Source organism: Acinetobacter vivianii (assembly GCF_014635885.1).
In the GTDB taxonomy this organism is placed as follows: Bacteria; Pseudomonadota; Gammaproteobacteria; order Pseudomonadales; family Moraxellaceae; genus Acinetobacter; species Acinetobacter vivianii.
On the sequence record NZ_BMDR01000004.1, the window covers coordinates 57,672 to 115,342 of the forward strand.

General features: G+C 40.4%; 57 protein-coding genes and 3 tRNA genes (2 of these 60 cut by a window edge). 30 read left to right on the forward strand and 30 right to left on the reverse strand.

Features of this window, described 5'->3' with window-relative positions; all coding sequences use genetic code 11:
* The 3 genes from IEV36_RS09225 to IEV36_RS09235 all read right to left on the reverse strand — a co-directional run.
* Positions 1-138, reverse strand: partial view of an anthranilate synthase component II gene (locus IEV36_RS09225; RefSeq protein ID WP_004773708.1) — the start only. It extends 447 nt beyond the left edge of the window; 138 of the gene's 585 nt are visible here — the first part of the coding sequence; its start codon is at positions 136-138; its stop codon lies off the left edge, out of view.
* 296 nt (positions 139-434) lie between these two features.
* Entirely contained in the window at positions 435-2,237 is a 1,803-nt protein-coding gene (locus tag IEV36_RS09230; RefSeq protein WP_005258812.1) for an aminopeptidase P family protein, read from the reverse strand.
* On the reverse strand, positions 2,234-3,775 hold the full coding sequence (locus IEV36_RS09235; RefSeq protein ID WP_005258810.1) for a peptide MFS transporter: 1,542 nt from the start codon (positions 3,773-3,775) through the stop codon (positions 2,234-2,236). Before IEV36_RS09235 ends, IEV36_RS09230 begins: the two co-directional genes overlap by 4 nt.
* Before the next feature lie 730 nt (positions 3,776-4,505).
* Between IEV36_RS09235 and glnA the strand changes: the two genes are divergently transcribed.
* The 5 genes from glnA to IEV36_RS09260 all read left to right on the forward strand — a co-directional run bounded on the left by glnA (position 4,506) and on the right by IEV36_RS09260 (position 9,204).
* Entirely contained in the window at positions 4,506-5,921 is a 1,416-nt protein-coding gene (gene glnA, locus IEV36_RS09240; protein ID WP_171067993.1) for a type I glutamate--ammonia ligase, read from the forward strand.
* A gap of 126 nt (positions 5,922-6,047) precedes the next feature.
* On the forward strand, positions 6,048-6,539 hold the full coding sequence (locus tag IEV36_RS09245; protein WP_004773704.1) for a chorismate--pyruvate lyase family protein: 492 nt from the start codon (positions 6,048-6,050) through the stop codon (positions 6,537-6,539).
* Positions 6,540-6,554: 15 nt separating this feature from the next.
* Entirely contained in the window at positions 6,555-7,436 is an 882-nt protein-coding gene (ubiA, locus tag IEV36_RS09250) for a 4-hydroxybenzoate octaprenyltransferase (protein ID WP_005258805.1), read from the forward strand.
* Between the two features lie 110 nt (positions 7,437-7,546).
* The gene (locus tag IEV36_RS09255) at positions 7,547-8,887 is read left to right on the forward strand and encodes an alpha/beta hydrolase (RefSeq protein WP_005258803.1); all 1,341 of its coding nucleotides are present in this window, start codon (positions 7,547-7,549) and stop codon (positions 8,885-8,887) included.
* Between the two features lie 110 nt (positions 8,888-8,997).
* Entirely contained in the window at positions 8,998-9,204 is a 207-nt protein-coding gene (locus IEV36_RS09260) for a hypothetical protein (RefSeq protein WP_004773701.1), read from the forward strand.
* Between the two features lie 19 nt (positions 9,205-9,223).
* Here IEV36_RS09260 and IEV36_RS09265 read toward each other — a convergent pair whose 3' ends face one another.
* The 4 genes from IEV36_RS09265 to IEV36_RS09280 all read right to left on the reverse strand — a co-directional run bounded on the left by IEV36_RS09265 (position 9,224) and on the right by IEV36_RS09280 (position 10,449).
* Positions 9,224-9,664: a DUF2726 domain-containing protein gene (locus IEV36_RS09265; RefSeq protein ID WP_032864088.1), complete on the reverse strand. Its 441-nt coding sequence runs from the start codon at positions 9,662-9,664 to the stop codon at positions 9,224-9,226.
* Between the two features lie 58 nt (positions 9,665-9,722).
* Positions 9,723-9,798 (reverse strand) — tRNA-Asn (locus IEV36_RS09270).
* Between the two features lie 85 nt (positions 9,799-9,883).
* Positions 9,884-10,192, reverse strand: a complete 309-nt coding sequence (locus IEV36_RS09275) for a DUF8200 family protein (protein WP_005258799.1) — start codon at positions 10,190-10,192, stop codon at positions 9,884-9,886.
* 181 nt (positions 10,193-10,373) lie between these two features.
* Positions 10,374-10,449, reverse strand: a tRNA-Asn gene (locus tag IEV36_RS09280).
* 236 nt (positions 10,450-10,685) lie between these two features.
* Between IEV36_RS09280 and IEV36_RS09285 the strand changes: the two genes are divergently transcribed.
* A complete protein-coding gene (locus IEV36_RS09285) occupies positions 10,686-11,117 on the forward strand; it encodes a hypothetical protein (protein ID WP_005258797.1) in 432 nt (143 codons plus the stop codon).
* 29 nt (positions 11,118-11,146) lie between these two features.
* Here the strand turns inward: IEV36_RS09285 and IEV36_RS09290 are convergent, their stop codons facing one another.
* Positions 11,147-11,584 carry a PaaI family thioesterase gene (locus IEV36_RS09290; protein ID WP_004773695.1) on the reverse strand — a complete coding sequence of 146 codons (438 nt, stop codon included), beginning with the start codon at positions 11,582-11,584 and terminating at the stop codon, positions 11,147-11,149.
* A gap of 185 nt (positions 11,585-11,769) precedes the next feature.
* On the opposite strand from IEV36_RS09290, the gene IEV36_RS09295 reads away from it, so the two are divergent.
* Both IEV36_RS09295 and IEV36_RS09300 read left to right on the forward strand, forming a co-directional pair.
* Positions 11,770-12,183: a GFA family protein gene (locus IEV36_RS09295; RefSeq protein ID WP_005258795.1), complete on the forward strand. Its 414-nt coding sequence runs from the start codon at positions 11,770-11,772 to the stop codon at positions 12,181-12,183.
* 130 nt (positions 12,184-12,313) lie between these two features.
* Positions 12,314-13,168: a DMT family transporter gene (locus tag IEV36_RS09300; RefSeq protein ID WP_005258793.1), complete on the forward strand. Its 855-nt coding sequence runs from the start codon at positions 12,314-12,316 to the stop codon at positions 13,166-13,168.
* Positions 13,169-13,193: 25 nt separating this feature from the next.
* Here the strand turns inward: IEV36_RS09300 and IEV36_RS09305 are convergent, their stop codons facing one another.
* Entirely contained in the window at positions 13,194-14,429 is a 1,236-nt protein-coding gene (locus tag IEV36_RS09305) for a pyridoxal phosphate-dependent aminotransferase (RefSeq protein WP_004773691.1), read from the reverse strand.
* A 213-nt stretch (positions 14,430-14,642) separates the two neighbouring features.
* On the opposite strand from IEV36_RS09305, the gene IEV36_RS09310 reads away from it, so the two are divergent.
* Positions 14,643-14,822 (forward strand): hypothetical protein, encoded by a 180-nt coding sequence (locus tag IEV36_RS09310; protein WP_005258791.1) that lies wholly within the window; start codon positions 14,643-14,645, stop codon positions 14,820-14,822.
* Between the two features lie 38 nt (positions 14,823-14,860).
* Here IEV36_RS09310 and IEV36_RS09315 read toward each other — a convergent pair whose 3' ends face one another.
* Entirely contained in the window at positions 14,861-15,655 is a 795-nt protein-coding gene (locus IEV36_RS09315; RefSeq protein WP_004773688.1) for an A1S_2505 family phage non-structural protein, read from the reverse strand.
* 177 nt (positions 15,656-15,832) lie between these two features.
* Between IEV36_RS09315 and uvrB the strand changes: the two genes are divergently transcribed.
* From uvrB to proB, 8 genes are all read left to right on the forward strand, one after another.
* Positions 15,833-17,857, forward strand: a complete 2,025-nt coding sequence (gene uvrB, locus IEV36_RS09320; RefSeq protein ID WP_005258788.1) for an excinuclease ABC subunit UvrB — start codon at positions 15,833-15,835, stop codon at positions 17,855-17,857.
* A 120-nt stretch (positions 17,858-17,977) separates the two neighbouring features.
* Positions 17,978-18,562, forward strand: a complete 585-nt coding sequence (locus IEV36_RS09325; protein ID WP_005258786.1) for a lipocalin family protein — start codon at positions 17,978-17,980, stop codon at positions 18,560-18,562.
* Positions 18,563-18,663: 101 nt separating this feature from the next.
* Positions 18,664-19,608, forward strand: a complete 945-nt coding sequence (gene rarD, locus IEV36_RS09330) for an EamA family transporter RarD (RefSeq protein WP_005258784.1) — start codon at positions 18,664-18,666, stop codon at positions 19,606-19,608.
* 256 nt (positions 19,609-19,864) lie between these two features.
* A complete protein-coding gene (locus IEV36_RS09335) occupies positions 19,865-21,322 on the forward strand; it encodes a glyceraldehyde-3-phosphate dehydrogenase (protein WP_005258782.1) in 1,458 nt (485 codons plus the stop codon).
* Between the two features lie 135 nt (positions 21,323-21,457).
* Positions 21,458-22,201, forward strand: coding sequence for a hypothetical protein (locus tag IEV36_RS09340; protein WP_005258781.1), 744 nt, complete (start codon positions 21,458-21,460; stop codon positions 22,199-22,201).
* Complete coding sequence (locus IEV36_RS09345; protein ID WP_005258778.1) at positions 22,201-22,881, forward strand: hypothetical protein; 681 nt, start codon at positions 22,201-22,203, stop codon at positions 22,879-22,881. The genes IEV36_RS09340 and IEV36_RS09345 overlap by 1 nt, the downstream gene beginning before the upstream one ends.
* Before the next feature lie 195 nt (positions 22,882-23,076).
* On the forward strand, positions 23,077-24,294 hold the full coding sequence (gene cgtA / locus IEV36_RS09350) for an Obg family GTPase CgtA (protein WP_005258776.1): 1,218 nt from the start codon (positions 23,077-23,079) through the stop codon (positions 24,292-24,294).
* Positions 24,295-24,309: 15 nt separating this feature from the next.
* Positions 24,310-25,443 carry a glutamate 5-kinase gene (gene proB / locus IEV36_RS09355; protein WP_004773675.1) on the forward strand — a complete coding sequence of 378 codons (1,134 nt, stop codon included), beginning with the start codon at positions 24,310-24,312 and terminating at the stop codon, positions 25,441-25,443.
* 25 nt (positions 25,444-25,468) lie between these two features.
* On the opposite strand, the gene IEV36_RS09360 is transcribed toward proB, so the two are convergent.
* Both IEV36_RS09360 and IEV36_RS09365 read right to left on the reverse strand, forming a co-directional pair.
* A complete protein-coding gene (locus IEV36_RS09360; RefSeq protein ID WP_005258775.1) occupies positions 25,469-26,143 on the reverse strand; it encodes an HAD-IB family hydrolase in 675 nt (224 codons plus the stop codon).
* Positions 26,110-27,318 carry a DUF1615 family protein gene (locus IEV36_RS09365; protein ID WP_005258773.1) on the reverse strand — a complete coding sequence of 403 codons (1,209 nt, stop codon included), beginning with the start codon at positions 27,316-27,318 and terminating at the stop codon, positions 26,110-26,112. The genes IEV36_RS09360 and IEV36_RS09365 overlap by 34 nt, the downstream gene beginning before the upstream one ends.
* Before the next feature lie 82 nt (positions 27,319-27,400).
* Between IEV36_RS09365 and dusB the strand changes: the two genes are divergently transcribed.
* Positions 27,401-28,426, forward strand: coding sequence for a tRNA dihydrouridine synthase DusB (gene dusB / locus IEV36_RS09370; protein WP_005258771.1), 1,026 nt, complete (start codon positions 27,401-27,403; stop codon positions 28,424-28,426).
* Between the two features lie 54 nt (positions 28,427-28,480).
* Here dusB and oxyR read toward each other — a convergent pair whose 3' ends face one another.
* The 4 genes from oxyR to rubA form a co-directional block, all read right to left on the reverse strand.
* Positions 28,481-29,386: a LysR family transcriptional regulator OxyR gene (gene oxyR / locus IEV36_RS09375; protein ID WP_004773664.1), complete on the reverse strand. Its 906-nt coding sequence runs from the start codon at positions 29,384-29,386 to the stop codon at positions 28,481-28,483.
* Between the two features lie 6 nt (positions 29,387-29,392).
* Positions 29,393-30,337 (reverse strand): esterase EstB, encoded by a 945-nt coding sequence (gene estB / locus IEV36_RS09380; RefSeq protein WP_005258769.1) that lies wholly within the window; start codon positions 30,335-30,337, stop codon positions 29,393-29,395.
* A gap of 83 nt (positions 30,338-30,420) precedes the next feature.
* A complete protein-coding gene (gene rubB / locus IEV36_RS09385; RefSeq protein ID WP_005258766.1) occupies positions 30,421-31,602 on the reverse strand; it encodes a rubredoxin reductase RubB in 1,182 nt (393 codons plus the stop codon).
* Positions 31,603-31,685: 83 nt separating this feature from the next.
* Positions 31,686-31,850 carry a rubredoxin RubA gene (gene rubA / locus IEV36_RS09390; protein WP_004678010.1) on the reverse strand — a complete coding sequence of 55 codons (165 nt, stop codon included), beginning with the start codon at positions 31,848-31,850 and terminating at the stop codon, positions 31,686-31,688.
* A gap of 348 nt (positions 31,851-32,198) precedes the next feature.
* Between rubA and IEV36_RS09395 the strand changes: the two genes are divergently transcribed.
* Both IEV36_RS09395 and lysS read left to right on the forward strand, forming a co-directional pair.
* The gene (locus tag IEV36_RS09395; RefSeq protein ID WP_005258764.1) at positions 32,199-32,636 is read left to right on the forward strand and encodes an SRPBCC family protein; all 438 of its coding nucleotides are present in this window, start codon (positions 32,199-32,201) and stop codon (positions 32,634-32,636) included.
* Between the two features lie 158 nt (positions 32,637-32,794).
* Positions 32,795-34,321, forward strand: a complete 1,527-nt coding sequence (gene lysS, locus IEV36_RS09400; protein ID WP_005258762.1) for a lysine--tRNA ligase — start codon at positions 32,795-32,797, stop codon at positions 34,319-34,321.
* A 57-nt stretch (positions 34,322-34,378) separates the two neighbouring features.
* Here lysS and IEV36_RS09405 read toward each other — a convergent pair whose 3' ends face one another.
* On the reverse strand, positions 34,379-34,873 hold the full coding sequence (locus IEV36_RS09405; RefSeq protein ID WP_005258760.1) for a DUF2059 domain-containing protein: 495 nt from the start codon (positions 34,871-34,873) through the stop codon (positions 34,379-34,381).
* A 168-nt stretch (positions 34,874-35,041) separates the two neighbouring features.
* On the opposite strand from IEV36_RS09405, the gene IEV36_RS09410 reads away from it, so the two are divergent.
* From IEV36_RS09410 to IEV36_RS09425, 4 genes are all read left to right on the forward strand, one after another.
* A complete protein-coding gene (locus IEV36_RS09410; RefSeq protein ID WP_005258759.1) occupies positions 35,042-36,493 on the forward strand; it encodes a capsule assembly Wzi family protein in 1,452 nt (483 codons plus the stop codon).
* Between the two features lie 323 nt (positions 36,494-36,816).
* Positions 36,817-37,725 (forward strand): sulfate adenylyltransferase subunit CysD, encoded by a 909-nt coding sequence (gene cysD / locus IEV36_RS09415; protein WP_005258757.1) that lies wholly within the window; start codon positions 36,817-36,819, stop codon positions 37,723-37,725.
* 83 nt (positions 37,726-37,808) lie between these two features.
* On the forward strand, positions 37,809-39,422 hold the full coding sequence (cysN, locus tag IEV36_RS09420; RefSeq protein WP_005258756.1) for a sulfate adenylyltransferase subunit CysN: 1,614 nt from the start codon (positions 37,809-37,811) through the stop codon (positions 39,420-39,422).
* Between the two features lie 145 nt (positions 39,423-39,567).
* Positions 39,568-39,849, forward strand: a complete 282-nt coding sequence (locus IEV36_RS09425) for a hypothetical protein (RefSeq protein WP_005258755.1) — start codon at positions 39,568-39,570, stop codon at positions 39,847-39,849.
* Between the two features lie 47 nt (positions 39,850-39,896).
* On the opposite strand, the gene IEV36_RS09430 is transcribed toward IEV36_RS09425, so the two are convergent.
* Entirely contained in the window at positions 39,897-40,445 is a 549-nt protein-coding gene (locus IEV36_RS09430; protein ID WP_005258754.1) for a DUF2239 family protein, read from the reverse strand.
* Positions 40,446-40,667: 222 nt separating this feature from the next.
* Between IEV36_RS09430 and IEV36_RS09435 the strand changes: the two genes are divergently transcribed.
* On the forward strand, positions 40,668-41,183 hold the full coding sequence (locus tag IEV36_RS09435) for a hypothetical protein (protein WP_004773643.1): 516 nt from the start codon (positions 40,668-40,670) through the stop codon (positions 41,181-41,183).
* Positions 41,184-41,238: 55 nt separating this feature from the next.
* Positions 41,239-41,502 carry a ribosomal protein L7/L12 gene (locus IEV36_RS09440; RefSeq protein ID WP_005258753.1) on the forward strand — a complete coding sequence of 88 codons (264 nt, stop codon included), beginning with the start codon at positions 41,239-41,241 and terminating at the stop codon, positions 41,500-41,502.
* Between the two features lie 38 nt (positions 41,503-41,540).
* On the opposite strand, the gene paeA is transcribed toward IEV36_RS09440, so the two are convergent.
* Both paeA and IEV36_RS09450 read right to left on the reverse strand, forming a co-directional pair.
* Positions 41,541-42,869 carry a polyamine export protein PaeA gene (gene paeA, locus IEV36_RS09445; RefSeq protein WP_004773640.1) on the reverse strand — a complete coding sequence of 443 codons (1,329 nt, stop codon included), beginning with the start codon at positions 42,867-42,869 and terminating at the stop codon, positions 41,541-41,543.
* 143 nt (positions 42,870-43,012) lie between these two features.
* Complete coding sequence (locus IEV36_RS09450; protein ID WP_004773639.1) at positions 43,013-44,002, reverse strand: LysR family transcriptional regulator; 990 nt, start codon at positions 44,000-44,002, stop codon at positions 43,013-43,015.
* Between the two features lie 530 nt (positions 44,003-44,532).
* Here IEV36_RS09450 and IEV36_RS09455 point away from each other — a divergent pair.
* Positions 44,533-46,137, forward strand: coding sequence for an isocitrate lyase (locus tag IEV36_RS09455; RefSeq protein WP_005258752.1), 1,605 nt, complete (start codon positions 44,533-44,535; stop codon positions 46,135-46,137).
* A 302-nt stretch (positions 46,138-46,439) separates the two neighbouring features.
* Here IEV36_RS09455 and sodB read toward each other — a convergent pair whose 3' ends face one another.
* The 3 genes from sodB to IEV36_RS09470 form a co-directional block, all read right to left on the reverse strand.
* Positions 46,440-47,066, reverse strand: coding sequence for a superoxide dismutase SodB (sodB, locus tag IEV36_RS09460; protein WP_004670542.1), 627 nt, complete (start codon positions 47,064-47,066; stop codon positions 46,440-46,442).
* A 227-nt stretch (positions 47,067-47,293) separates the two neighbouring features.
* The gene (locus tag IEV36_RS09465; RefSeq protein WP_005258750.1) at positions 47,294-47,917 is read right to left on the reverse strand and encodes a superoxide dismutase; all 624 of its coding nucleotides are present in this window, start codon (positions 47,915-47,917) and stop codon (positions 47,294-47,296) included.
* A 325-nt stretch (positions 47,918-48,242) separates the two neighbouring features.
* Positions 48,243-49,001: a Nif3-like dinuclear metal center hexameric protein gene (locus tag IEV36_RS09470; protein ID WP_005258749.1), complete on the reverse strand. Its 759-nt coding sequence runs from the start codon at positions 48,999-49,001 to the stop codon at positions 48,243-48,245.
* Positions 49,002-49,189: 188 nt separating this feature from the next.
* Between IEV36_RS09470 and IEV36_RS09475 the strand changes: the two genes are divergently transcribed.
* A complete protein-coding gene (locus IEV36_RS09475; RefSeq protein ID WP_004773630.1) occupies positions 49,190-50,371 on the forward strand; it encodes a trypsin-like peptidase domain-containing protein in 1,182 nt (393 codons plus the stop codon).
* A 329-nt stretch (positions 50,372-50,700) separates the two neighbouring features.
* On the opposite strand, the gene IEV36_RS09480 is transcribed toward IEV36_RS09475, so the two are convergent.
* The 3 genes from IEV36_RS09480 to map form a co-directional block, all read right to left on the reverse strand.
* Entirely contained in the window at positions 50,701-51,921 is a 1,221-nt protein-coding gene (locus IEV36_RS09480; protein WP_373869382.1) for an MFS transporter, read from the reverse strand.
* A gap of 155 nt (positions 51,922-52,076) precedes the next feature.
* On the reverse strand, positions 52,077-53,195 hold the full coding sequence (locus tag IEV36_RS09485; RefSeq protein WP_032863948.1) for an OmpW/AlkL family protein: 1,119 nt from the start codon (positions 53,193-53,195) through the stop codon (positions 52,077-52,079).
* 204 nt (positions 53,196-53,399) lie between these two features.
* Positions 53,400-54,224 (reverse strand): type I methionyl aminopeptidase, encoded by an 825-nt coding sequence (gene map / locus IEV36_RS09490; RefSeq protein ID WP_004773623.1) that lies wholly within the window; start codon positions 54,222-54,224, stop codon positions 53,400-53,402.
* Between the two features lie 215 nt (positions 54,225-54,439).
* On the opposite strand from map, the gene rpsB reads away from it, so the two are divergent.
* Entirely contained in the window at positions 54,440-55,192 is a 753-nt protein-coding gene (rpsB, locus tag IEV36_RS09495) for a 30S ribosomal protein S2 (protein ID WP_004652723.1), read from the forward strand.
* A gap of 138 nt (positions 55,193-55,330) precedes the next feature.
* Positions 55,331-56,206, forward strand: coding sequence for a translation elongation factor Ts (tsf, locus tag IEV36_RS09500; RefSeq protein WP_004773622.1), 876 nt, complete (start codon positions 55,331-55,333; stop codon positions 56,204-56,206).
* Between the two features lie 97 nt (positions 56,207-56,303).
* On the opposite strand, the gene IEV36_RS09505 is transcribed toward tsf, so the two are convergent.
* The 4 genes from IEV36_RS09505 to cysS form a co-directional block, all read right to left on the reverse strand.
* Positions 56,304-56,780, reverse strand: coding sequence for a copper resistance protein NlpE (locus IEV36_RS09505; protein WP_004773621.1), 477 nt, complete (start codon positions 56,778-56,780; stop codon positions 56,304-56,306).
* A gap of 111 nt (positions 56,781-56,891) precedes the next feature.
* On the reverse strand, positions 56,892-57,017 hold the full coding sequence (ykgO, locus tag IEV36_RS09510) for a type B 50S ribosomal protein L36 (RefSeq protein ID WP_005231541.1): 126 nt from the start codon (positions 57,015-57,017) through the stop codon (positions 56,892-56,894).
* 152 nt (positions 57,018-57,169) lie between these two features.
* Positions 57,170-57,245: transfer RNA gene (locus tag IEV36_RS09515), tRNA-Gly, on the reverse strand.
* 62 nt (positions 57,246-57,307) lie between these two features.
* A protein-coding gene (gene cysS / locus IEV36_RS09520; protein ID WP_005258745.1) for a cysteine--tRNA ligase crosses the window boundary here: on the reverse strand, positions 57,308-57,671 show its end. 1,058 nt of this gene lie beyond the right edge of the window; 364 of the gene's 1,422 nt are visible here — the last part of the coding sequence; its start codon lies beyond the right edge, outside the window — the gene reads right to left on this strand; its stop codon occupies positions 57,308-57,310.

Genomic DNA, 57,671 nt, shown 5'->3' on the forward strand with positions numbered 1-57,671 from the left:
ATATTTTGGCTGCCATCGTTCAATATCCTCTAATGAGACTTGGTCATTGCGAACTACTTTTACTTCCTGATTCAACTCGCCAAAATACTGGACGATGTTGTAGGTAAAAGAGTCGTAATTGTCGATCATTAGAAGCATTTTAGGATTAACTCACTAATAGGTAAAAGGAATTTATTTCGAAGTTTAAATTGTACTCACAATTATACTCACTATTGAAAAAGTACCTTTATTTGATCAAATAAAAAGCCGCTTCCTCAGCGGCTAATATAACAAAAAATGAAGTGACCAGTTTAACTATTTCACTCATTACAACTTTGCAGGAAAAAGCTCTAACGGGTATCCAAGTCCTTTGAAAATAGGGATGAAAACAATCAAGGCAGAATAGGCTTTTCTTTAGAAATAAAAAACGATTCTGCCTCAGTTATAGAAGAAGATTAAATCTTACGGGTGTTATAAATCAGCCAGTCTAAAACCTCTCCAGACAAATGTTCAGCCAGTCTTTCTTGAACGGTTTGATGGTAGTGATTTAACCAGTCTTTCTCTTCATTGCTTAGCATATCAATAACGATACAATCTAAATGAATTGGGCAAAGTGTGAGTGTTTCAAACTCTAGAAATTCACCGTAGGTTTTTTCAAAACCAGCGTGCAGCTGGTTTGCAACCAGATTTTCAATGCGAATGCCGTATTTCCCTTCATGATATAGCCCCGGTTCATTGGAGATAATCATTCCCTCACGCAATTTGCTATAGGCATGTATCGGCGCGTAATAAGAAAGTACTTGCGGCCCTTCATGAACGTTAAGCGCAAAACCTACGCCGTGACCTGTGCCATGACGGTAATCTAAACCCTGTTGCCATAAAGTATGACGACAAATTGAATCGAGTAAAGGTGCAGCTAAACCTTCTGGGTAAATGGTTTTTGCCAAAGCAATATGACATTTTAAAACCAGCGTATAGTCACGTTTTTGTTGTTGTGTCGGTGTTCCAACGGGAACAACACGAGTAATATCCGTTGTGCCATCTACGTACTGTCCGCCAGAGTCAATCAGTAATAAACCATCACCTTCGATTAATGAATAATGTTCTTGAGTAGCACGGTAGTGGGGTAATGCACCATTGGCATTAAAGCCAGCAATCGTTGAAAAACTTGGGCCTATAAAACCATCTTGCTGAGCTCGAAAGGCAGTAATTTTCTCATCAATGGTCAGTTCTGAAATGTTCTCTTGATGATGAAGTGCTTGTTCTAGCCAGTGGAAGAAATGACAAAGGGCAACACCATCTTTAAGCATGGCATGACGAATATGCGCAATTTCACTTTCATGCTTGCGTGATTTAAAAAGTGTACTCGGGTTAATGTCGTATACAACCTGAATATCATTTGCGATAGCTTGTTGGTGATCAATCGATACTTTGGCTGGATCTAACAGTACAGACGCATCAGAAATATTCGCTAAAAATCTAGCGGTATCCTGATAGTTACGAATCTCAATACCATCAGCTTTGAACGCCTCTTGCGTGGTGATATCTACCTTAGTGCTATCAACAAATAAAACAGCCTGTTGAGAACTGATGTATAGGTGTGAAAGGAATACAGGGTTGTACTCAACATCTTGTCCACGTGCATTTAACACCCATGCAATATCATCTAAAGATGAAATGAAATGGCCTTCAATTGCCTTACTGTTTAAAGTTTCCCGTATTGCCTGAATTTTTTCTTTACGTGATAAAGCATTTAACCCTTCCGGCATTAAGTGGATATTCTTTGAAGGAAGTTCTGGACGATTAGACCAGATTAGGCCGATTAAATCTTGCTGTATTTCAAGTTTAAAGTCATGTTGTTTTGCCGTCTTTTCCAATGCCTTAAACTGCTGGATTGAAAGCGTTTGCCCATTAACAGAAATGACCGAGCCAGACTTTAGATTTTTCTCAATCCAGACGAGATGTGTCGAAGATTCATCACTGGTCAATTTTTGTAATTGGAAGCCAGTTCCAGCGAGTTGTTGTTCGGCTTGTACCCAATAACGCCCATCAGCCCAGAGTCCTGCAAAGTTTTGGGTCACAACCAAGGTACCGACAGAGCCACTAAAACCGCTTAACCATTGCCTTGCTTTCCAATAGTCTGGTAAATACTCTGACATATGTGGATCTGCACTCATGACAACCAAAGCATCAACGTTTTGATGGATCATGAGTTCACGAAGTTTCACTAGTTTTTCTGGAACAGTTAAGTCGTTCATATGGTTTCCAAATCAGGTTGAACTTTGCTGGTGCTTTTGCCCATTAATTTGTTCATTGGTTTCTTTAATAAAAATAACACGATTGCGCCAATAACTAAGGCCAATACGCAGCGCATAAATAGGGTGGGTAAATTTTCGATAGCATCTGCCGCGACTTGTCCACCAATCAAACCTGCCATGAGGTTGCCTAAGGCTGAACCTGTGAACCATAGTCCCATAATTTGTCCACGAATGACATCTGGAGCAAGTTTGGTCATGGTCGATAAACCAATCGGGCTTAAGCACAGCTCTCCTAAAGTGAGCAGCAATAAAGCACCGACTAACCATAATGGTGAAACCAGACCATCGCTAATAGCAAAATGGCTAGCCAGAGACATCAGTAAAAATCCGCTTGCTGCCAGTAAAAGTGCAATAATAAATTTTGAGATATAACTAGGGTCTTTGTTCGATTTGCCTAGTCTTGCCCACAGCCACGCAGCAATTGGAGCAAAAATAATAATAAAGAGAGCATTAATCGACTGGAACCATACGGTTGGAATCTCAAAACCTAAAACATTGCGGTTGGTATAATCCTGAGCAAATAAATTAAATGAAGTTGGTTTTTGCTCAAAAGCGGACCAAAAAAGGGCAGAAGTGATCAATAGAACAAAACAAATGATAATTTTAAATTTGTCGTTTTGATCTAAATTGAGGAAAAGCAATAAATACGCAAAATAGGCAATAATTCCTATACCAATCCCTACAGTTAAATAGGTCGCGACAGCGACAGGGTTAATGTGAATGATGCCAAAGAAAGTTAATGCAATAACCACTGTAACTGCGAATAAGAAGCTAAATACAATTTTAGGTGCATTTTTATTTTCTACGACAGGTTTGCTACAGCTGTTGGTTTCTTGACGTAACTTGTTAAAATTTTCCAGTTGGGGAATTGCCATAAAACGGAAAATTAATAAAGCAATGAGCATCCCAAGGCCACCAATACCAAAGCCTAAATGCCAGCCATAATCTTTTACCAAAAGCCCAGTAATGAGCGGGGCAATAAATGACCCCATATTAATTCCCATATAGAAAATGGAAAAGCCTGCATCACGTCTTGCATCTTGAGCTTTATATAAAGTTCCAACAATCACCGAAATACATGTTTTAAATAGTCCAGAACCTAAAACAATAAGTACTAAACCAAAATAAAAGAAAGACTGATCAAAAACAGGTGTAAGCGCAATTGAGAGATGACCTAAGGCAATAATAAGTGAGCCATACCAGACAGCACGTGCTTGACCTAACCAATTATCTGCAATCCATCCACCAAAAACGGTCATTAAATACATGGAACCTGCAAACAATCCCACAATCGCTGCGGCAGTGGGTCGATCAAGTCCTAGGCCACCGTCATTGACCATGGCAATCATATAAAGGATCAGTAAAGGTCGGATACCATAATAGGAAAATCTTTCCCAAAGCTCGGTGAAAAAAAGCGTTTGTAAAGGCTTAGGATGGCCAAAAAAAGCTTTATCCGAACGTTCAAAGTCATATTTCATTAATCAAATCCTTGAATGATTTTAAGTTTTTATAAACATAACTTTGAGTTTGTTTATTAATAATAAAAATTTATGTATACGATTTTTAGTTTTTTTTAATTGTAAAAGCAAGTTTGGCCTGTATAAAAAAAGTGAATGAAAAAGAACATGAATAGTAAAATTTGTTTTTGGTTCGATAATGACAGGCTTACGCGAATGGGTTTGAGTACTGGTTAGACAGCTACTTAATCGTGCATCTCATGAAAAACTCATAAAATGAAAAAATATTAATTGGATTTTAAATAAAGAATATTGCCTATGGATGAATAGGTTAAGCAACAACTTTTAGTTGTTGAAATAAACCAAAACATTCATTGAACAAAAGGCTGTAAAAGATGCGATTATTTTTCATGTTATCCGATAAGAATCTCAGCATTCTATATAAGAAAGTATTATGATCATGAACGATTGTTTGAAATTGATGCAGTGTGTTATATCAGTGCAACAATTTTGCACCAAATTGGGGCGATAATGAGCTATTTAAATATGCCATAATTTGAAAATGTGTGAATATGGTGCATTTACACAAGCAAACAGTATAATGAGTTCAAGACAAGGAGCCTAAATCATGATTACTTATAAGTAATTCAATGTTTTAGGTATGCTTTAAAATTGTTGGTATGATAATTGCTAATTATACATCAACACCTAACACGCACTTAACAAGTGCATAAAAATTTCATTGGAGCAAATGAGCATGGCGAACAAGGTCCTTCAACTCATCAAAGAAAGTGGCGCAAAATGGGTCGATTTTCGCTTTACTGATACTAAGGGTAAAGAACAGCACGTAACTTACCCAGCTGATACCATTGATGAAGATACATTCGAAGACGGTAAAATGTTTGATGGTTCTTCAATTGCTGGCTGGAAAGGTATTGAAGCGTCTGACATGATCTTACGTCCAGATGCTGAAACTGGTTTCCTTGACCCGTTCTTTGCTGAACCGACTGTTGTTGTGACTTGTGACGTTATCGAGCCATCAACTGGTCAAGGTTACGAGCGTGACCCACGTTCAATTGCTCGTCGTGCTGAAGAATACTTAAAATCTACAGGTATCGGTGATACTGCATTCTTTGGTCCAGAACCAGAATTCTTCGTTTTCGACGAAGTGAAATGGGACATCGACATGTCTGGCGCGCGCCACACATTGATCGCTGAAGAAGCGGCTTGGTCGACTGGTAAAGACTATGAAGCTGGTAACTCTGGTCACCGTCCACGTGTGAAAGGTGGTTACTTCCCAGTTCCTCCTGTTGATTCTTCACAAGATATGCGTGCTGACATGTGTGCAAAAATCGAAGACATCATGGGCCCAGGTCGTGTAGAAGTACATCACCACGAAGTTGCATCTTGCCAGTTAGAAATTGGTGTAAGCTTCAACACTTTAGTTCGTAAAGCTGACGAAGTACAACAATTCAAATATGCAGTTTGGAACGTTGCTCACCAATATGCAAAAACAGCAACCTTTATGCCTAAACCAATGGTAGGCGATAACGGTTCTGGTATGCACGTTCATATGTCAATCTCTAAAGATGGCAAGAACTTGTTTGCTGGTGACGAATATGCTGGTTTATCAGAAATGGCATTGTTCTTCATTGGTGGTGTGATCAAGCATGCTCGTGCATTGAATGCAATTACAAACCCTTCTACAAACTCGTATAAGCGTTTGGTTCCACATTTTGAAGCGCCAATTATGCTTGCTTACTCAGCACGTAACCGTTCTGCTTCGATCCGTATTCCTTACGTTTCTAGCCCGAAAGGCAAGCGTATTGAAGCACGTTTCCCAGATCCAATGATGAACCCGTACTTAGGTTTCGCGGCATTGTTGATGGCTGGTCTTGATGGTATCCAAAACAAGATCCACCCAGGTGAAGCTGCTGACAAAAACTTATATGATCTTCCTCCAGAAGAAGAAGCAAAAATCCCAACAGTTGCTCACAGCTTGGATATGGCACTTGAAGCACTTCAAAATGATCATGAGTTCCTGTTAAAAGGTGGCGTGTTCACTAAAGAAATGCTTGATGCATATATCGAACTTAAAACTGAAGATGTACGTCGTCTTAACACGACGACTCACCCAGTTGAATTTGATATGTACTACAGCCTGTAATACATCCCTGATTCAGAAAAGCTCGCTTCGGCGAGCTTTTTTTATGTTTTTGATTCGGTTGAAAGTCGTACTCTTTTTCGTGAGAAATTAATGTAAACTAATCGCGATGTTTTTAGTGAGCCAAGCATGCGAAATTTACGACCAAACAGAATAAAAGGAAAAGAGCTTCCTACAGTATTAAAAAAATGGTTGTACGCATCAGGATCCCTGACCCAACAATTGACTGATTTAGGTCAAGGTCAGTTTCATGTTGAACGCATTAAAGAACATTATCAGCGCCTGACTTTGAATGACAGTCAGTGGATGAAAATGCCAGCGCAGCATGTGGCATGGGTGAGAGAAACCAATCTTTATGGCAGCGAAGAGCAGGCTTGGGTAAAAGCAAAAAGTATTTTTCCAATTTTAAGCTTGCAAAAAAAGGCGAGATTATTTCAGCATATTGGTAATAAACCGATTGGCTGGTTTCTGTTTCAGAGAACCAGTCCAGCTTGCGAGAGACGCGTCATTTATCTTGAAGAGGGATGGACACGTCAGAGTTGCTATACTTGGCATGGTTGTAAGTTTATTGTGCAGGAAACGTTTTTACCCGCATTTGAACAGTTTATTCAACAGCATTGACGCCTAAGGATTATCATGGAAACAGTGCAACACACGACTTGGCGACAACGTTTAGAAGCCTATTATTACCTTTGTCGTTTTGATAAGCCGATTGGCACAGAATTAGTATTCTGGCCAACCATGTGGGCGTTATGGATTGCATCCAAAGGAGTTCCAGATCTCAAAATCCTGTTTATTATGATTTTGGGTGTTATTTTTATGCGTGCAGCTGGTTGTGCGATTAATGATTTTGCTGACCGTAAAGTAGATGCACATGTTGAGCGAACTAAAACACGTCCTTTAGCAACAGGAATTATTCGTGCTAGAGAAGCTGTTTTTGTGTTTCTGGCCTTAGTGCTGGCAAGTGCTGCCTTGTTATTTTTTCTGCCGATTGAATCATTTTACTGGTCTTTTGGGGCATTGTTCTTAGCGTTTATTTATCCTTTTATGAAGCGCTATACCAATTTACCGCAAGTATTTTTAGGTGCAGCATTCTCGTGGTCAATTCCAATGGCGTATACAGCTGTTGGGCAAACGCCTGATTTAACCTGCTGGCTGCTTTATTTTGGTAATTTGGCGTGGACAGTGGCCTACGATACCCAATATGCAATTACAGATCGTGAATATGATCTAAAAATTGGGGTGAAATCGACTGCTATTTTATTTGGTCGTTATGATATCCAGATAATTGGTCTGCTTCAGGTAATGAGCCTGATCTTGATCGGCAGTGCCTTGTATTTGGAAAATCTTTTGTTGCCTTTTGGCTTGATTGCATTGTGCGTGGTCGCAGGTGATTTTATTTATCAGGCGATAAAAACCAAAGATCGTGATCCACAAATCTGTTTTTGGGCATTCCGTCACAATCGCTGGGTAGGGATGATTATTTTCATCGGAATTTTTTTAGAATTAATAGCTTAATCTGACTATCTAGTTGAAAAGTGTCCTATGCAGGGCACTTTTTTTATGCCTTAATAAGGTGGCATGTAGTTTCATGCACAAAAATAACACAAGCATTAAAAGGATATTTTATGAAACGGTCTAAGATCGCATTGGCAATGACGTTCTCAATTTCTGCATTATTTTTAACTGCATGTAATGACAATGATGATCGTTATACGGGTAGTGATTCGAACAAAACCTTTCTATCTGAAAGCACTTATTCTAAAGATAAGGTAGATAATGCTGCATCAGTTAAAGTCATGACCTATAACATGGTCAATGTTCAGGGACGTACTGCGAAAGCGACAGCATTGGTCATGTTTCCGAAAGTTGCTGCACCTAAAGATGGTTACCGGGTTGTCGTTTGGGAGCATGGAACTGTTGGGGTCGCGGATAGCTGTGCGCCAAGTAACAATGCAATCGGTGCACGCTTTAGAATTCTTGCAGAAAGTTTATTGGCTGCGGGTTATGTTATTGTTGCCCCTGATTATGAAGGTTTAGGCACACCGGGTATTCATCCTTATTTGAACTTGGCTAGTGAAGCAAAATCTGCACTTGCTGCTGTACAGGCTGCCAAAGATCATTATGGTACTCAGTTGAACGGCGAGTGGATGTCTGCAGGGCAATCGCAAGGTGGTCAGGCTTCTTTAGGCACGGCAGAGTATGCAAATGCTGATGCAACTTATAAAGGGGCAGTGGCAGGCGCGCCAGCATCGAGTTTAGGTAAAATTATTCTTGAAGTGGCACCAGCAGCATTAGCGGCGATTGAACTCAAAGAAGTTGCTAAGGGAGTACCACTCGAGCAGCGTGTTTCTGTAGATTCTTATGCAACTTTACTGGCTTATGCAGCGTTAACAGGGGTAGGCATCAAGGCTTATGAGCCAAGATTTGATTATCGCGATATTTTTCAGGAAAGAGCAAAACCTCTAGCTGAGTTTGCAGAAGGGACAACAGGCGAAAATGGTCTTTGTCTCACGAATGACGCTGATCCGAGCTTAAGTCTAATCGAGAAGTTTAAAGCGGATATCATTAAATATATGACGGATAATCCAGAGAAGAAAGTAATGGATTATCCGGGTTTAGATGCCAATAACTTCAAAAATAATGACACGGTTCAGAAGTTCCTTATTGCAAGTCAGCCGGGTACTAAGCGCATTGATAAACCAGTTTATATTGTTCAAGGTACAGCAGATACAAATGTGCCATTCCCAGTGACTCAGACATTGGTGGAAAATTTACAAACATTGGGTTCGCCAAATGTGAAGCTTGATCCTGTTGTAGATGCATCACATACGCAAGCAATCGTCTGCCGCAATTTACAGGTCTATAACTTCATTCAGGCTCAAATGCCAGCAAATACGAATATTGTGGTAGATCCTGCGAAGATTGATGCAAGTAAAAATGAGCAATGTACAGGGATTAAACCATAATTCTTTGAAATTGATCTGTTGAGTTAATTAAAAGAGTCTCTTTATCGAGGCTCTTTTTTGTTATATTGTTGCACTTGTTAAAATTGATGTCGTTTGAGTTTAAATCGCTTATGAGCCAGCAGCCTGTTGAAAAAAAATCAGTTCCTTGGTTATTAATGGGTTTGGGATTATTAATTCCAATTTTTATTGTAGGGATGGCTTTTCTGGCAGCTAAAAGTGATGCGCAAACCAAGAAGAAATATGATCAGCAACATGCTGAAATTGCCAAAAAATTTGAACAGCAAAAAAGTGCTGATCAAGCAGAAAAAACTGAATAATCTTCTTAGGAGTGCTGCGTTATCGAATATCCATCTGTAACTGTTTTATCGATGGAATCTGAGTATAACGTTGCACTTGATAGCCTGCTTCTTGCAGCATTTGATCGCGTTTCTGATCTTCTAATTCCTTACCAATGTGACTAGGGTCATCTAACTCGATAATCGCGAGTACATTCATCTCTTTATCCAAAACCACAAAGTCTGTGACCTTGCGATTGAACTTACTGCGAATTTTGTAGTGATGACTAGTAATGAGTGCGCTAAACGCCACTTGTGCCAGAACATGGTGTTGGGGGAAGGCTTGCTGCAAACGGATAAACATTCGAGATTCAAAAGAAGTAATCACAGGACGAGCAAAAAATTCTTGTTTGCTAAAGAAAGGGCGCAGGCAGCTAAAAAGAAGTATAGCTGTGCTTAGAAAGCCGATAACCAGAAAGATGAGATGATTTGATTCAAACATATATTTAACAGGGTGCAAATAAAAAACCCACTCAATAAGAGTGGGTTTTTTAGAATCTTGGCTCTCCCACCTGGGCTCGAACCAGGGACCTGCGGATTAACAGTCCGTCGCTCTACCGACTGAGCTATGGGAGAATCTGGAACGAATTTTAGGGGGTAAATGCAAGCCCGTCAAGTAAAATGAGTATGAATAATAATCGCTTAACTAAAATATTGGCTATTAACGTGCAACTTGGTTACATTGTGTCAATTCAGACGATTTGGCATTCCAGATTGCACCCGCAGAGTTTTTATAATAACTAATCTTACCAACACGTAACACGAGGCTTTGACAAGAGTCTAGAGATAGGGCATTTCCCCAAGGGCCGGACATCGTACAAACTTTTCCATTACACTTCCAGACCACATTGGGGCCATTTTCAATTGGCACAGTCACGGTTCCTTTATAAGAAGAACCTGCATACCAAGTGGTTTGGGCAGCCATGACTGGGCTGGATAGGAATATTAAACAGAATATAAATTTTTTCATTATGTGCTTTCCCTAACATTGTTATTCAATTTGATTTTATATTAAAAATAGCATGGTGGATAAAATATATACGATTATCTAAAATGAGAAGAACAGATACATTGTAATGATAAGAGTAGAACAAAATTTTATGCTTATAAAATAAAAAGCCCATATCAATGATATGGGCTTTTTAGAATCTTGGCTCTCCCACCTGGGCTCGAACCAGGGACCTGCGGATTAACAGTCCGTCGCTCTACCGACTGAGCTATGGGAGAATCTGAGTGCCATTATAGGCAGCTTTTTAAATCGGTCAAGCTAAAAATGTCATGTTGCCTTCATTTTTGTGTCGTATGCTTTTTATTTGCACAATTATGAGAAAGTAGGAAAAATAACTTGAACTTTGATCAGGCTATTGCTAGATTCGAATTAGAAAGAACGTTTAGATATTCATCTAAACAGTGTGGATTTAACCCTACTTGCCAGCACTAAAATGGCTAAACCGGAGGTCGAAATGACGACTCTTAGTATTAAAACTATTTTTTCAAATTTTTCTTTTTATCAAGAACATTATCTCGAAATCATTCAGGATTCGGCACAGTATTATACGCCAGTCGAAAATGCATTCTTAAATACCTTTCCATTTAAGCAACAAGCCTTGTTTTTAGGTGATTTATTGCAATTGTGGTTTGGAAATAAATGGAAAATCCAAAACGTTCATAATCTATTAGCGCAAAAAAATATCTCAACGCTCGATGAGCATACGCCTTTGTATTTATTTCAATTGGGTGGTGAACTCTTTTTAGGCGCAAATACTGCATTGGCATGGTCTGTTGCAGAGCAGAAGGTGGTCACAGTACAGGTGAAAAGTATTTGGCAATATGCGGTGTTTAGTCATTTGTGCATTCGACCAAAGCTATTCAAACAAAATAAAGCGATTGCCTAGGGCCATTATAGCCCTAGTGTGCCTTTGAATTAAGCTCGGATGATCATGCAGGTCGCAGTAGCATGAGCGTACAGCTTGCCATCGGCATCGACAATTTTACCTTCTGAAATGCCTAAATTTTTACTAATATTAATTATATTTCCAGTGGCAATGAGCTTCTGATTTCTTGGAACAGGGCGGCACATTTTAATATTAAGATCAATGGTGCCGTAGCCTACGCCAGCCTCTAAAAGGGTATGCACAGCACAACCTGTCACCGAATCCAGTACGGTTGCCGCAAAACCTCCATGCACACCTCCGAGAGGATTCAGGTGTCGTTCATCCGCCTGTACTTCAAATTTGATATAACCTTCCGCAACTTCAACCGGTTGCATGGGAATGGTCTGGCTAATACTAGCGGGTGGAATTTTCCCTTCACACATGGCAGTTAAAAACTCAAGTCCATTCATTTCTTTTGGATGCTTCATCTTATATTTCCTTTTATAGTTCCAAAATAGAACCTGTTGATAAAATAGCCGTGAGAGATCAGGCTGTCAATATTGCTCATTCATTTGCTGAGTATTTTGTAAATTCTAAGTTACTCGTTAAATGCTTTGTTTTATGATGTTTATAAATGTCTTTATAACAATTTTGAATAAAAGGTAAATTTATAATGAACGGACAATGTGTATGTGGTGAGACCACTTTTGAAGTTGAATTAAGTAATCATGATGTACATGCCTGCCATTGCTCCATTTGTCGTAGACAGACCAGTGGCGTGATTATGACGCTTGATGTCGAACAGGGCAGTTTAAAATTTTTGAAGCAGGATCATTTAGCAATTTACAACTCATCGGCATGGGGAGAGCGCGGTTTCTGTAATGCGTGTGGAACAACTTTGTTTTGGCGCACTAAAGATCAGAACTATTGCAATATCAATGCATTTTCTCTGAATGAACCACCAGAAGATCTAAATTTGGATCTAGAAATTTATATTGATTGTAAACCTGACTTTTATGCTTTTCAGAATCCGACCAAGAAAATGACCGAAGCTGAGGTGATTGCCTTGTTTAGCCCGAATGAATAGTGATTTATTTATTGCTATAAGTTTTATAAGACCATTATTGCTAGCCATTTAAATATAGGTTTTGAAAGCATACCAAGCAAATATGCTTTTCAATTTTAGAGGGAATAGGGCGCAAGGAATGCGTACAAGCATGTTATTCAAAATTATTATTGCGATGCTGGCCTTTGCTGCAAATTCGGTACTGTGTCGCTTGGCTTTGGCTGGGCAGCAAATTGATCCCATGAGTTTTAGTTTGCTGCGCGTACTCAGTGGCGCCGTGGTGTTGATGTTTTTATATTTTGCTCATCGTCGACGTAGTGAAAACCCTTTAAAAATTGAATGGAATCTTAAAAACGCAATTTACCTCGCTGTGTATATTGTTGCCTTCTCGATGGCTTATTTAAAAATAAATGCGGGTGTTGGTGCACTCTTGTTATTTGGAACGGTGCAATTGAGCATGGTGGCTTATGGCATTTTTCATGGCGAGAAAGTTAATCTCATGTGTGGAATTGGTCTGGTTGTTGCTGTATTGGGGATTCTATTTTTATTGTTACCGGGTGCAAATACGCCTAACTTATTTTATTCATTTATCATGATGATTTCTGGTCTGGCTTGGGCAGCATATAGTATTGCGGGGAAGACCATGCTAAGTCCTTTATCCAGTACTCTGGCTAATTTTGTCTTGGCAGTGCCAGTGGTCAGTCTTGGGTTTGTACTATTTGCAAAGGATGTTCTGATCTTGCCGCAGGGGATTGTACTCGCGCTACTTTCTGGTGGTCTGGCATCTAGCGGTGCTTATATTCTATGGTATTCAATTGTGCAGAAAATTGACCGAATTACAGCGAGTACAGTACAACTTTCTGTACCTTGTCTGGCGATTTTGGGTGGGAGTTTATTTATTGGAGAAGTACCGAATTTTCGAATGATTGCTTCGACAGTGATTGTTCTGGTCGGGATTTTATTGGTTATCTTTTCCAGTTCGCATAAAAAAACTCATCATGAATGATGAGTTTTTTTATGGCTTTTATGACTTATTTAGCCGCTTTTTCTGCTTCGATTGATGCAATTGCAGCGTCTACGCCTTCAATTGAATCAGCCGCTTTTTTGATACGCGCTAAAGCATCAACCAGTACTTCATCAGCAGTTGCGTAAGAAATACGCATAAAACCGCCTAAACCGAATGCATCACCAGGAACAACGGCAACGCCAGTTTCTTCAAGTAACCATTCAGAGAATTCTGTGCAAGATTTTAAGCCTTTTGCACGAATCAATGGACGGATGTTGGCATAGGCATAGAAAGCACCATCAGCAGGTAAGCAAGAGATACCTTTAATGTCATTTAAGCCATTCACAACGAGATCATGACGGCGTTTGAATGCTTCAATCATTGGTTGTAAAACGTCTTGTGGACCATTCAATGCCGCTTCAGCCGCAACTTGTGAAATTGAAGTTGGGTTAGACGTTGATTGAGACTGGATTTTTTTCATTGCACCAATGATTTTCGCAGGGCCCGCTGCGTAACCAATACGCCAGCCTGTCATTGCATAGGCTTTAGACACACCATTTAAAACAATCGTGCGGTCATATAAGTCTGGTGCAACAGTTGCGATATTGTAGAACTCATCTTCCCAGCGAATTGGTTCATACATGTCATCAGATGCAACAAAAACCTGTGGGTGACGACGTAAGACTTCAGCCAAAGCTTCAAGTTCAGCTTTGGTGTAGATCATGCCTGTCGGGTTAGATGGGCTGTTTAAAACCACTAAACGTGTATTTGGAGTAATTGCAGCTTCCAGTTGTTCTGGTGTGATTTTGAAACGTTGTTCTTCACCACATTTCACGATGACAGGAGTACCTTCTGCAATGATTACCATATCTGGATAGCTCACCCAGAATGGCGCAGGAATAATCACTTCATCGCCTTTGTTTAACAAAGCGAGTGCTAGGTTAAAGAAGCTTTGTTTACCACCACAAGACACCAGAATCTGGTTTGCTTGATAATCGAGATTATTATCGCGTTTAAGTTTCGCAATAATTGCTTTTTTTAAGCTTGGAGTACCGTCTACCGCTGTATATTTGGTAAAGCCTTTATTAATGGCTTCAATTGCAGCATCTTTGATGTGTTGAGGTGTATCGAAGTCTGGTTCGCCTGCGCCTAAACCAATCACGTTTTTACCTGCAGCTTTAAGCTCAGCAGCCTTGTTGGTTACTGCAAGTGTAGGGGACGGTTTGATAGCATTGACACGATCAGAGAGACGTACGTCCACGGCATTATTCCTTCTTATGGGATTAAAAAATAAAAAGCAGGTTATCTTAGCCTAATTAGACTTCATTGTGGTCGAAACTTGCCTTAATCGCATAAAAAGTTACCAAATTTTAATTCTCGAACGCATTCTATTTTTTTACATATTTTATTTTTATCAAAAGCCTAAAAATCCATTACAATAGCGGCTAGAAATCTAGATTTCGAGAGAATTTCAATGAGTACCCAGCAACCTAAAGCAAAAAAAGCTTTAGTGAAATTACCATTCCCTATGCCATCTGCTCAGGATGATTCTGATGATGCGGCGCATAATCAGGTTCGTCCAAAACCTGAGCAATATGCAGATCGTACTTGGATGCCACCACGCGGCACACGCCGTTCGATGGGGAAGCGTTAAGAGAAAAGCCAATCAATCTGATTGGCTTTTTTGTTTTTTTAATGGCGATTTAATGGATGTTGTATTTCTAATTCACCACGCCATAGCTTGATAAAATCATATTCATCAATATCGTAAAGTTCCATCAAGGCAATAATCACACTGACATAAATCATTGCGCCTTCCGATTTGTCATGGAAATTAAAAATCTTGCCGTTGAGCTTACCGAGAATATCGCTAATTTCATGTTCACGTCCACGTCCATAACGGTCACGTGGATAAAGCTCTTCATTTAAAACCACCAGTGCAATGGCTTTTTCAGCTGCCGTTAAACTGGTTTTATCCAGTGCTTCTTCAAAAGATTCATAACCATGATTGAAGTAGAAAATCACTTCGTCATTAATAAAGGCCTGCACAGTGGCTGCGGTTAAGTTGGGAAATTGTGAAACCGCATCTTCTTCAATATAAGGACGGAAAGATTCGGGGAAAATCACATTGGAATGGATGCCCTTAAATAATGGCGCGATTTCAGAGACTTTATAACCTGCAATACCACAACCTAAAGCTGTCAAAAAGTATTTCATTTTGGCATGGTTTTTTGCATAGATCTTGAAATCATCGACATAATGCTCGATCTGGGCGAGTGGCATTTGTTGTAAATGTTCATTTAGGGTCGGAATTGCAAAGCTTTGTCCTGCCCAACCTCGACCAACACCTTTGACTGCTGCAAAGTGTTGAGCTGCGACACGTGCTGCACCGCTGTCGTGTATACCCGCCAGATTACTGCCAAAAACAAAAACTGTATCTTCTGGGAGTTCCGTTACTATTGTTTCGTCGTGGTATTGGTAAGACATATTTTTACCATTGAAATCGAGTATAACTTCATGTTGCAGTCGATTGGGCAGATGGTCAAGTAAAATCTAAGAAATTACATGGCACAAAAGATTTCATAAAATCATCGATGCAACACTTTAAATCAATCACATTTTCCCCCATAAATAGGGATTAAGTTTTAGTGTAGGAATGAGCTTGTGAGCGAAAACCAGCCTTTTGAGTTAGTCACCAATTATCAACCTGCGGGTGATCAGCCTCAGGCCATTGAGAAATTGGTCAGTGGTATTGACCAGGGTTTTCGTAATCAGTTGCTGCTCGGGGTAACCGGTTCAGGTAAAACCTATACCATGGCCAATGTGATTGCCCAAACCCAACGTCCAACCATTGTGATGGCGCATAACAAAACCCTTGCGGCTCAGCTTTATGGTGAGTTCAAAGCATTCTTTCCAAATAATGCAGTGGAGTATTTCGTCAGTTATTACGATTACTACCAGCCAGAAGCGTATGTGCCATCTTCAGATACGTTTATTGAAAAAGATTCGGCGATTAATGACCACATTGACCAGATGCGTTTGTCTGCGACGCGTGCTTTGTTAGAGCGTCGTGATGCTATTATCGTGGCTTCGGTTTCTGCGATTTATGGTTTGGGTGATCCAAATGCCTATATGCAAATGCTCTTGCATATCGTACAAGGTGATCGGGTCAGTCGTGATGACATTATTCGTCGTCTGGTGGAAATGCAATATACGCGTAATGAGCTGGAGTTCTTGCGTGGTACTTATCGTATTCGCGGTGAAATTATTGATATTTTCCCTGCGGAATCGGATAAGGATGCGATTCGGGTTGAATTGTTTGATGACGAAGTTGATTCAATTCGCTGGTTTGATCCATTGACAGGAAAACTGGTACGTAAAGTTCCGCGAGTAACGATTTATCCAAAAAGTCACTATGTTACGCCAAAAGACCATTTAACCCGTGCCATTGATACCATCAAAGATGAATTGAAAGATCAGCTCAAATTTTTCAAGGATCATGACAAATTACTGGAAGCGCAACGAATCGAACAGCGGACCCGTTATGATCTGGAAATGATGCAACAACTCGGTTATACCAACGGGATCGAGAACTATTCACGCCATTTGTCAGGTCGTACCGCAGGCGAAGCACCGCCAACCTTATTTGATTATGTGCCAGAAGACGCATTGCTGATTATTGATGAGTCGCATGTGACGGTACCTCAGATTGGTGCAATGTATAAAGGTGACCGTTCACGAAAAGAAAATCTGGTGAATTATGGTTTCCGTTTACCAAGCGCTTTAGATAACCGTCCAATGAAATTTGAAGAGTGGGAGCGAATTGTTCCAACCACGGTTTTTGTGAGTGCCACGCCAGCGCATTATGAACTGGAAAAATCTGAACAAATCGTTGAGCAGGTAGTTCGTCCGACGGGGCTGATTGATCCCGAGATTGAAGTACGTCCAGTATTGACACAGGTCGATGATGTTCTATCTGAAATCAATATTCGTAAACAACTGAATGAACGTGTGCTGGTGACCACCTTAACCAAGCGTATGGCAGAAGATTTAACGTCTTATTTAAAAGAATATGGCGTCAAAGTGGCTTATCTGCATTCGGATATTGATACGGTTGAACGGGTCAAGATTATCCATGAATTACGTACTGGTGTGCATGATGTACTGGTCGGGATTAACTTGTTGCGTGAAGGTCTGGATATGCCCGAAGTTTCTCTGGTGGCAATTCTGGATGCCGATAAGGAAGGTTTCCTGCGTTCAGAACGTTCATTGATCCAGACCATTGGTCGTGCTGCACGTAATGTGAAAGGTAAAGCCATTTTATATGCAGATCGTATTACAGATTCCATGCGTAAGGCGATGGATGAAACAGAGCGCCGTCGCAATAAACAGATTGAGTTTAATGAACTACATGGCATTACGCCGCGTAGTGCAGTCCGTCAGGCGATTAAGGAAATTGATACGGGTGAAGTGTTGAGCGATGATGAGATTAATGAAAAAGTGCTTGAACAGGCACAAAGCATCAGTGCCGATGAACAACATCTTTTATCTGATCCGAAATTATTTGCGAAGCACATTAGTAAACTGGAAAAGGAAATGTTGAAAGCCTCTAAAGAACTACAGTTTGAGCAGGCGGCAAGATTGCGTGATGAAATTGTGCGTTTAAAAGCACACATGTTGCAATCTTAATTGAGCAGAGAAACCCTCAAAAGTGATACATATCGCAACAGTTTTTGTTTATTAAATAGGCTATTTTGAATAGCTAAGTATATGACTATTGATAACAAATTTTTGTTTTGAGGATTTCTCATGCCATTTATTAAGAATTTCCCGAAAGCGAGTTGGCGTTTAGCAAAGATTGCAGTTGGTGGGGCGGTTTTGACTGGATTGACTGTTGGAACCATTGCTTATGCTCAGGCAAAACCTTTACCGACTGTAGAAAAAGTAGAACTGGATAAATATTTAGGTGTCTGGTACGAAGTCGCTCGAAAACCGATGTTTTTTGAGCGTAAGTGTGTCTATAACATTACTGCCACCTATACTGTCAATGAAAATGGCAATATCGTTGTTGATAACAAATGTTATGACAGCGAAGGAAATCTACAGCAAAGTGTGGGTGAAGCTTTTGTTGCCAATGCGCCTTTTAATACCAAATTACGAGTAAGTTTTTTACCTGAAGTGGTGCGCTGGGTGCCTATGGCACGTGGTGATTACTGGATTTTGAAACTGGATAATGACTATCAAACGGTTTTGGTGGGAGAGCCACGCCGTAAATACTTATGGGTATTGTCGCGAACACCAAATCCGCACAAAGAAACCATTCATGAATATTTAAATTATGCGAAATCACTTGGCTATAATATTAGTGATGTGATTTATCCTGAACATCGTTAAAATAAGATATACTTGTTTAAAAACCATGCATGCATGGTTTTTTTATTTTTATATAGTGGATAAATCACGTATTTTTTAATTTCCCCATGTAGAGGTTCAAATTGGTTAAAGGTATCGCTTATTCAGTTTTGGCTTCTATCACATTTGGGGTTTTATATTTTTATACTCAACTCCTCGGTGCGCTGGACAGTGAGCAGACCTTTGGCTGGCGGATTATTGCGACCTTGCCTGTTTTGACACTATTTATGTGGTTTAGTGGTGATTTAATCCATATCAAAACGATATTTAAAAGAATTTTAGCAAAACCGACATTATTACTGTTTTTAATGACCACTTCTGTGCTGACTTCAGCGCAATTGTGGCTGTTCCTATGGGGGCCAATGCATGGTCGTGGTTTACAGGTTTCATTAGGTTATTTCCTTTTGCCTTTGGTTTTGGTGCTTGCGGGAAGTTTTCTCTATGGAGAGAAACTTTCTAAATTCCAATATCTCGCTGTATTGCTCGCGGTGTTTGGAGTAGGGCATGAAATTTGGCGTTTAGGCAGTATTGCTTGGGAAACGGCTTTCGTGGCATTGGGCTATGCGGCTTATTTCATCCTGCGTAAAAAAATCCAGACCGATAATTTGGGCGGTTTTTGGTGGGATATGTTAATTATTCTTCCTGTTGCCATTTTCTTTACACAAACGGGCGACATGCCTTTTCTCAAGTTTCTCGAACAGCCGAGTCTGATTCTTGTGGTGATCGGTCTGGGATTATTAAGTGCGATTGGTTTAGGCAGTTATATTCTGGCCAGCCGTTATTTGCCGCTGATTATTTTTGGTTTATTGGGCTATCTGGAACCTGTTCTGCTGGCATTGGCATCTTTGGTCTTAGGTGAGAAAATTGGCGCTGAAGAATGGCTGACTTATATCCCAATCTGGTTGGCTGTTTTGGTATTGGTAATCGAAGGCGCGATACATCTTTATCAGCAAAACCAGCGTAAAAAACACTTGGCATTGAACCTTCAACAATATTCTAAACGTGTCGATTTAGAGGACAAAACTTAGAAACGCTTGAAAATCCACCAGTAATGATCAGAAAAACTGTTATGGTTGTGACACACATCACAGCTATTATGATGATTGGAAAAGATTTTTACCTAAATTCACAAAAATAATTATAGGTATTTTATGAATTTATAGTCAATTAGGACAAAATCTTAGCTCGTTTAGCAGCTTTTGATTCAATCTTGATGATAATTCTATTACAATAATGGCGTTTTAAAAATTCACGCCCAGTATATATAAATTAGAGGACGTAACTGTGAGCAAAGAAACAATCGTTGCCCTACACGCAGAACACCAAGGTCGTTGGAAAAACCGTGAAGAAATCGCGGAACGTATGATTACCTTAATCGGTCAATTATACCGTGAGAAAAATATTGTTGTTTCTGTTTACGGTCGTTCTTTAATTAACCGTTCAGTGATCCAGATTTTAAAAACACATCGTCGTACACGTATGCTTGATGTTGAACTTTCTGTTGTAAATACCTTCCCGATTTTGGAAGCGTTAATGAAAGTTGAAAACATCGGTTCTGCTGAAGTGGATATCGGTAAACTTGCTGTTGAATATAAAAATGCAGGCGGTGATGTAGACGCTTTTGTTGCAAACGCTGTTGCTTCAATTCAAGGTAACGCAACTGCTGCTGCGCCTAAAGATGTTGTTCTTTACGGTTTTGGTCGTATCGGTCGTATCTTGGCTCGTTTAATCATCAGCCAGTCTGGTTTAGGTCGTGGTTTGAGCCTTAAAGCAATCGTTGTGCGTAAATCATCTGATGGTGACTTGGCGAAACGTGCTTCATTATTACGTCGTGACTCTATTCACGGTACTTTTGACGGTACGATTTCTGTAGATGAAGAAAACGAAGCAATCATTGCAAATGGTCAGTTCATCAAAGTGATTTATGCATCAAGCCCAAGCGAAGTGGACTACACTGCTTATGGTATCGAAAATGCACTTTTGATCGACAATACAGGTAAATGGCGTGATGCTGAAGGCCTGAGCCAACACTTGAAATGTGCAGGCGTTGCGCGTGTTGTATTAACAGCACCAAGTAAAGGCGAAATGAAGAACGTTGTATTTGGTGTGAACAACGGCGATATCCTAGATGAAGACAAAATCATCTCTGCTGCAAGCTGCACAACCAACGCAATTACACCTGTATTAAAAGTTTTAGACGACAAATACAAAGTATTGAATGGTCACGTTGAAACAGTTCACTCTTTCACAAACGACCAGAACTTAATTGATAACTATCATAAAGCTGACCGTCGTGGCCGTGCTGCAACGTTGAACATGGTTATCACTGAAACTGGTGCTGCGAAAGCTGTTGCTAAAGCTTTACCTGGCTTAAAAGGCAAGTTAACAGGTAACTCTGTACGCGTTCCAACACCAAACGTTTCTCTTGCAATCTTGAACTTAAACTTAGAGAAAGAAATTGACCGTGAAGAAGTGAACGAATACATTCGTCAAATCTCGATCAACTCTAAGTTACAAGGTCAAATCGGTTATACCAACTCGACTGAAGTTGTATCAAGTGACTTTATCGGTTCACGTACAGCAGGTGTGTTTGATGCGCAAGCAACAATCGCTTCTGGTACACGTTTAACTGCTTATGTTTGGTACGATAACGAAGTTGGTTATAGCTGTCAGGTATTACGTATTGCTGAACAAATGTGTGGCGTAAGCTATACCAAAGTTCCTGCTGAAACAAATGCATAATTTGTTCACAAGCAATAAAAAAAGCCCAGTTTAAAACTGGGCTTTTTTAATGACTGTACAGAATATATGCTGAATAAAACATAAAAATCGATGAGAATGCAGGAAAAGGGAAATAATTAAACAAGGGATAGATCATTGTTGCAGTTCAGACGTTTATTCGTGGTATTTGCTTTAATTGTTGTGGCCAACTTGTGTGGTGTATATATCGCAATGTGGGTGTTTAAGCATTTTAATATTTATATCCCATTGAAGAATCAAGATGTAGCGATTGATTTACAAGAGCCATTGCAGGTGCGGGTAAAAGTAAAAGATGCGCTCAATGTTGATGTGAATGGACGTGTTGATGCCAAGATTCCAATCAATGAGCAATTAAATGTTCCTTTGACGCAAACCCTGACGCCGCGTGTGTACTTCGATAGTCAGGTTCCGATCAGTACCACCATTCCTGTCAAAGAAACCATTAAGGTCAATCAAAGCCTCCCGATTGATACTAAGGTACAGGTCAAAATTTTAGGCAAGGATGTGACGCTGCCTTTAAAAGGCTCGATTCCTTTGCAACTGGATGTACCGATTGATATTCAGGTGCCATTACAACAAAAAGTACATTTGAAATTTGATGCACCAGTACGCACGGTCCTCAAGGAAAACTTAAATATTCCGTTGAAAGCACAGCTGAATGCCAATATTCCGATTCAAGGCAATTTAAATGTGCCGATTACTTCTGAACTGAATGCTTCTGTCGATGTAAAGAATACCTTACCTGTTAAAATTGCGCAGGGTGAACTCAAGATTCCTTTATCCAGTATGTATTTGGGGCGGGTAAAAACACAGGCTGTAGATGAACCTGCAACACCAACCGATGTCAAAGTAGGTGAGTGATGGATATAACCAAATCACTGAAAAGCCTGCTGATCAGTTTTGTGATTGTCACAACGCTGGTTGCGATCTTATTTTGGTTCTATCTGAATATTCAGGCCTCATTAATCGTTTCTGCGCAGCAGGCAGATATTCGTTTACCTGAATCATTAGGTACCAAGATTCAGGTCGGAGAGCATCTGCGTGTTAAGTCAGAAGGTCAATTAAATACTGTACTGGATATTGACCGTAGTTTGGCCTTGCCTTTAAAAGGCAAATATCTGGCTGATTTAAGCTTTGAGGTCGAAACCCCGATTACGGTTGATATTAATTATGAAACCGTACTTAAAATCGATGATGTAGTGCCAATTGAGACCAATACCGATCTGATCTATCAAAATAAATTATTGCCGAAATTTCCGTTGAGCCTAAATATTCCAGTGAAACTGGATATCCCATTTCAATTGAAGCGAACCTATACGGTTCCTGTAAAAATCGTATTTGATGGCCCTGTACATTTTGCTTTTGATGAGTCGATTAATCTGCCTGTAAAACATCAGTTTAAGCCCAGCTTTTATATGAATGATGCAATTAATATGAGTAAAATTTCTTCCTTTGATGCGATCATGTATAACTCGGTGCAGCAAACTAAAGCCAATCTGGATATGCAAATGGCGTTACCTTTAAAAAATGTAAAACCGTAATCGATATTTTCCAGTTGATAAAAAATGAGGCGATAAATCTTCTGTCGAAATTGATGTTTTTCGGCGCTGAATTGTTTAATTTGAATATTCAACCCAGAATAAATTTAAAAAAATCAATTTGCTGATTTTTCTATTCGAGAATTTTCTTAAAATGTGGCAAAATACCCCGTTTTAAAGAATTCAGAGGATTGGCACATGCGCTTTGTTGATGAAGCAGTCATTACCGTAGAGGCTGGCGACGGTGGCAATGGCGTAGCCAGTTTTCGCCGTGAAAAATTTGTCCCTTTTGGTGGCCCGGATGGCGGTGATGGGGGACGTGGCGGAAGTATTTACATCCAGGCGGATGATGATACCAGCACACTTGTAGATTACCGTTATACCCGTCGTTATCGCGCAGAACGCGGTAAAAATGGTTCGGGTGCAAACTGTTCAGGCCGTGGCGGTGAAGACGTTATTTTAAAAGTGCCAGTCGGTACAACGATTGTTGATACTGAGTCTGGCGACATTATTGGTGACTTGGTTGCTGATGGTCAACGTGTCAAAGTTGCCCAAGGCGGTGATGGTGGTTTAGGGAATACTCACTTTAAATCGTCAACCAACCGTTCACCTCGTAAATGTACACACGGTATTAAAGGCGAATATCGTGAAGTCCGTCTAGAGTTAAAAGTACTCGCAGACGTTGGCTTATTGGGTATGCCGAATGCAGGTAAATCGACATTTATCCGTGCAGTCAGTGCAGCAAAACCAAAAGTTGCTGATTATCCGTTTACGACGATGGTCCCTAACTTAGGGGTGGTCGATGCCGATCGTCACCGTTCATTTGTGATGGCGGATATTCCAGGATTGATCGAAGGCGCAGCAGAAGGTGCAGGTCTAGGGATTCGTTTCCTTAAGCATTTGGCACGTACGCGTATCCTGTTGCATATCGTTGATGTTCAACCGATTGATGGTTCAGATCCTGCACATAATGCAAAAGCAATTTTGGGTGAATTGGTTAAATTCTCACCAACTTTAGCAAAACTTCCAGTGGTACTGGTTCTAAACAAACTCGACCAGCTTCCAGAAGAATCTAAAGAAGAGTGGTGCCAGCACATTCTTGATGAATTGCAATGGAAAGGGCCTGTATTTAAAACTTCTGGTTTGATGTCTGAAGGCACCAAAGAGGTTGTGTACTATTTAATGGATCAGATCGAACAACAACGTGAACGCGAAGTTGAAGATCCAGAATATGCAGCAGAAGTTAAAGCATTCCGTGAGCAGCTTGAAGCTGAAACACGTGAACAAACCATCGCAGCTAAAGAAGCCTATCGTGCCATGCGTAAAGCTCAGCGTGAAGCTGGTCTGGACGATGACGAAGACTTTGATGACGATGAGGATGAAGGCGATGTAGAAAGTATCTACATTCGTGACTAGTAAACCGAGGGAAAAATGATAGAAGTGGTCGATGGGCAACGTCAGCTCAATGCGTGTAAACGAATCGTTGTTAAAATCGGATCATCTTTACTCACTGCAAATGGGCAAGGTCTAGATTTAAATGCAATTTCGCACTGGGCGAAACAGATTGCAGATCTACATAATGCCGGACATGAGATTATTCTGGTGTCTTCAGGTGCAGTTGCAGAAGGGATGGTACGCATGAAACTTGCGAGTCGACCCACAGATCTACCCAGTTTGCAAGCTTGTGCGGCTATTGGCCAAATGGGCCTGATCCATACTTGGTCAAGTGTACTTGATCAGCATGGCATCCAGACCGCACAGGTTTTACTCACGCATGATGATCTTGCTGATCGTCGTCGTTACCTCAACTCATGTGATGCATTGCAGAACCTGATTGATTGGCATGTGATTCCGGTGATTAATGAAAATGACACCGTATCTACTGACGAAATCCGTTTTGGTGATAATGACACCTTGGCTGCCATGGTTGCGGGTCAGGTGCATGCAGAGTTACTTATTATCCTAACAGATCAGCAGGGGATGTTTGATTCTGATCCACGCAGCAATCCAGATGCGAAACTGTTTTCAGCCGTTCGCGCACTTGATGATAGCCTGTTCGAGATGGCAGGTGGCGGTGGTGTGCTGGGTCGTGGCGGTATGGTGACTAAGGTTCGTGCAGCGCGTCTCGCAGCGAGATCAGGTTGCCCGACATTGATTGCCAGTGGTGAAAGTGACAATGTACTAGCACGCTTAATGGCGGGCGAGATGTTGGGCACGTTATTTACCACAGACAATGATCGTGTCACAGCACATCAACAATGGCTTGCAGCGCATTTGCAAACGGCAGGGCGTTTAGTAATTGATGATGGCGCCGTTGAAGCGATTAAACGCAAGCACCGTAGTCTTTTACCTGTGGGGGTGAAAGCGATTGAAGGACATTTTGATCGTGGTGATGTAGTGGAATGTGTTGATAAAAATGGTGGTCGTATTGCGGTTGGGCGTGTCAATTTTAGTTCACGTTCAGCAGAAATGATCAAAGGTTTATCATCAGAAAAAGTTTATCAGGTGTTAGGCGAAGCACGTTCGCTTGAAATGATTCATCGAGATCATATGGCGATTTATTAAATTGTCATCCATAAAAAAGCTCGCTTTAAGCGGGCTTTTTTATATCGATTGATTTTGCATATTTGGAATCCAGAACTGGTAATCCTTTTTGCTCACCCATCATATAAGGGTAGTCTGCAAGTGAAAGCATCTCTAAATCTTCTTCACTATTGCCATAGGCATAAACTGCATGATAATCATCTAAATCATACTTTTCTAAAATACGTACTTTCTTCTGTTCGCAACTACAGTCTTCGGAGCTATATTTTCCTGTTAACAGGCCATCTTTTGTTTCGGTCTGGGTGCAGATTAAATCAATCTTGAGCACATCACAGATTGGAGCGAGATAAAGGTCAACTGAAGCTGATACTAGTACCACATGATCACCGCGTTGTTGGTGTTGTCGGAGCTGATTAAGTAAATCAGGATCTAATTTTTTTAATAATTTTTGAGTATATTCCTGTGCTAATTTTTCCACAAAGTCGATCGGCGTGTCTTTAAACATGGTTTCAAATAGACGTGGTCGCATTGCATGCGCAGGGTAAAGGCGTAAATAGTAGGCCTGAATCCAAGGCAGGATTTTCAGACCTCTTTTAACAATGTGGCGTTTTGATAGCGCAAAGAAAATAAATCCCGTGAAACTGTCTTTGGGATAAAGTGTTCCATCAAAATCAAATAAGGCAAGATTTACAGTTTTATACGTTTCGCTCTTTGCATGCATGCTTCATATCGTCCATTTACACGACTTGCGAACCAATTGGTATTGTAATCACGGCTGAGTTTAGGCCCTGAAATAATCACCTCAGGCATAATTGCATAAATTGGTTCTTTATTGGTTTTAGTTTGATATAGTTTTTGAACCGCTAGGTAAGTCTGTGTATCTTCAAATTTTCTCTCTTTTTCTTTCTTTAAATCCGCACGAATTTGACGTGGCGTCACCAAAATCCTATTACTGGTAAATGCAGCAATAATTTCTTTTTCTGACTGGCTCAATGCGGATTGTGGATTGCCATCTTTATTATAAAGTAATAAATCGCCATCTAAATCAAGATCTTTATCTTGTATCACTTCAAGCATCTTTTGGAAAGCAGCATTACGGCTTGAATACATCCCCGAATTATAGTCTGCAAAGCGATAAATTGCTTTGTCATAATCGGTCGAATATTCCATCAGGCGATGAATGCCGTAATATAACCCACCATATTGGGTATAGAGGTCATCACGCAATTCTGCAATATTGCCACTTTGACGTTTATGCTCTTTGGCATAGTTAATATGTACTTGCATCGAACCCAGCGTGGTGATTGGATTCATTTTCTCGCCAATATCTTGGCCAATTAATTTAGCAGCACCAGTTAAAGCACTCACATGATAATGCTTTGACATATAGTCAAAGATTTCACGATAGAGGAGATCCAGCTCGCGTTCAGTTTTTACTTTGCGCATCTGGCTCATGTAATTATTTTCTGGAGATGGCTGATTTTTCAACACATCTTCAAAATAACCTGCCACCGTGCCGCCAATGGTTTCACCTAACTTGGCTTCGAACTTTTCCTTGAGTCGGGTATTGATTTCCTGAACAGCTTTTTCACCTAAGCCCGGGACAGCAGGGTCGGCGACAAAGTTAGACTCCTGATCCACGACTGCCACAATGCTACACACATTCTGCTTGGATTTCGGAATACTCAATTGTTGCATGATATCAAAAATATCTTGCGACCATGACTCACGATCATTTACGCGCGGCGGAAGAACTTTTTTGATCTGTTCTGCCTTCATTTCAGGTTCTTTACTATTTGACCACCAAGCATTATCGCCACAAGCAGTTAAGCTTATGCTAATTGCCAACAGGCTAAATGTTTTGAGTAGAGGACGAGTCGAAACAGATTTGTTCATAATGAAGACAACACCGCACAAAAAGATGAGCCGAACGGGCGAATGAAGTATACTATGTTGGTCAGAAATTGTAAGAAAATATATGTATATTGGTTCGTATCAACTGTCAAATAATTTGATCGTTGCCCCAATGGCCGGCGTCACCGATAGGCCCTTCAGGACGCTATGTAAGTACTTTGGTGCAGGACATGCAGTCAGTGAAATGATGACTGCAGACAAGACCTTGCGCATGAGCAAGAAGAGTCTTTATCGGGCCAATTTTGATGGTGAGCTTGCACCAATTTCCGCGCAAATCGCAGGTTCTGATCCTGAACAACTGGCGGAAGCGGCACGTTATCAGGTGGCAAATGGGGCGCAAATTGTTGATATCAATATGGGTTGTCCAGCCAAAAAAGTCTGCAATAAATTGGCAGGTTCGGCGTTATTACAAGATGAGAATCTCGTTGCCCGTATTCTGGATGCCGTAGTTGCAGCCGTTGATGTGCCTGTAACCTTGAAAACCCGTTTGGGCTTTTTAAATGGTCATGAAAATATTTTACGTGTGGCGAAACGTGCCGAAGAGTCAGGAATTGCTGCCTTAGCTTTACATGGTCGTACCCGTGAAGATATGTATTTAAATACGGCACGTTATGAACTAATCAAGCAGGTGAAAGAGCTGATTGATATTCCATTGATTGCCAATGGTGATATTGATAGTCCTGAAAAAGCCAAATATGTGCTGGATTACACGGGTGCAGATGCCATTATGATCGGGCGTGCTGCTCAAGGCCAACCATGGATCTTTCGGGAAATTGCTCACTATTTGAAAACGGGTGAACATCTCGCCGCGCCAGATATTGCAGAAGTTAAGGCAGTTTTATTGGGACATCTGGCAGAACTGTATGAGTTCTACGGTGAGTATTCTGGCTGTCGCATCGCGCGTAAGCATATTGCTTGGTACACCAAAGGATTACGTTCAAGTAATGAATTTCGTCAGAATATGTACAAAGTGGAAAATACCGCGGATCAGACAAAAGTCGTTGAGAGTTACTTTGATCAATTACTGGATCAAGGGCAGCGGATGAGTGATGTGCAGGCTGAGCAAGTCAATTTGCTGGATATCAAATAATTAGTCTTGTTTGATGTAAAAAAGCCTGTAATTAATTACAGGCTTTTTATTTGATTATTCTAAGTGAGCAGTGATTTTTTGCAGAATTTGCAGAATCACATCAAATTCACTTTGTAATGGCGTACTTTTGCGTGTGACTAAGGCCAGAGTGCGGCTTGGGGCAGCTTCAATCGATTTCACGTCAATATCTTCATTAAAGTGAATCATGCTGTTCTTCAAGGCAATCTCTGGTAACAGGGTAAAGCCAAGATCAGACGAGACCATTTCCACCAGTGTTGGCAATGAGCTCGCTTTTAAACGATGATCATTTTTACGCTCACCTACAGGGCAGGCACTTAAAGCATGATCACGTAAACAGTGTCCTTCTTCAAGCAACATCAAACGTGATAAATCGAGGTCATCGAGAGAGTTTGCATTCGCCGCATTGGTATCTTTTTTGTTGTACACCAAGAACAAATGTTCTTTCGCAATTTCGGCAACTTTAAGGCTGCGTGTGTCGAAAGGAAGAGCCAGTACAATCATGTCCAGATTGCCGTGCTCCAGCTTTTCTACAATTTTTTCACTTTGAGCTTCATGTAGATGCAACTGGATTTTTGGCAATTGTTGATGCACTTCTTCCAGCAACTGCGTCAGGATAAATGGCGCAATGGTTGGAATAATACCAAGATGCAAATCACCTGTGAGTGGTTCGCTCATTTCACGGCTTAAGCGCATCAAATCCTGAGCATCGGCAAGTAGTACGCGGGCACGTGCCACAACCTGTTCACCCAAAGGTGTTAAACGGACGTTTTGACGATCACGCTCAACTAAGACGCCACCTAATAAGCGCTCTAATTCCATGATGCCGCCAGACAGAGTCGACTGGGTGACAAAGGAACGACGCGCTGCTTCAGTAAAATGTAAAGTTTCTGACAACGTAACTAAATATGATAGCTGTCTTAATGAGGGTAATGCAGCCATAGAGTCCTAGTGTGATGATCTAAAGTGGTGAGCAAACAAACCACTAAGTTGTGGAATGAAATGTGCAGGAATATCATGCCCCATTCCTTGGATTAATTCAAACTTAGCACCAGAAATTGCTTTTGCAACAGCTTTCCCGTGACTTGGTGGTAACAGTCGGTCTTTTGATCCGTGTACAACCAGTGTCGGCTGAGTCATCGTTTTGTTCAATGGTAACAGAGAACCCGTACATAATATTGCTAAAAACTGTTGAAGTACACCCGCTGGATAAAAACTACGACGATATAATTTGCGAATGGTTTGAATTGATTCAACCGGATTGACATAACCTGGCGAACCAATAATACGGAAAACATTCAGGCTGTGATTGATAATGGTTTCTTCATCATGTGCAGCTGGCTTACCGAGTAGGCTAAAAAGTTGTTTCGGATAAGGTGGTGGTAGAAGCGGTTGATTATTGCTGGTAAATAATAAGCCAACCTTTTCTACTTTTTCTGGATATTTTGCCGCAACAATTTGTGAAATCATACCGCCCATAGAGGCACCCAGAATATAGGTTTTCTCTAGGCCAAGCTGATCAATCAGCATCGCAACATCATCCGCCATATCATAAAGCGTGTAGGGCGCACCTTCATTACCCAGACCGAACATAAAGCGGCTCATCAATTTCATGGTATTGAGCCTTTTGCCTTTATTACGGATTTTAGAAGAGAGACCGATGTCACGGTTATCAAAACGGATGACTCGGAAGCCTTGATCAATCAGTGCCTTACAGAAAAAATCAGGCCAGAATAACATTTGTGCGCCTAGTCCCATGATCAGTAAAATCGTTGGGTGTTCAGGATTACCGCCCATTTCAACATGCAATTCAATGCCATTGCCCAAAGTTACTTTGGTTTCTTGCATAAAGGAAGCGTATGGCGACACATTAAACTGGAGGGCACTGTTCATGATATTCGTTCCGAATTGAATTCTTTTTATCGCTTAAGGGCTTGCTGGACATTCTTTTCTCAGCAAACCCTCGTATTTAAAACCTAAACCTGTGCTGGAATCAAGTCCGGAACCAGTTTGGTCAAGGTTAAACGTTGTTTACCCGCAGTTGCACCTAACAGGACAAATCCTCTTAAGGTACCTTCGCCATCTGCAGCTTTCGCAAGCATCCCATCTTCAAATTCTTCAGTTTCCCAGTTCACCTCAACATCCAGTGGTGCTGGTAATACGGTTAATGGTGCGGCAGGGGTTTTCACTGCGACTGGCATGGCAGGGTAGTGAACAGCAGTACTTTGACCACTCAGGGTTTTTGCTAAGGCACGGGCTTGTTGCATGATCGGCATGACGAATGGAAGCAAAGTACCATTTACTTCAGCACAGTCACCCACGGCATAAATATCAGCCTGATTAGTTTCTAATAGAGTATTGGTAATAATGCCACGACTAGTCTGGATGTCTGCTGCTTTAGCTAAAGCAATATTTGGCTGTAAACCAATTGCAGAAAGGACAATATCTGCAACTAAGGTTTGACCATTGGCTAAAGTGACTGCATAGTCTTCGCCATCATTAATTTTCGTGACTTTTTCAACGGTCGTTGACAGGGCAAATTTAATGCCTGCCTGTTCTAAATTGGTTCTAAATGCATCTGCCACATGGTTTGGCAATAAACGACCTAAAGGCTGTGGTGCAAGATCAATGACCGTTACTTCATAATCACTGTGCAGTAAATCATTGGCAAATTCACAGCCAATGAGGCCTGCACCAAGAATCACAACACGTTTGTCTTTACGTTTCGACAGATTTTCACGGAAAGTACGATAGTCAATCAGTGAGTTCACCACGTGAATGTCTTCGCTACCATCACCCGCAATCGCTAAACGGATTGGATTTGCGCCGACTGCGAGGACCAATTTTGAATAAGGTTGGGTAATGCTTTCGCCATTTTTTTCTAAAATAATTTCATGTTTTTCGGCATGGATTTCTTTGACCCAAGTTTCTGCTTCGATGCGCATATTCAATTGGGTCGCCATTTTTGTAGCATCGCCTAATGCAATCTGTTCGGGTGCTTTTTTACCTGCAAAGGCATTTGATAATGTTGGTTTTGCATAATTTACCGCATCGTCCGCACAGATCATGACCAGCTCTTGTTCTGGGCTTAATTTGCGAAATTCTCGTGCAACGGTATATCCAGCCATACCTGATCCGATGATGACGATAGGGTGCATTATATTCTCCAGTATTTTCTTATTTAAAAATGAACGCTCAGAAAAAAAGACCATGATTCTCATAGTCTTTTTTTCTTTAATCTTTAGATTTCAACCATTTCAAAATCAGCTTTTGAAACGCCGCAATCTGGGCAAGTCCAATCATCAGGAATATCTTCCCATTTGGTTCCTGCTGCAATGCCGTCTTGTGGCCAACCTTCTGCTTCGTCGTAAATCCAACCACAAACGATACATTGATATTTTTTCATGTGACTCTCCAAACTGATCGGTATGCTCAAGTTGCCTTTCAGTAAAACTATTCCGTAATGTCGCTATGATCGCTGCAAGAGGAACTAACTTATGTTAATCGGGAATTAGATTTTTACGCAGAACGACATTTAAGTAAAGTAAATGCAAGAGTTTAATCATTTATTCAAAAAGCGATATGGCAATTCTATCTGAAAGTCTTGTTATTTGAGCAATTGCTCTAAATTTTTATCAAAAGTTCAGGACTTATGTAATGAAAAAAGCCAATCGTATAAAAATAGTATGTATAAAAAACAAACATTCAAAATCAAGTTATGATGAAGAAAACAACGATAGAAGGAGAATAACGCATGGAAACCTTATCTTATAATATTAAAATTTATGCGACCCCAGAAAAAGTCTGGCAGGTGCTTTGGTCACCTGAAAGTTATCCAGAATGGACTAAGTTCTTCGCCTGTGATTCCACCATGAAAACAGACTGGAAAATAGGGGGTAGAACCTATTTTGGTGATGGTAAAGGCAATGGCATGGTCTCTACCATTGAAAGTCTGGATGAACCGAAAGAGGTTGTGTTCAAACATCTGGGAATGATCAAGAATGGTCAGGAAGATCTGGATAGTGATGAAGTCAAAGATTGGGTAGGCGCTTTGGAAAAATATATGTTGTTTGATTTTAATGGCGAAACGCAACTGCATGTTGAAGTGGATATTCAGCCAGAGCATGTAGAATTTATGAATAAAGGCTTTGATCAGGGACTCGCCATGGTGAAACATCTGGCTGAAAAATAAGCCCTGAGAATGTTGATTTAACAAGGCCAACTGTTGCGTAATCTCGATTTAAAATTGATAAATATTCATTTTTTTGAATTGTCTGATTGAAATAATACGAAAATGGGTTGTGATCTGCTATTCTATGTCACTTCATTTTTTACTTAATCGAGGCAGAGATGACGCAACAAAACGCTCAATCGACTTCTGAACAAACACTTTCCGAAAACGATTTAATCGCACAGCGTCATGCCAAGTTAAAGCAAATCCAAGAGACTGCAAAACAAACGGGTAAAAGCCCGTGGCCAAACACGTTTAAACGTGAACACTATACTGCTGATTTGCAAGAACAATTTAAAGATCAAGATAAAGCACAAATCGAAGGTGCTGAAAAAGTTTATGTCAAGGTTGCTGGTCGTGTGATGCTTAACCGTGGATCATTTATCGTGATTCAGGACATGACAGGTCGTATCCAGCTTTATGTTGATCGTAAAGGTTTACCAGCAGACATTTTAGAAACGATCAAGAGTCTGGATCTTGGCGATATTATTGCTGCTGAAGGCTATATCGGCCGTTCTGGTAAAGGTGACTTATATGTACACCTTGAAGGCTTTGAATTACTGACTAAATCACTACGTCCACTACCAGACAAATTCCATGGTTTAACTGATACTGAAGCGAAATATCGTAAACGTTATCTCGACCTGATTGTAAACGAAGAAACGCGTAAGACCTTTGAGATTCGTGCCAAAGTGGTAGCGGGTATCCGTGCATTCTTAACCAATGAACGTTTCATGGAAGTTGAAACGCCAATGATGCATGTGATTCCAGGCGGCGCATCTGCGAAGCCGTTCGTCACGCATCATAATGCATTGGATATGGAGCTTTATCTCCGTATCGCACCAGAACTTTATTTGAAACGTTTGGTTGTTGGTGGTTTCGAGCGTGTGTTTGAAATTAACCGTAACTTCCGTAACGAAGGTGTTTCAACACGTCATAACCCAGAATTCACCATGATCGAATTCTATCAAGCTTATGCTGACTATAAAGACTTGATGGTATTGACTGAGAATATGCTTGAAAAGCTGGCAATTGATATTTTAGGTACTACTGATGTGCCGTATGGTGAAGAAGTTTATAGCTTCAAAGGCCCATTCAAGAAAATCTCAATGTTTGATGCGATTCTTGAACATAACCCAGATTTCACCCCTGAAAATGTCAATGATCGTGAGTTCTTGGCGAAATTTACTCAAGAAGTGTTAAAAGAGCAGGTTAAACCTGGTTTTGGTTTAGGTAAGTTGCAAACGATCGTGTTTGAAGAAACAGTAGAAACCAAGTTACGCCAGCCAACATTTATTACTGAATATCCAGCTGAAACTTCACCGCTTGCGCGCCGTAATGACGACAATCCGCATATTACGGATCGTTTCGAATTCTTTATCGGTGGGCGTGAGTTAGCCAATGGCTTCTCTGAGTTAAATGACCCGATTGATCAGGCTGAGCGTTTCCAGGCACAGGTTGCTGAAAAAGATGCAGGTGATGATGAAGCAATGCATTACGATGCTGACTTTATTGAAGCATTAGAATATGGTTTACCGCCTACAGCAGGTCAGGGTATTGGTATTGACCGTTTGGTGATGTTATTTGCTAACGCACCAAGTATTCGTGATGTACTTTTATTCCCGCATATGCGCCGTAAAGACTAATATTCTTTACCTTAAAAAAAGCCACGTTTAGCGTGGCTTTTTTTAAGCTTGAATGAATTATTCCGCTTGCATTTCTTTTGCTAACTTTTCTGCGGCCTGCATAATTTTTGGTGTAACGCTATCCATTCGTTTATAGCCCACTTGCATGCTTTTTTGCATCACGATTGGCATTTTATCAATCATGGATTGCCCTACAGGCGTTTTATAGAATTGGATCATGCCGTCAATTTCCTCTTGGGTAAATTCTTCAGCATAGATTTTAATCATTTCTGGTTCTAATTTTGCCCATGTCAATTCCTCTTGCATAATTTTGCCAAGTTCCTGAGAATAATTGACCATGGCAAGTTCTTGTTTTGTTGTTAATTTTTTGCCTTGAGTGATCTTATCCATATTTGAATGCATCATGCTATTCATCTGCTGACTCATTTGACCAAGAAATTGTTCAGACTTGGTTATCTTTAATAACTCTTTTACAGATTGGTTTGACGCTGGCTGAGCAAACGCAGGAATTGAGATTGCTACCGCAATAATAAATGTCGCAATAATTTTCATTATTTGATTTCAGTCGTGTTATAGGTGAAATAAATGTTACTGACAGGCATCAATTATTGTCAATTTTATCCTGCATGTTAAAAAATGTAATTGTTTCGTTTGACGATTGAAATGTGCTCATAAACCAACGATCATGTGTCCATAAATAAATTTGAGAACAGTCTGGACATGTTTTTAAAAAAATCGCTTTGTATCGCATTATTTGCTGCTCTTTCTTCTCCTGTATTTGCTCAGGGTCTTGTACTCAACGATGAAAATTTAAGAACGGATTTAAACTGGTTAAACCAGCAAGGTGTCATTCAAATCAGTACATCGACTTGGCCAATGAGCGGTGATGAAATTCAACGTGCATTGTCACAAGCAAAAGTGAGCAATAACACGCAGCAGAAAGTCATTAATTCTGTATTGAATGCATTACAGGCAGATAATGAAACAGTCAAAGTCGGTTTGCATGCAGGTACTGATCTTAAAACTGTTCCTCAGGCTTTTGGTGATAACCAGAAATCTCAATATCAGGCAGCTGTTGAGTTTAATGCAGGTGGCGAGAATTGGGATGCCAAACTGCGTGTCAATGGAGAGAAAGATCCATTGATTGATAATGGAAACGACGTCAATGTCGAAGGTTCGTATATCGCAGGTAAACTTTGGAACCAATGGATTGTCGCTGGTCAAATTCCGACGTATTGGGGGCCAGGACATGATGGTAGCTTGATTCGTGGTGATGCCAGCCGTCCAGTATATGGTGTGACAATGCAACGTGCAGTTCAAGATGCATTTGAAACCAAATGGTTGTCTTGGATTGGGCCGTGGCAATATCAGGCTTTTGCTGGTCAGTTAGATGACTATAAAGCTGTTCCTGACACAAAATTAATTGGTTTGCGCTTAACTGCACGACCATTTCCAGCTTTAGAACTCGGTGCTTCACGTGCGATTCAGTGGGGTGGAGAAGGACGACCTGAGAGCTTTAGCTCATTGTGGGATGCCTGGACAGGCACTAAAGACAATGGTGGTACAGGTAAAGAAGATCCATCTAACCAGATTGCGGGCTTTGATGGTCGCTTATTCTTACAACCATTATTTAATGTGCCAGTTAGTTTATATACACAATTTGTAGGTGAAGATGAAGCAGGTGGTCTACCTGCAAAATATATGTACCTCGGTGGTGCTGATTTCTCATCAAGCTATAAAAATATGCCGTACCAACTTTATGCAGAATGGGCGGACACACGTACCAATGGCGAAGCAAAAGGCATTTCATATAGCCATACCACATATAAAGATGGTTACTACCAGCATGGTTTCCCATTAGGTCATGCAATGGGTGGCGATGGTCAAATGTATTCGGTTGGTGGTGATATCCGATTTGATGTGATGAACCGCCTGAGTGGACGTTTGCTATATGCAGATGTAAGCCAAACACGCCGTGTCGAATTGAATAACGATGCATTTCCTAAAGCGGATAAGATTAAAGGTTTAGATGTAACTTGGACACATTATCTAAAACCAACAATTCCATTGAAAGTGAATGGTTGGGTGAGTGATTCTGACCTACATGGCAGTGATGGTGGTGTTTCTGTAGGTGTTGAAATTCCATTGGAAACAAAAATGTTCCGCTTTTAAACAAAGCTGAGCCGATAAAAAAGAAGTCCAGATGGGCTTCTTTTTTTAATTTATTCATGTGAAATAGATTGTATTGATATTCCATAAACTTATTTTCATATCATAATTTTGCATATTGATATGAAAAAACAAGCTAAAGAATCGAATCTAAATTATTATAATGAATATCCTTTACTCGATCGTAAAAGTAGTACGAGTAAGAATCTTGATATCATGAAAAATTGGAGTTGTTATGGCACTCGTTCCTCCACACAGTCTTCAAAGTGGTGGTTTGATACCACTTATAGATTTTATGGATAGCATGGATAAGGGGGAAATTGTACATGACTGAAAATAGATTAACGCACCTCAAGCAACTTGAGGCAGAAAGTATTCATATTATTCGTGAAGTTGCAGCCGAATTTGAAAATCCTGTGATGCTTTACTCAATTGGTAAAGACTCAGCAGTGATGTTACATCTTGCACTCAAAGCGTTCTATCCAGCAAAACTTCCATTCCCGCTATTACATGTAGATACAGGCTGGAAGTTTAAAGACATGATCACTTTCCGTGACAACATGGCAAAAACACACGGCTTTGATTTGATCGTTCATCAAAATGTAGAAGGTCGTGATGCAGGGATCAATCCATTTGATCACGGTAGTTCAAAGTATACCGACATCATGAAAACCCAAGGTTTAAAACAAGCCTTGGATAAGTATCAATTTGATGCTGCATTTGGTGGTGCTCGCCGTGATGAAGAAAAATCACGTGCCAAAGAACGTGTGTATTCGTTCCGTGATAATAAGCATCGTTGGGATCCTAAGAACCAGCGTCCAGAACTTTGGAATCTTTACAACGGTAAAGTGAACAAGGGTGAGAGTATTCGTGTATTCCCATTATCGAACTGGACTGAGTTAGATATCTGGCAATATATTTATCTGGAAAATATCCAAATTGTTCCTCTTTATTTCTCTGCAGTTCGTCCTGTGGTTGAACGCAGTGGCACGTTGATCATGGTGGATGATGAGCGTATGCGCTTAAAAGAGGGTGAAGTTCCACAAATGAAATCGGTACGTTTCCGTACACTTGGCTGTTATCCGTTAACAGGTGCAGTTGAGTCTGAAGCAGATACCTTGCCTGAAATTATTCAGGAAATGCTTTTAGCAACCAGTTCTGAGCGTCAGGGTCGTATGATTGACCACGACGAAGCGGGCTCGATGGAAAAGAAAAAGCAAGAAGGTTATTTCTAGTTTCCTTAAGCAAGTCCCTCTTTTTAAAGAGGGATTTAGGGAGATTAAAAGCGATTTCTAAAGAATATGTGGAGTTTTGAGCAATGTCTCATCAATCAGATCTTATTAGCCAAGATATCTTGGGTTATTTAAAACAACATGAACAAAAAGACTTATTGCGCTTTTTGACTTGCGGTAACGTCGATGATGGTAAAAGTACTTTAATTGGTCGTTTACTTTACGATTCAAAATTGATTTATGAAGATCAATTGCAAGCCGTAACACGCGACAGTAAAAAAGTGGGAACTACAGGTGATGCACCTGACCTTGCTTTGCTAGTCGATGGTCTACAGGCGGAACGTGAGCAGGGTATTACCATTGATGTGGCTTATCGTTATTTCTCTACTGAAAAGCGTAAGTTCATCATTGCGGATACGCCTGGACATGAACAATACACACGTAACATGGCAACAGGTGCATCCACTGCCGATCTTGCCATTATCCTGATTGATGCGCGTTATGGTGTGCAAACGCAAACTCGCCGTCATTCATTTATTGCAAGCTTACTCGGTATTAAAAATATCGTTGTTGCGATCAATAAAATGGACTTGGTTGAATTCTCTGAAGCGCGTTTCAACGAAATTCAGGTTGAATATGATGCATTTGTAAGCCAACTCGGTGATCGTCGTCCTGAGAATATTTTATTCGTGCCAATCTCGGCATTGAATGGCGATAATGTGGTGAACCCATCTGCAAGCACGCCATGGTACAAGGGTCAAACCTTGATGAGCATTCTTGAGTCTGTGGAAATTAAGCGCGAATCAAATAAACATGAATTCCGTTTCCCAGTTCAGTATGTAAACCGTCCAAACCTTGATTTCCGTGGTTTTGCCGGAACGATTGCGTTGGGTGCAATCAATGTAGGCGATGAGATTGTTGCATTACCATCAGGCAAGAAATCAACAGTGAAAGAGATTGTCACTTTTGATGGCAATCTTGAGCAGGCCGTTGCAGGTCAGGCCGTGACTTTAACTTTAAACGATGAAATTGATATTTCTCGTGGTAACGTTTTAGTCCGTGCGGGCGAGCAGCCTTTGATTTCACGTAGTGTACGTGCTTCAGTGGTCTGGATGAATGAACATCCTTTGGTGAAAGGTAAGCTATACAACGTCAAAATTGGTACGCAAACTGTTCCGGCTAAAGTCACTGCAATTAACTTCCGTGTCAATGTAAATACATTAGAGCATACGCAAGTTGAAGAGCTTGAACTGAATGCAATTGCGGATGTAGTGGTTGAGTTTGATGCACCAGTAGTCTTTGACCAATATCAAGACAGCCGTTATACAGGTTCATTTATCTTTATTGACCGTCTAAGCAATGTGACGGTGGGTGCAGGTATGGTTGAAGCGGCAGTTGAATGGACTGCACATAGCAATCCTGTGACTGCGGAAGATCGTGCAGCTCGTTTAGGTCAGAAGCCTGCGGTAATTGGTGTTTCTGCACAGTTAGTCGAGAAAGCTCAAGCTTTAGAGAGTTTATTGATTCAGCAAGGTGTGGTTGCGATTGCAAAAGCTAATTTAACGGCTGAGCAAATTGCACTGTTACGTGAAACAGGTGTGGTGGTTATTACAACGACTGTGGACGGTACAGATACAGATATTATTGCTGAAACAGTTGAAGAAGCCGCTGAGAAAGTAGTGGAATTGGTTCGTCTTTAATAGACTGAATTGATTTGAAAAAACCCGCGTAAGCGGGTTTTTTTATGCTTATGGCTTTAACCGTCTAATAATAAATCATTTAAAATATATGTGATATTTCACATAAAATATTTCTCTATACAATGCCTGCCTTAGAGAGGTATGTATGAAAAAAATATTATTTTTAATGGGTTTATGTCTGGCTTTTAATGTTGAGGCCAAACAGGTCGGGAATAGTACAGCGGCAATTAAACGAAAAATTATTCAAGAATCTATTGAGAGCTATCCAGGTAATTGCCCATGCCCCTATAACACTGCACGTAATGGCAGTCGCTGTGGAAAACGTAGTGCTTATAACCGTGCAGGTGGATACACACCTTATTGTTATCCAGAGGATGTGAGTGATCGAAAGGTAAAAGAGTATAAAGAAAAGAGAAACTTAGCATGAAAAAAGCCCCTGCAATAGGGGCTTCTCAATAAATCAAAGCTGCCTTTTTAAAAGGCATGCATGGATAATCTACAAATATATTGTTGGGGATCTAAAGGATAGTTTTTAATTAGTTTTAAGAAAACAGCCTGATCACCCTGATACAAAGCACGAGTTGCTTCTTCGTAATTGGGCATGTTGCCTAACATCGCCGACATAAAGCGATCAGTGGCTTGCTTGGCAAGCATGATATTGCTTTCAGATGCTGGATCATTCAACTCCTTATCAATCAGCTTACGAATCACGGCTGATGCACTGGCACTCTGTTGGTCTAACCAGTCCCAATGTTTTTTCTGTAAAGTAATTTCACGAGAGATAACGCCGAGCTTCGGTCGCCCAACTTTCTTTGCTGGCTCAGGCTCGCTATAACGTTGTTGGATTTCTTGTTCAGAACCAGAAAGATCAAGATCAATTTGTCGACCAGTTTGATCATTGAAAATCAAAATATTCTCGGCAGTTTCAGAAAGATGTTTGAGCTTTAATGCAATGTCAGGAAGTTGCGCTTGAGCAATCAGCGTGTGACCTGAAAAAGCAGTATAGGTATTTTGAGTATTCATTTTATTTAAATAGTTTTATACGGGTAAAATAATATTATCAGGGTAAAAGTAAATTGGCAAACAAATTCATCAATCTTCTAAAAGGAACCTAAACTCGTTGAGGTAAATTTTGGAAACCGATATAAAAAATTATGCAGATAGAATGCCAATTTTCATTTTTATTCTGCTTTGATAACGCTTTTATGAGACAATGTTTCTTTATTTATGTGTATAAGGTCTCCCATGATTGAGCAATCTCCTGAATCTTTAAGCGATATCGAAGTTTTAGACATTTTACAGTCTATGAAAAAAGATAAGCTGGATACGGAAGCAAATGAGATTATCCGTAATGGGGGGAAAGCTGGTCGTCAAGAAGCACATAAACAAGCTTTGGTTGCACTGAATACAAGTTTTGAAGACAAGTTCGTTGAAGCTGTGACATTGGCATTGGGCTTGAATTCTGGTCAGGCTAAAAAAATCCGTTATAAAAAAGACCGTATTCGCATTTTAAAAGCGCGTGGAATTGATTATTTAGCCATTGATGGTGCAGAAACTGCACAAGTGCTTGCTCAGGTTGCACAGGCCATTGGCCGTGAAGATGCGACGGTGACCCATGACTTGCACAATATTTTTCCATTTTGGAAAGAAGGCTGGCCAATGGTTCAATTCGACAATGCGTATAAGATTTTAGCAGAAGATATTACCATCCATTATCAAGCGACTTTGGATACATTGTTGGCACAACTCGGCGGAAACTAAGCGGGGATAGTAGCCCGTTCTGCTCATCGTCAAACATAACAAGGATTGTTAGTTTATGAGTTCATTTCCTCGTATTCCACCTGAAGCATTAAATGTGTTACGTGAAGGGCAATTGATTGATGCCATCAAGATTACACGTGAGCAAACAGGATTGGGTTTGAAGGAATCAAAAGATTTAATCGATCAGTATTTGCAAGAACATCCACATGAACAGGCCCATGTGCAGGAGCAGTTGGCGCAGAAAAGTCGTGGTGGAATAAAGGTTGTTGTTTTTATTATTGTGATATTGGCTGTTCTAATCTGGTTTGTAGTGAAATAAATAAAGCCCGTAAATCGGGCTTTATTTTTGTTCTTTGCTTAGTCTTCGGAAGTGGTGAGAGACTCATTTTCCTGACTTGGTAAAACTTGGGTGACAAGTAATTGATCAATTTTATAATGGTCAATATCGACCACTTCAAACTTGAATCCAGCATATTCTACGGCATCCGCAGGACGCGGGATTTTGCGGAGGCGATACATGATAAAGCCAGCAATAGTTTCGTAATTCTCATTTTCAGGAAACTCTTCAATTTCCAGAACATGTTTGACGTCTTCAATTGGTGTACCACCATCAATCAACCAAGAATGATTGTCGCGTTTAATAATCTGCTGTTCTTCATCCATTGGAGTGACCCAGTCTCCCATGACCGTGATCATGATATCACTCAGGGTAATCACGCCAACAACCAAGGCATATTCATTAATGACGACCGCAAATTTCTCTTTGGTTGAACGGAAGCGGTCTAGCAATTCTGACAGGGTTAAGGTATCTGGAATCATTAACACATTACGAATGGTTGATTCATTTAGTTGTGTAAAAGACTGTTTATTGAGAATACGGACCAGAATATCTTTGGCGTCTACATAGCCGATCACCTGATCAATATGTTCATTACAAACTAGAAATTTTGAATAAGGATATTCACCCAGTTTTTGACGAATACTATCTTCAGGTTCTGTCAGGGTGAAAAACACCACATTTTCACGTGTAGTCATACTTGAAGGAACTGTACGTTCTTCGAGTTCAAACACGTTTTCAATAAAATGATGTTCTTGCTTTTGTAAAACCCCAGCTTGTGCACCTGCATCCATGACCGCTGAAATATCATCAAAGGTAATATTGTCGTCACGAATGGTATTGACCTTAAATAAGCGGAATAACAGATTGGCAATCGCATTGATGCCCCATGCCAACGGCTTGCAGATTTTAATAAAAATCTGAATCGGCTCGATCACGCTAATGGCAATTTTTTCTGGCGCAATCATTGCCAGACGTTTTGGCATAAGATCGGCAAATAAAATGAATAGAGAAGTGACCATGGTGAAGGAAAGGGCAAAACCAATCGTCTCTAACCAAGGGCCTGAATAAACCCGTACAATCAGGTCAACGAAGAAAGGTCGGAAGGCTGCTTCACCGAGAATACCACCTAAGATTGCAACAGCATTTAAACCAATTTGCGAGGCTGCGAAGAAGTCAGCGGATTGTTCTTGTAGATCTAAAACTTTTTGTGCGCGGGTTTCGCCAGATTCGGCCAAAATTTTTAATTTAACTTTTCTAGCGCCAGCGAGAGCAATTTCTGTGAGTGATAAAAAGCCTGCTGCTGAAATAAGCAGGGCGATAACAATAATATTTTGGAAGAGACTCACACATCACCTGTGGTGCATATTATTATGAATATGTTGTAACACAAAAAAGAACAGAGGTAACCAAATCATTACCTCGTTATAACAATTTCGCTTAATAAACAAGCATATCCATAGGGAATTAAATATTATTATAGAGCAATATTTTAGTATTGTGAAAACTGTGAGTTATTTAACAGAAATTCACGATTCTCTTCCTCGATCATCTGTCGTGCAACAAACAGGATAAGCTGTCTTAACCAACGATGTGCAGGATGATGATGCAGTAAAGGACACCAAGCCATTTTTAATTCAAATTCAGGAATATAAAATGGAGGATCCTTTATAACCAGTTTCGGATTCTGTGTTTGCAAACGTGCCATACGTGTTGGTAAGGTCGCAATCAAATCTACATTTTGTGCTAACAGCGCTGGCATTTGATAATGACGGGTAAACACTGAAATTTTACGGCGTTGACCAATACGTTCTAAAGCCTGATCAATCCAGCCAAGACCTGCCTGTTTATCCGGATTCACACCGAAGCCCACACCCATTCCTGTTTTTGATACCCAGATATGCTGTGCATCTAAATAGCTTTTCAGGTTTAAGTGAGTCACAGCAGGGTGTTTGTCATTTAAAATACAGCTAAAGCTATCGCGCCAGACCAGAACCTGATGGAAACTTTGTGGAATTTCATTGAAGCGGTTAATGGCGAGATCAACTTTACCTTGCTCCATGTCTCGATAAGACACGTCACTCGGCGTTAAGAAATCCAGTACAACGTTTGGCGCTTCCGAGCGCAATGCCTTGACAAGGCGAGGCACTAGGGTTGCTTCGGCATAATCCGAAGTCATGATACGAAACACGCGAGTACTAGTATAAGGACGGAATTCGGTACGCGGCTCTAAAATCATGGAAAGATCTGACAGCGCATCGCGAATACGAGGTTGTAATTCCAATGCACGTTCAGTAGGCGTCATACCTTCAGAAGAGCGAATCAGTAGGGGATCATTAAATAAGTTACGTAAACGACGTAAAATATTACTCATCGCAGGCTGGGTAACACCGAGTTGCTCTGCGGCGCGTGTGACATTTTTTTCACGAAGAAGTACGTCAAGATAAATTAATAAATTAAGATCGACCCGCTCCAGATTCATAAAAAAAATACCGAAAATAAAATCCTTAAATTGTGTTGAATTATGACATATCTAAAGCCTTTTGTGTAACTTAATCCTACATAAAAGCAACAGCCATAAGGTGTGTCATGGAACTTGGCACATTGAGTTAATTTATTAAATTCAGATCGGTTAATTTTAGCTCAAGTACTTTTTTAGAGCAGGCATAAAACAGGGTGGAAATTTATATCTTTTTACGATTTGAGTGCCTGTTTTTTCGCATTTTTTGAACTGATCAGTCTAGAAAAATGGCCTGAAATAGGCTTTTTACACATTTTAGTGTATTTTGAAAGTTAATTAAAAACAATTGCTTATATTGTATTTTTGAGGGTTTTGATAAAAGCCTATACATACATTTTCTAAGAAAATACCGAAGATTAAGCTAGAATATTGGATAAATCGCTTGCCAAAGACTAAGCTTTGATTCATGTTGATGAGGCGCTTGAAATCTAGACTAAATAAAATCAGGATTTTTAGCCCCCGTTCGATGCCAATCCTCAAAGGAATAGATCATGACTACATATCAAACAGCGATTGATGCAATCCGCGAATTAAAAGCAAAATTTGGCAATACTTGGGCAGATATTAGTCCTGAAGATGCTGCTCGTATGCAACTACAAAACCGTTTCAAAACTGGTTTAGACATTGCTAAATACACAGCTGCGATTATGCGTCGTGATATGGCTGCTTATGATGCCGATTCTAGCAAATATACTCAATCATTAGGTTGCTGGCACGGTTTCATCGCACAACAAAAAATGATTGCGAACAAAAAATACTTCGGTACAACTGAACGTCGCTATATCTACCTTTCTGGTTGGATGGTTGCTGCACTTCGTTCAGAATTTGGTCCACTTCCAGACCAATCAATGCATGAAAAAACATCTGTTCCTGCTTTGATCGAAGAAATCTACACTTTCTTACGTCAAGCTGATGCAAAAGAATTAAACGATTTATTCCGTGCACTTAAAAAAGCACAAGAAGCAGGCGATACTGCTAAAGCAGCTGAAATCACTGCTCAAATCGACAACTTTGAAACTCACGTTGTGCCAATTATTGCTGACATCGACGCTGGTTTCGGTAACGAAGAAGCGACTTACTTACTTGCTAAGAAAATGATCGAAGCTGGTGCATGTGCACTTCAAATCGAAAACCAAGTATCTGACGCAAAACAATGTGGTCACCAAGCTGGTAAAGTAACTGTTCCACACGAAGACTTCATCGCTAAAATCCATGCATTACGTTATGCATTCTTAGAAATGGGTCTTGATGACGGTATCATCGTTGCACGTACTGACTCTGAAGGCGCTGACTTGACTCAAAAAATCCCAGTGGTTAAAGAGCCAGGCGACATCGCTTCTCAATATATCAGCTACTTAGACACAACTGAAATTGACATCGCTGATGCTCAAGAAGATGAAATCCTGATCAAGCGTGATGGTAAATTACATCGTCCTAAGCGTTTAGCTTCTGGCTTATATCAGTTCCGTCCTGACACTCAAATTGACCGTGTTGTACTTGACTGTGTATCTAGCCTTCAAAATGGTGCTGATCTTCTTTGGATCGAAACTGCGACTCCAAACGTAGAAGAAATCGCTCACATGGTTAACCGTGTACGTGAAACAGTTCCAAATGCGAAGCTTGTTTATAACAACAGCCCATCATTCAACTGGACTTTAAACTTCCGTCAACAAGCGTACGATCGTTGGGTTGCTGAAGGTAAAGACGTTTCTGCATACGACCGCGCTAAATTAATGAGCGCTGAGTATGATGCTACTGAATTAGCTGCTGATGCAGACGCTAAGATCCGTACATTCCAAGCAGATGCTGCTCGTGAAGCGGGTGTGTTCCATCACTTGATCACACTTCCGACTTACCACACTGCTGCTCTTTCTACTCATGAGCTTGCACAAGGTTACTTCGGTTCTGAAGGTATGTTGGCTTATGTTGCTGGCGTACAACGTAAAGAAATCCGTGGCGGTATCGCTTGCGTTAAACACCAAGCAATGGCGGGTTCTGACATCGGTGATGATCACAAAGAAATCTTCTCTGGTGACAACGCACTTAAAGCACATGATGATGCTAAAAACACAATGAACCAATTCGCTGCTCACTAAGCACTGAACTGATTCAAAAAAGACCCTGCGAAAGCAGGGTTTTTTATTGTTTAAAGGTTTAAAGAATGCATGGCTCAAAATAAATCTTTGATTTAGGAAAGGTGAGAAACAGTTTTTAATGATTATAAATGAGCAGAAGTATCGTATTTAAAAGCTTAATAAAAGTAGGTGAGCGAGCATATTTGCTTATCTACCAGAGGAATGGGTGCTAAAAGAATGATAGAAAGGAGTGAACTGTTGAAAAATATAAATATAAAAAAACTGCTCATCAAGAGCAGTTTTTTTATTGAAGAAATAAAAACTTATTTCTCAACACCTGCTGGTTGACCTGCAAGTTTAGCATTTGCATAGTCCCAGTTTACTAAGCTTTCTAAGAAAGTCGCGATGTATTTTGGACGTAAGTTACGGAAGTCGATGTAGTAAGCATGTTCCCAAACGTCGATTGTCAATACAGCGATTTGACCGTGAGCAAGTGGGGTGTCTGCATTGGCAGTTTTAGTAATAGATAATTTACCGTTTACTTCGTCAGCAACTAACCAAGCCCAACCTGAACCGAATTGAGTTGTTGCAGCAGCAGTGAATTCTTCTGCAAATTTTTCGTAGCTACCAAAAGCTTCTTCGATTTTCGCTGCAATCGCACCTGTAGGTTTACCACCACCGTTTGGCTTCATGCTGTTCCAGTAGAACGTGTGGTTCCATACTTGAGCAGCGTTGTTGAAGATACCTGCTTTAGATGCATCACCAGCAGAAGCTTTGATGATTTCTTCTAAAGTTTTACCTTCAAGGTCAGTACCTTTGATTAAGTTGTTTAAGTTAACAACATAAGTATTGTGGTGTTTGTCGTGATGGTATTCTAAAGTTTCGCGAGTGATATGTGGCGCTAGATCATCATAGCCATATGGAAGTGCAGGTAAAGTAATGGTTGTCATGTTTCATTCCTTGCAAATTTGCTGGGTTTTACATTAAGTGCTTTTATTGTAAATGATTCTGCATGCAATAGGGCAGTCTTTTAATACACAAAATATGCAAAAAATTTCCATCTGAGACATATACCATACACAAGATAGAATTAGAGCCAATGGATCTTTAAGTTTATTTTTTTGATGACTCTAATCTACCTTGATCAAGAATAAATTTTTAACTTTATTATTTAAAATCAATTTTTTATTGCTTTTAATGCCTCATGGTAGCGGCGATTGACCTCATCCCAATCTACGACGTTATAAAACGCAGCAATATATTCAGGGCGACGGTTTTGATATTTTAGGTAATAGGCATGTTCCCATACGTCCAGTCCTAAAATAGGGGTATGACCATGCATTAGTGGAGAGTCCTGATTGGCGCTGCTTTCTACTACAATTTTACCTACAGGTGTCACACTCAACCACGCCCAACCACTTCCGAAACGGCTAATCGCTGCTTTGGTAAAAGCATCCTTGAATGCATCAAAGCCACCGAGTTGCTGATCAATCGCTTCAGCAATATCACCTGTAGGCGCTCCGCCACCTTGTGGGCTCATGACCGTCCAGAACAGTGAGTGATTGGCATGTCCACCAGCATTATTGATGACCATGTTTTTAAGCTCAGCAGGAACTTCATTGACTTTAGCAACCAGTTCTTCCACTGAAAGTTTTTCCCATTCTGTGCCTTCAATTGCGCCATTAATATTATTGATATAGGTCTGATGGTGTTTACTATGATGAATTTCCATTGTCTTGGTATCAATATTGGGCTCGAGTGCATCATAAGCATAAGGAAGGGCAGGTAAAGAATAGGCCATGTGTTTGATTCCTTTTGTAATCAATGTAGTTTTATAACGATGGATTAAAGCGCTTTTATTATTTGTTTAAATGCAAATGATAATCAATACATTTATTAGCTACTTTTTTATAGGTGAAAATGAATTAAAAATAAATTTTATTTATAGGTTGGATGGGGGTATGAGTAAATGGTCTAAAGCACGTACTTATTTACGCTTTAAAATCTGGCTGTAGGATGTATAGGGATTTGTGATCAGCAGATAATTGATCTGCATGGTACTTGAGGATTGGCGAAATGCAATTGAGTGAAAAGAGTCTCACTCAATTGCGTAAACTTGAGAAAGTTTAGATCGGATTGTTGAGTTCAAAATACTCAGATTCAATGGCAAACTGCGTTGCAATTGCTTGTGCTAAACGCTGAACACCATAACGTTCAGTCGCATGATGACCACAAGCAAAATAGTGAACACCTAACTCTTTGGCTTCATAGAAAGTACGTTCACTGACTTCACCAGAAATATAGGCATCGCAATTTTCTTGTGCTGCCTTGCCAATAAAATCCTGAGCTGCACCTGTGCAAAAGCCTACTTTTTGGATCGTCGTTTTATCAGTTGGCAGATGAATAATGTCAAAATCAAAAATAGCCTGTAATTTTGCCTTGAATTGCTCGGGACTCAATGCATTATCTAGATAAGCAATATTGCCAATTGGATGTTTTTCCGATGTATCCAGTGCTTCAAGATTTTGCAAACCGATTAAATCAGCAATCGCTGCGTTATTGCCCAAGCTTGGATGCGCGTCTAAAGGCAGATGATAGGCAATCAAAGAAATATTATTTTGAATCAGTTTTTTGATACGATTGCCACGCATGCCTGTAATCGGGTAGGGTTCGCCTTTCCAGAAATAGCCGTGATGAACCAGTAAGGCATCCGCCTGCTGAGCAATGGCTGCATCAATTGCATCTTCAGAAGCGGTCACAGCACATAAAATTTTATTGACCTCGGCTTTGCCTTCAATTTGTAAGCCATTTGGTGCATAGTCTTTAAACTCATTTGCTTTTAAAGTTTGATTACACCAGTGCACAATATCATGCAAATTTGCCATGCGATTCCTCAAATGATTAACAGCTTTTATAGACGTCAATAAAAACATATTTTTAAATGTAACTAAAGCTAGACAAAACTTTTTTAACTTTTGCATTGATTTTAAGCAATTTACTTTACAATAGTGGAAACTTCCAGTTCTTCAATAAATTACGTTCATAACATAATTTCGCCTAGAGGATAATAGACGTGCGCCGTGCATTTACATGGTTACCTTGGGTATTACTCATTCTTGTTATATTTAGTTTTCTGGCTTGGCAGAAATCACATCAACCGAAACCGACTGTCGCGGCTGATGGGGTAAAAATGCCAGCAGAGAAGGTTGAGCCTCTCATTGATACATCACGTGCAGGTGGGGTGGTTTCCTATAGTGCTGCGGTCAAAGTGGCTGCGCCTGCCGTGGTGAATATTTTTACCACGCAGAAAGTAAAACAGATGAATCATCCATTATTGAATGATCCTGTATTTCGCGAGTTCTTTGGCAATCAAGTGCCGCAACAGCCTCAAAATGAAAACAGTTTGGGTTCTGGGGTGATTGTACGTGCAGATGGTTATATCCTCACAAATAATCACGTGATTGCTCAGGCTGAACATATTGTGGTGGCGCTGCATGATGGTCGTCGTGCTGAAGCGAAAGTGATTGGTACAGATCCTGATACGGATTTGGCTGTGATCAAGATCGAGTTAGATAAATTGCCAGTTTTACCGTTCAAATTGAGTGGTAACGAAGTGGGTGATGTAGTGCTCGCGATTGGTAATCCATTTGGTGTTGGTCAAACCGTAACTCAAGGGATCATCTCAGCGACGGGCCGTTCTGACTTGGGGATCAATACCTATGAAGACTTTATCCAAACCGATGCTGCAATTAACCCGGGTAACTCTGGCGGTGCATTGATTGATGTGGCAGGGAATCTGATTGGTGTTAATACAGCGATCTTCTCTCAGTCTGGAGGTTCATTGGGGATTGGTTTTGCGATTCCTGCGAAGGTTTGTCAACAAGTTCTTAATTCAATTCTGAAAGATGGTCGTGTAGTGCGTGGCTGGTTAGGCATTAGTTTAATTCCAAATAATCTTGATGAAGATGTCTTGGCTGCTAAACCGATTGGTGTCACGGTTGCTGATGTATTGCGTGAAGGGCCATCAGACGTAGCTGGAATTAAACGTGGTGACAAGATTATTCAAGTCAATAACGAGCAGATTTCTTCCGCTTCACATTTAATCAACTATGTGGCTTTGCAAGACCCAGGAAGTTTGATCGATGTGGTTGTCGAACGTGAAGGGAAGCAGCAAACCTTACAGGTGAAAGTAGGTGAGCGTAAAGTCCAGCAAAATGCACAATCTCAATATATTCCGTTGCCGAAACATCAGTAATAAAATTGATGGTTTCTATCCAATCAGGGTCGCTTAATGCGGCCCTTTTTGTAGGCGCAATAAAAAAGCTTGCTGACGATGAGGTCAGCAAGCTTTTTGCGTTTTGTAGGTTTTTTATTTTTCATTAAACCATTCAATTTTTATCTTTTTATGACAACTTTTTGATCATTAGATGACAAGTGTAAAACACTGACATACTTGTTTAGTGTGCACAGAAGGCTTGATTGAAATATTCAAACAGATCAGGTGTTTGAAACCAGATCAAGATTGAAAAACTGATTAAACAAAGCACAGATCCAATCAGTAAAATTTTAAAATTTCGTTCAATATTAGTCATGAATAACAGCCTCTTCATTTACGAAAAGATGAATCACCACACCAAAAGCACTTAAAAGCAAACAGGCAAGCCAGATCATATTGTAGTTGCCTGCGAGATCGTGATTAACTCCACCTAACCAGCCACCAAAGAATGAGCCGATTTGATGGGTAAAAAACACAATGCCGCTCAACATTGATAAGTATTTTACTCCAAACATATTGGCAACAATACCATTGGTTAATGGCACGGTTGAGAGCCATAACAATCCCATGATGATCCCAAAGCTATAAACGGTAAATATACTGAGTGGTAATAACAGGAAGGCAATGATTGCGATACCACGTAGCCCATACAGTAACATCAGCAGTTTAGGTTTTGAATAACGATCACCTAACCAGCCAGCTCCATAGGTCCCAACAATATTAAATAGACCCACCAGTGCCAAGAATATAGTGCCTGTGGTGGCATCAAAGCCATGGTCGATCAAATAACCCGGTAAATGCACACCTAGAAATACCACTTGGAAACCACAAACCAGAAAACCTAAGGATAACCACCAAAAAGGTTTGTGCTTGCTGGCAATTTCTAAAACCTGTTTAAAGCCGAGACTGGGTTGATTCAGTGCTTTCGGTGCTGTTGAAGTAGGGGATTTTAATAACCATGCCAAAGGAACAATGAATGCAATCGCGAATGCACTGACGAGGAGTGCGGAGGACCAGCCAATGCTTTTAAGTAGCAGCAAGGTTGATGGCAACATGATAAATTGACCGAATGACCCTGCCGCACTGGCAATCCCCATCACCATACTGCGTTTTTCTGGCGGGGCCGCACGACCTACGGCTGAAAGCAGCACGGTAAATGATGTTGCCGATAAGGCTAATCCAATCACAAGTCCCAAACTGAGATTAAGCAATAATCCTGTCGAGCTAAATGCCATCATGATCAGGCCGATGGCATAGAGTAAACCACCTGCTGCAACCACTTTCTTGGTGCCATATTTATCTGCAATTGCGCCTGTGAAGGGCTGTGCTGCACCCCAAATCAGATTTTGTAAGGCGATGGCAAAACTAAAAATATGATGTCCCCAGCCAAATGCATCACTCATTGGGACAAGGTACAAGCCAAAGCCATGACGTACGCCGAGAGAAAGTGCAAGGATTAGTGCACTTCCGATCAACATATAAATCAACTGTTTCGAAAATTGTTGGTTTGACATTGTTGTTATGATCATAGAATAAGTGAAAAGTATTTTAAAATACTTCTGTTTATATTTCGATTCTAAAAAGCGATTAGAGTTCTATTCGTTGGAACAACTTGTTTCCCATTAAAAAATGTCAGGAAATAAAAAAGCAGCTGGGATTGCTGCTTTTTTATGAGTTAAAACGCTTAGAAACGATAGCCGACACCGACATAGGTGATTAATGGGTCGATATCAATTTTGGTATTGGCGCGGATCAACTCTTTGCCTGTATTACGATCAGTCACAGAGATTTTTGCTTCATTATTCATTTTTGAATAAGACACAGAACCAACGGCAAACCAGTTTGGATTAAAGTCATAAGTTGCGCCTATAGTCATAATCGGAGCAAAGGTATCTGTTGCTTTGAGTTTCACGACTGGGTCAGCGGAAGAGGTTTTTCCATCTAAGGCTGCACCTGCTTTTCCATCATGAATGTTTTGAATCATATGACCAGCTTTGATTAAATCTGACTCAATCCCTGAGTTGATTTTTAAATCATTGAAATAAGCATACATCACGCCAGCACCAACATAGGGGCGGAATTTATTAATGCCTGATTTGCCAAATTGATAATGTAGTTCTACAGCAGGTAACCATGCACGTGCAGTGGCTGCTTTACTGCCTTGAGTCAGGTCAGTAATAAAAATATCTTGTTTTAAAGGGATATCTGCGCCTATTTGTCCAATTACCCCTCCAATGATTCCACCTAGTGATGAACCATCATCAAGAGGGGTTGCTTTTCCTGAAAGTGGTGCGTAGATATTTCCTTTACCTTTAATGTCAACTTTAGGGGGTATCCCTGCTTTAATTTCTAAAGAAAGGTTATCTGTAAAATGATAGTTGGCCATAATACCAACAGTGTCTACGTCATCTGCTTCTAAACCTGTTCCCTGACTTTGCCAATTTGACAAACCATTAATTTGGGCTGTACCAGCCAGAGCTGCAGGTAAGGTATCTGTAAACTTATCTAGACCACTAATCGTTGTATGCCAAAATTTTCCATTTGGTTTACTTTGATCAATAGCATTAAGCACAGAGGTCGTTGAAACATCCCCAACTTTTGATTCAGTACCTTCAGCAACACTGGTATTAATATTAACTGGATTTGCTGATCCTTGTGGCATGGCGTGCAGCCAACCAGCGGAAACCGAAAAACGCTTAAACCCATCACCATCTTTTAAACTAAAATAAGGTGAGTTTGCGAAAGTAATTGTTGGTAGGGCACATAAGCCTGTAAGCAGGCAAGCAAATGACTTCTTCATCATCTCGGGACTCCATGTCCTAAAGTTTGTAAGGATTTTTCTTGCGCCCACCATAACTCTTTTTTAAATCTGCTTTGTTTAGTTAAAATAAATAATTGTTATGCTTGTGAAATTTTTTGTTTAATTTAAATAAATTAATGAAGGAATTATGAAGACATAAAAAAAGCTACCAAAGTAGCTTTTTTTGAAAAAATTAAACAAAATAAATTACATAAAACGAGACAAGTCTTCTTCAGGACGTGCAGTTAAAACTTCGATGCCTGTTTTTGTTACCAAAATCGTATGTTCGTATTGAGCAGATAATTTGTGATCTTTAGTGACAACTGTCCATTTATCGCCTAAAAGCTTGGTTTGCCAAACACCTGCGTTAACCATTGGTTCAATTGTAAAGGTCATACCTGCTTCTAGACGCATACCTGTACCTTTTTGCCCATAATGCAAAACTTGTGGTTCATCATGGAAGACATTGCCGATACCATGACCGCAATATTCTCGTACGACACTGAAACGCTCAGATTCAACATATTGTTGAATCGCATAACCAACATCACCCAAGTATGAGCCGTCTTTTACAGTTGCCATACCGCGATACATCGCTTCTTGAGCGACTGAACACAAACGGTTTGCAAGAATAGAGGTTTCACCACCTACGATATACATCATGTTGGTGTCACCGTGATAACCATCTTTAATGACTGTTACATCAATATTAAGAATATCGCCGTTCTTTAAGATTTTATTTTCAGAAGGAATACCATGACAAACCACATGGTTGACCGAGGTACAAATAGAATGCTGGAAAGCAGGACGACCTGGCGCTGCGCCGTAACCTACACAAGCAGGAATTGCTTGTTGAACATTTTCAATGTGATTGCGACAGATTGTATCGAGTTCTAGTGTGCTCACACCCGCTTTAATATGCGGTTTAATCATGTCTAGAACTTCAGCCGCCAATTTGCCAGCAACACGCATCTTTTCAATTTCTTCAGGTGTTTTGATTAATCGACGAGGGGCTGTATAAGTTGTATTCATGATCTCTAAAAACTTTTGGTAATTTGCAAGCGTCTATGGTATAAATAGCCGCCTATTTTATCAAATGCTTTTCGTGAATATATTTTACGAAATTATCTGATAATAATAGTCGTAAAAAAAATCCGCACATATATCGACACATTACTCTGGGTGCCTAGCAATAGGTGGAGAATGCGGATATATGGAGGCCTAACCCAAACTTTAAGGTAAAGAAAATGGCAGATTACAACGTAAGCATGCGCGACCTTCTTCAAGCAGGCGCACACTTTGGTCACCAAACTCGTTTCTGGAACCCAAAAATGCGTCAATACATTTTTGGCGCGCGTAACAAAATTCACATCATTAACCTTGAGCACACTGTTCCTGCGTTAAATGATGCTTTGAACTTCGTTAACAACCTAGCGAGCAAAAAGAACAAAGTATTATTCGTTGGTACAAAACGAGCTGCTTCTAACATCATCCGTGAACAAGCTCAACGCGCTGGTCAACCATATGTAGATCACCGTTGGTTAGGTGGTATGTTGACGAACTGGAAAACACTTCGCCAATCTATCAACCGTTTAAAAGATCTTCAAACTCAATCTCAAGACGGTACTTTTGCTAAGCTTACTAAACGTGAAGCTTTAGAGCGTACTCGTGAGATGGAAAAACTTGAACGTGCTTTAGGCGGCGTTAAAAACATGGGTGGTTTACCTGACGCATTATTTGTAATCGACGTTGATCACGAAGCGATTGCAATCAAAGAAGCGAAAAACTTAGGTATTCCTGTAATCGGTATCGTTGATACAAACTCTAACCCAGACAACGTTGATTACGTTATTCCGGGTAACGACGATGCGATCCGTGCAGTAACTTTGTATGCTTCTGCTATGGCTGATGCGATTCTTGCTGGTAAAGAATATGCTCAATCACAAGCAAATGCACAAGCAAAAGGCGACGACGCTGCTAAAGACGCTTCTGAGGCTTAATGCGTTTTGACGCAAGCTTGTCATTTTTGCGACATGTAATGGTGGCAGATTAAAGCGTCGAGATTGCAAACGGCCCAGAGATTCTTTGGGCCGTTTTTGTTGAACAGATTTATTTTCTACCGATTTTAGGAGATCAACATGACTGCAGTTACTGCGAGCATGGTAAAAGAATTACGTGACCGTACTGGTCTTGCAATGATGGAATGCAAAAAAGCATTAACAGAAGCAGACGGTGACATCGAACTTGCGATTGATAACCTTCGTAAATCAGGTCAAGCAAAAGCTGCTAAAAAAGCAGGTAACATTGCTGCTGATGGTGCGATCACTATCATCCAAAACGGTAACAAAGCAATCCTTGTTGAAGTTAACTGTCAAACTGACTTCGTTGCTAAAGACGAAAACTTCAAAAACTTCTCTGATAAAGTTGCAACTGCTGCACTTGCTGCAAATGAAACTGATGCTGCGAAAATTGCTGAACTTAAGCTTGAAGACGGTGCGACTGTAGAAGAAGCTCGTGTTGCGCTTGTTCAAAAAATCGGTGAAAACATTCAAGTTCGTCGCGCTCAAATCGTTGAAGGCGAAAACTTGGCTATTTACAAGCACGGTTTAAAAATCGGTGTTGTTGTTTCTTACACAGGTGATGCTGACACTGGTAAAGGTATTGCAATGCACGTTGCTGCGTTCAACCCAGTTGCAGTAAATGCAGAAGCTGTTCCAGCTGACTTGATCGCTAAAGAGAAAGAAATTGCTGAAGCGAAAGCGTTAGAATCTGGTAAGCCAGCGAACATCGTTGAGAAAATGGTAACTGGTTCAGTTGAAAAATACTTGAACGAAGTTGCTCTTGATCGTCAAATGTATGTTATCGACAACGACAAGAAAGTTGCTGACGTATTGAAAGCGACTGGTACTGTTGTAGCTCAATTCGTTCGTTTCGAAGTGGGTGAAGGTATTGAGAAGAAAGCTGAAATGAGCTTTGCAGAAGAAGTTGCTGCTGCTCAAGCTGCTGCGAAGTAATTCGTATCTTCTAAAAAAACCCAGTCATTTTGACTGGGTTTTTTATTGCTTACTAAAAAGCCCACTTCGTAAATGGGCTTTTTTAATTATTTAAGGCTTAGTCAGCTTCTTTTTTAAGCTCGTATTTGCTTGCCAATTCACCTGTAATTTCTTTACCTTCTGTATCTAAAGCTTTTAGATAACCTTCAGCAACGAAATATTTACGGCCATCACCAGCTTTATCCAATGTAATTACTGATGTGTTTGTAGTATCAAAGGCGAAGCTACCTTTACTTTCGAATGCTTTACCGTCGCCTTTACCTAAATATTTTTCTTTTAACTCAAAGGTCTTGTCTTGATTCAGTTCAAGTTCAGTCTCAATGCCTTCACAGTCAGCGCATGGTAGTACGCCTTTGTAGGTACCATTCCAGTCCAGAGAGTTTTCTGCTGTATGCGCGCTATCAACAGCTTCATGCGTTGTTTCTGTTGTAGTCGCTGCTGGTGGAGTTTGCTCGTCAGTTTTTGGTGTTTCAGCCTTGTTACATGCCACAAGGAAAATAGACGCTAGAGAAATGGCAATAATTGATTTTTTCATCTTGGATATAACCTTATTCGAAAGTATTAATATCCAAGTTATTAGATTTTAAAAAGAAATGGAAGTAAGGGAATGTAAGGGTTGTTTAACCTTTGGTAAAGCAAGACAAGTTTAACCTTGTCTTGCCTTGAAGCGGGGATTTGATTTGCAGATGACAAATAGCTTGCCGCGACGTTTCACAATCTGACAATCAGCACTACGGCGTTTGGCGCTTTTAAGGGATGAGCACACTTTCATTTTTGATTCTCCGAATTTAATGTAATGTTATAATATTACATTAAAGTAGGTGTGTAAAGTTTGTCATCCTTGATGTGTGAGAGGGGATTGTGAAAGATATAAGTATCAGAAATAAAAAAGCCCTTATCTTTCGATAAGGGCTTTTTTGAATTTGGAGCGGGAAACGAGACTCGAACTCGCGACCCCAACCTTGGCAAGGTTATGCTCTACCAACTGAGCTATTCCCGCAATAGGACGCATTATAGAGAGTTTCATTCAGCTGTCAACTCTCTGGCATGCTAAGTGTTGAATTAATCAGCACGTCTCCAGATTGTTCCTTGACGTGTATCTTCCAAAATCACACCCTGATCCAATAAAGATTGGCGAATACCGTCGGCTTTGGCAAAGTCTTTGGCTTTTTTCGCATCAACACGTTGCTGGATAAAATCTTCAATTTCAGCATCTGAAAGCGCTAGCGCTTCCTGACCAATATCTGATTTGAGGAAGTCATCAACATCATGCTGAACCAAGCCAAGAATGTCAGTTAAATGGCGTAGGGTAGAGTAAAGAAGCGTGGCTTGTTCAGCTTGTTCTTCTTTGACTGCACGGTTCAGTTCCTTATTGAGTTCAAACAGGACTGCCATTGCTTCAGCAGTATTGAAGTCGTCGCGCATC

Bases quoted from the DNA above. Each gene is read 5' to 3' on its own strand.
- IEV36_RS09230 (WP_005258812.1), bottom strand. From the start codon at position 2,237: ATGAACGACTTAACTGTTCCAGAAAAACTAGTGAAACTTCGTGAACTC.
- IEV36_RS09235 (WP_005258810.1), bottom strand. From the start codon at position 3,775: ATGAAATATGACTTTGAACGTTCGGATAAAGCTTTTTTTGGCCATCCT.
- glnA (WP_171067993.1), top strand. From the start codon at position 4,506: ATGAGCATGGCGAACAAGGTCCTTCAACTCATCAAAGAAAGTGGCGCA.
- IEV36_RS09245 (WP_004773704.1), top strand. From the start codon at position 6,048: ATGCGAAATTTACGACCAAACAGAATAAAAGGAAAAGAGCTTCCTACA.
- ubiA (WP_005258805.1), top strand. From the start codon at position 6,555: ATGGAAACAGTGCAACACACGACTTGGCGACAACGTTTAGAAGCCTAT.
- IEV36_RS09255 (WP_005258803.1), top strand. From the start codon at position 7,547: ATGAAACGGTCTAAGATCGCATTGGCAATGACGTTCTCAATTTCTGCA.
- IEV36_RS09260 (WP_004773701.1), top strand. From the start codon at position 8,998: ATGAGCCAGCAGCCTGTTGAAAAAAAATCAGTTCCTTGGTTATTAATG.
- IEV36_RS09265 (WP_032864088.1), bottom strand. From the start codon at position 9,664: ATGTTTGAATCAAATCATCTCATCTTTCTGGTTATCGGCTTTCTAAGC.
- IEV36_RS09275 (WP_005258799.1), bottom strand. From the start codon at position 10,192: ATGAAAAAATTTATATTCTGTTTAATATTCCTATCCAGCCCAGTCATG.
- IEV36_RS09285 (WP_005258797.1), top strand. From the start codon at position 10,686: ATGACGACTCTTAGTATTAAAACTATTTTTTCAAATTTTTCTTTTTAT.
- IEV36_RS09290 (WP_004773695.1), bottom strand. From the start codon at position 11,584: ATGAAGCATCCAAAAGAAATGAATGGACTTGAGTTTTTAACTGCCATG.
- IEV36_RS09295 (WP_005258795.1), top strand. From the start codon at position 11,770: ATGAACGGACAATGTGTATGTGGTGAGACCACTTTTGAAGTTGAATTA.
- IEV36_RS09300 (WP_005258793.1), top strand. From the start codon at position 12,314: ATGTTATTCAAAATTATTATTGCGATGCTGGCCTTTGCTGCAAATTCG.
- IEV36_RS09310 (WP_005258791.1), top strand. From the start codon at position 14,643: ATGAGTACCCAGCAACCTAAAGCAAAAAAAGCTTTAGTGAAATTACCA.
- IEV36_RS09315 (WP_004773688.1), bottom strand. From the start codon at position 15,655: ATGTCTTACCAATACCACGACGAAACAATAGTAACGGAACTCCCAGAA.
- IEV36_RS09325 (WP_005258786.1), top strand. From the start codon at position 17,978: ATGCCATTTATTAAGAATTTCCCGAAAGCGAGTTGGCGTTTAGCAAAG.
- IEV36_RS09345 (WP_005258778.1), top strand. From the start codon at position 22,201: ATGGATATAACCAAATCACTGAAAAGCCTGCTGATCAGTTTTGTGATT.
- cgtA (WP_005258776.1), top strand. From the start codon at position 23,077: ATGCGCTTTGTTGATGAAGCAGTCATTACCGTAGAGGCTGGCGACGGT.
- proB (WP_004773675.1), top strand. From the start codon at position 24,310: ATGATAGAAGTGGTCGATGGGCAACGTCAGCTCAATGCGTGTAAACGA.
- IEV36_RS09360 (WP_005258775.1), bottom strand. From the start codon at position 26,143: ATGCATGCAAAGAGCGAAACGTATAAAACTGTAAATCTTGCCTTATTT.
- IEV36_RS09365 (WP_005258773.1), bottom strand. From the start codon at position 27,318: ATGAACAAATCTGTTTCGACTCGTCCTCTACTCAAAACATTTAGCCTG.
- dusB (WP_005258771.1), top strand. From the start codon at position 27,401: ATGTATATTGGTTCGTATCAACTGTCAAATAATTTGATCGTTGCCCCA.
- oxyR (WP_004773664.1), bottom strand. From the start codon at position 29,386: ATGGCTGCATTACCCTCATTAAGACAGCTATCATATTTAGTTACGTTG.
- estB (WP_005258769.1), bottom strand. From the start codon at position 30,337: ATGAACAGTGCCCTCCAGTTTAATGTGTCGCCATACGCTTCCTTTATG.
- rubB (WP_005258766.1), bottom strand. From the start codon at position 31,602: ATGCACCCTATCGTCATCATCGGATCAGGTATGGCTGGATATACCGTT.
- rubA (WP_004678010.1), bottom strand. From the start codon at position 31,850: ATGAAAAAATATCAATGTATCGTTTGTGGTTGGATTTACGACGAAGCA.
- IEV36_RS09395 (WP_005258764.1), top strand. From the start codon at position 32,199: ATGGAAACCTTATCTTATAATATTAAAATTTATGCGACCCCAGAAAAA.
- lysS (WP_005258762.1), top strand. From the start codon at position 32,795: ATGACGCAACAAAACGCTCAATCGACTTCTGAACAAACACTTTCCGAA.
- IEV36_RS09405 (WP_005258760.1), bottom strand. From the start codon at position 34,873: ATGAAAATTATTGCGACATTTATTATTGCGGTAGCAATCTCAATTCCT.
- IEV36_RS09410 (WP_005258759.1), top strand. From the start codon at position 35,042: ATGTTTTTAAAAAAATCGCTTTGTATCGCATTATTTGCTGCTCTTTCT.
- cysD (WP_005258757.1), top strand. From the start codon at position 36,817: ATGACTGAAAATAGATTAACGCACCTCAAGCAACTTGAGGCAGAAAGT.
- cysN (WP_005258756.1), top strand. From the start codon at position 37,809: ATGTCTCATCAATCAGATCTTATTAGCCAAGATATCTTGGGTTATTTA.
- IEV36_RS09425 (WP_005258755.1), top strand. From the start codon at position 39,568: ATGAAAAAAATATTATTTTTAATGGGTTTATGTCTGGCTTTTAATGTT.
- IEV36_RS09430 (WP_005258754.1), bottom strand. From the start codon at position 40,445: ATGAATACTCAAAATACCTATACTGCTTTTTCAGGTCACACGCTGATT.
- IEV36_RS09435 (WP_004773643.1), top strand. From the start codon at position 40,668: ATGATTGAGCAATCTCCTGAATCTTTAAGCGATATCGAAGTTTTAGAC.
- IEV36_RS09440 (WP_005258753.1), top strand. From the start codon at position 41,239: ATGAGTTCATTTCCTCGTATTCCACCTGAAGCATTAAATGTGTTACGT.
- IEV36_RS09450 (WP_004773639.1), bottom strand. From the start codon at position 44,002: ATGAATCTGGAGCGGGTCGATCTTAATTTATTAATTTATCTTGACGTA.
- IEV36_RS09455 (WP_005258752.1), top strand. From the start codon at position 44,533: ATGACTACATATCAAACAGCGATTGATGCAATCCGCGAATTAAAAGCA.
- sodB (WP_004670542.1), bottom strand. From the start codon at position 47,066: ATGACAACCATTACTTTACCTGCACTTCCATATGGCTATGATGATCTA.
- IEV36_RS09465 (WP_005258750.1), bottom strand. From the start codon at position 47,917: ATGGCCTATTCTTTACCTGCCCTTCCTTATGCTTATGATGCACTCGAG.
- IEV36_RS09470 (WP_005258749.1), bottom strand. From the start codon at position 49,001: ATGGCAAATTTGCATGATATTGTGCACTGGTGTAATCAAACTTTAAAA.
- IEV36_RS09480 (WP_373869382.1), bottom strand. From the start codon at position 51,921: ATGATCATAACAACAATGTCAAACCAACAATTTTCGAAACAGTTGATT.
- IEV36_RS09485 (WP_032863948.1), bottom strand. From the start codon at position 53,195: ATGATGAAGAAGTCATTTGCTTGCCTGCTTACAGGCTTATGTGCCCTA.
- map (WP_004773623.1), bottom strand. From the start codon at position 54,224: ATGAATACAACTTATACAGCCCCTCGTCGATTAATCAAAACACCTGAA.
- rpsB (WP_004652723.1), top strand. From the start codon at position 54,440: ATGGCAGATTACAACGTAAGCATGCGCGACCTTCTTCAAGCAGGCGCA.
- tsf (WP_004773622.1), top strand. From the start codon at position 55,331: ATGACTGCAGTTACTGCGAGCATGGTAAAAGAATTACGTGACCGTACT.
- IEV36_RS09505 (WP_004773621.1), bottom strand. From the start codon at position 56,780: ATGAAAAAATCAATTATTGCCATTTCTCTAGCGTCTATTTTCCTTGTG.
- ykgO (WP_005231541.1), bottom strand. From the start codon at position 57,017: ATGAAAGTGTGCTCATCCCTTAAAAGCGCCAAACGCCGTAGTGCTGAT.